Genomic DNA, 50,268 nt, shown 5'->3' with positions numbered 1-50,268 from the left:
GTGCATACCCCTCTTCTTTTAAGGGTATTACATGCTTTTAATAAAGGAATAATACTTGAACTTAATGAATACCAAACGGTGTATCCTATTGCTATTATTACTGGATTATTGTTTTATTATTTATTTTGGTATCAAGGTAAATGGCGTATATATGTAGAAGAGTTTAAGCATTTTAAGAAAAAAGATAGAAGAAAAGGAACTGTTTATTTGTTTATTTATTTACTTATTTGCACACTAATATCTTTCGATTATATATTTTTCTATTAATATTGATGCAAACCGATATTCAGTTTATACAAAAAATGCTGTAGATATTACGATGGGAATTACCGCTTTTATCCCTGGATATGGTTGGGCGATATCAGGTACTTATTTTTTGATGGATATGGATGGTACGTTTGGTAATTGGGGGCAACCCAGTGGTTTTAGTGCCCAACAAACCAGTACATGGGCACGAGAGCGAGAGCAGTGGGCAAAAAAAGATTTTCATACCATGGATTTTGAGCTAGATTATGACCCCACAAAGGGTATTTGTAAAGTATAAAAGAGGTGGCTATGAGGTGTAGGCTAGAATTATAATTTCTTTTTAGCAATGATCTCAAAAAAGGCTTTGCGATAGGTATCTCCGATAGGGAGTGTTTTATCATTGATATATACATGCAACGAATCTGTTTTTTGAATATGATTGATCGCTACGATATATGATTTATGAATTTTTATGAATCTATTTTTAGGTAGTGTATTTTCTATATGCTTGAGCGTACTATAGGTAATGATTTGTTTATTGGGTAGATGAATGGCTACATAGTTTTTTAATCCTTCTACATACAGAATCTCATCGATATAGGCTTTCTCATAATTATTTTTGCCATCAGTTTTTATAAACAGGGATTCTTTTGTAGAACTACTAGCATCGATATCTATGGTAGTTGGTTTTACTTTGAGAACGGCTTGATAAAAACGCTCAAACTCAAAAGGCTTTAGCAGATAGTCTACCGCATTGAGATCATACCCTTCTAGTGCAAATTGTGGATAAGCAGTTGTAAAAATGATTTGCACCTTGTCTTTGATGATTTTGGATAATTGAATCCCCGATAGATCTGGCATTTGTATATCCAGAAATACAAGATCAATATTCTTACTTTCTATGTGATGTAGCGCTTCTAGTGCTTTTGTAGTGGTTGCGGTGAGTTCTAGAAATGATACTTTAGATACATAGTTCTCTAGCAACCGTATTGCTGGTGGTTCATCATCTACAATCAGGCAACGTAGGGTTTTGCTCATAATGGAATTTTTAAAGAGGCTTCAAAATAAGAATTTTCTTCTTTGCGAGACAAGTGATACTCATTTTTATAAAGTGCAGTAAGGCGGCGTTGTATACTGGTATAACCAATCCCTTGTTTTACATATTTCTCTGAGGTTGCCACCTTATTTTTGGTATAGATTTCGATAGTATCTTTATGGATTGTAATTTTTATCATTGCTCTGGCAGAAGCATCATTTACAATCCCATGCTTAAACACGTTTTCTACAAAATGAATCAATAACATGGTGGGGATAGTGTGATGGATAGCATCACCTTCTACCGTATAATCCACTGCCAGATTATCTTCGTATCGTTTCTCAAAAAAATAGATATAATCAGTAATAAACTTTATATCTTTTTCTAGAGGTATGGTATCATATTGTGTCTCATAGGTTACAAATCGAAGTAAATCTGATAGTCTATGAATGTCTGAAGCAATTTTGGGCTGGTCTATGATAAGGTCTGAGTAAAAACTATTCAGAGTATTAAATAGAAAATGAGGCCCTAATTGAGATTTTAGTAATTGTAGCTCCGCTTTTTTATTTTCTATCATAAGTTGATGAATCGCTTCTTTATGAGCTACAAATCGAAAGAAAAGATATATAGCGGTACTAAATAATAGGCTTTTGGATGCATAATAGGAGTTATCAAATACATAATATACAAAATGCCGGTAATCATCACCATAGTTATGTATTCCTGTATAGCTGTATAATACGATCTCTTCTAGAAAATAGCGAATTCCAGCAAATAAAAACACCAATACAACGGCTCCCAAGAGATATAACAAAATACGCTTTCGTGATAACATCAAGGGACATAGTATCTTATAGTTAATAGCATAGACACAGAAGAAACTCATATACATAGCCATAGTATATAATACTAAGGGGGAAGAAAAATAATCTGTCCAATCATTATGGTGTTTATAGACATAATCTCCAAATGTACTCATCACTATAATCAGTAGGGCAAGCAACAAGTGATATCTCCAACGATGTTGTAATACAGTCATACATCAAAAATAAGATTTTGAGTACGTATGTTCTCTCTTTTTGGTAGCAACTGTCTTTTTTTTTATACAAAACCCATAAAACATACAACCAAATATCTAGTCGTAGTTTTTTTACTTTTTGTCAGGTAAAGTGTGGGATAGGTGTAAACTCATAATTTTTTACTGAAGTAAGAATTTACTTTGTTCAAAAATCAAAACACATGAAACCATATATTCTAATAGTGAGTATCATTCTGTTTTTTTCGTGTAAAGAAAAACCCCTTGATACTCCCAAAATCATCAATCAAAAAACGAACAGTATCTCTACTATACCAGTAATAGATTCCTCTTATATTGCAACCAAAACAAGGTATTTTACCGTAGATAGTACCACAATAAAAGGAGAGGGACGTATAGTGATAGATACCATATTATCCCAATCACAATTTGTAATGTTTGGTGAAAACCACGGATCAAAAGCTACCTCACAACTCATTACAGCACTTGTACCTATGTTGTATGCAAATGAATTTCATCATACAGCTTTTGAAGTTGGCCCGAATTCTGCAAAAAAACTGATAGACCTAAGTACTCCTATATCTACTACCGTAGAAAAACTAAAAACATTTAACACGAGATATTCATTAAAAGAAGATTATCAGTACCCTATTCCTTTTTTTAGTGGAGTAGAAGATGCGCAGTTTCTTCAGGCTGTACGCCAAAAGAATATGAATATATGGGGATTGGATCAGGAGTATTATTATGCTGCCCCGTATTTTATGGATGAATTACTCTTTTTGATGAAAGGTCACCCCGATTACGCAAAAATTGAACTAGAAAAAGAAAAGACCGTTGACATTATAAAGTCATGGTATGCTCAAAAAGAAGCTAGCAAGATTTTTGATTCAATTCAAAAAGACCCTGTAGTACAACAGTATTTTAACCGCTTTGCAGGAAATGCGCTTGCAGAACAGATGCTCAATGATTTCAAAATAAGCTGGGATATATATAACAGATGGAAAGAAGATTCTCATGCAGATAGAATAAGCTATATGCGTACTAATTTTATGAATCGATACAATGAAGCACTAGAAACAGAAACCGCTCCCAAAGTATTTTTAAAATTTGGCAGTTTACACGCATCAAAAATTTTAACCAATACATGTTATGATTTGGGGGATTTGGTGACACAGCTTGCCAAGAAGAATGCTAGTAAAGCTACTACAATTAATTCATGGCATCGTTATTATATAAATGAAAAAGGAGAAGAGGAAGACCACCTAATAAAGTATGCTTCTTATTATAAACGATTACAGGATTTTATGGTTCAGGCAAAGCGTGACCAATGGGCAATCATCAATCTCAAATCGATACGAGATGATATCTTGAAAGGTCGTATCGCATTGCCTGCAAATGGAGATTACCATCGTATCAAAAGCTTGATCGATGGGTATGACTATCAACTGATTTTACCTTTGGATACCGAGGTAACACCTAATAAGGGGTAATCTATATCACATTAGTATAAATAACAAAAAACATTTTTTATGAGACATCATTTAATAGCTACTATTATCACTGTATTTTCTATATGTTTTTCTTGTATTTCTCAAGATCAAAAACCTGTTATCAGTATTTTGGGGATGATGCATTTACACAATCCTGGAGCAGATGCCGTAAATATGGATATGGGCAATATCTACTCTGATAAAAGACAGGCAGAGTTACAACAATTAATTACCCTAGTAGCCAAATTCAAACCTACCAAGATTGCTATAGAAAAACCTTTGGGTGATACTTTATGGACTCAAACATATTATACACATTATCTGAATGGGGTGTTAGAAAAAGAAGTGAAAGAAGAGGATAAGTGGGCTATGCCTAGTGAGGTGGTACAACTATCCTATCCACTGGCAAAAAGGATGCATCATACCAAGTTGTATGCCATAGATGCTTTTACCGATTTTGAAATAGACTCTGTATTGGCATATGCAAAAGAGCATGATCAAACAGCAGAATTAGCAGGATTTCAAAAAATGATCAGTAAGATGCAAAATGATATAGAATCTATTTCTAAAGGTTCAGTATTGGATATTGTAAGGTTTGTAAACTCTGATGAGTTTGATAAAGAATACAATCAAAGCTTTTATCTAAAACACTTGATCTCTATTGGAAAAGAGGATGAGTATATAGGTACAAAAGTAGTAGCAGACTGGTATTTTAGGAATCTAAAGATTTTTACCAATTTAAGCAGAATCATTGAACCTAATGATAGAATTTTGGTGATTTATGGAGCAGGCCATAAGGATATTCTGGTTGATTTGATTACTGATAGGGCGGATTGGGAGTATTATGATATTGCCGCAATGTTATCTTCTAGTAAATAAATGAGGATACGTTTTTTTGAGTTAGTTTAAGTTTGTAACTTTGTGATACACAAACTCTTTCGGGTTTTTATGTTAGTTTTTGATAGGGCCAAAACTAGTACTGCATAAAAATTCGGAAATTAAAACCTAATTAAAAATGAAACGTATTTTAATAATCGTCGTTACCTTTTTTACGGTAATGAGTTTCGCACAAACTCAACAGCAAAAGCCCAGTGAACTCGTAGCCCAGCAAAAAACCTTGGGGGCAGAGTTCCAAAAAGTCCAGATTTTTTCTCCTGTTAGTCAACAGAAAAATAGCATACAAACCCCTAAAGGGCTTGATGACTATATGTTATTTTCTGTAGATCAGAGAGCTATGAAATCTATGCAGGGAGGGTATCCTGCTACAATGAATTTAGAAATTCCAGGACAGAAATCCGCATTGTCAGTAGATTTAGTTAAAGTAACTATTACTACAGATGATTTTCAGGCAATAGATATGCCGTCGGGTAGAGTATTACCTCGTGACAATACTGCTCATTACAGAGGTGTTGTAAAAGGAAAATCGAATTCTCTAGTAGCCATTAGCTTTTTTGGTAACAAAATAGCTGGTTTTATTAGTATAGATGGTGAGAAAGATAATCTTGTTGTTGGCCCTGTGAAAACAACAGAGAACCATATCTTATATAGAGATGGACAAATGAGCTATTTATATGAATTGGCATGTGATGTAGAAGATGACTTAGAAGGGTATACAAAAGAAGAACTGGCTGATACCCCTCAAAATCGTGCTGCTGCAAAATGCCCGAGAATATTTTTTGATATCGGTACTGATATTGTAAATGATAAAGGTGGTAGCCAGCAAGCTTCAAATTATGTAGAAGCTTTATTTAATCAAGCAGCCGCATTGTATGCAAATGATCAGATATCTATTAAGCTATCAGGTACAAAAGCATGGGCGTCTAATCAGCCATTTAGCAGTGATTTAAATAGTTATATCAACTATAAAAATAGAACTGGTCTTAATGGAGATTTGGGGCATTGTGTTACCTATGGGTATAGTGGAGGAGTAGCTGGAGGAATCGGTACTCTTTGTAACTCATCTAGAAAATATGCGATCTCTGGTATCAAAGGTAGGTTTAGTAATATCCCTACGTATTCTTTTGATGTATTCTTAATATCTCATGAGATGGGGCATAATCTAGGATCAAGACATACACATGCATGTGTATGGAATGGTAATAACACAGCAATAGATGGTTGTGCAGGTAGAGTAGAAGGAAACTGCCGTTTACCAGGAAACCCTGCTGGTGGAGGAACCATTATGAGTTATTGCCCTAATACAAGTGTTGGAGTTAATTTCAACAAAGGATTTGGCTCACAACCTCGTAATGTAATCCGTAATTATATTGATAGATCAAGTTGTTTACAAACTTGCGGCGGCGGCGGATGCTCACCTGGAGATGCCGTATCTGTTACTTTTTCTAACAATACAAATTGTACATTACAATATTATAATAATAACGCATTACAAGGATCGGCAAATGCAGGACGATCATTTACCGCCAATACTACAATAGGTAGTACCTGGCAAGCCAGACAGACATCTGGTGCTACGGTAGATGATTTTACCATTATTTGTGATCAAACAACCTATACTTCTTCTGGTACTTGCGGTGGCGGTGGCGGTAGCTGTAGTGGATTACCACAATATGCTGCAGGAACTTCATACAGACGAAATCAAGAAGTGCAAAATGTAGGAGAGAAGTTTAAATGTGATGTTCCAGGATGGTGTTCTTCTAGTGCAGGATGGGCATATGCACCAGGTACTGGATATTATTGGCAATATGCATGGTCAAAAACAGGAACTTGTAGTAGAGCATCTATTACTTTTAAAGAAGATGCATCTGCAGGAGGATTAAATTTTACAATTTATCCTAACCCAGTAAGAGACCAATTAAACATAGAGTTTAATAATTTGAAACCTTCTTCTGGTATTAATGTTAGTATCAAAGATATGAACGGAAGAATATTAGAAACAGATCAACTGAAAGCTTTATCAAAAGGAGCTACAGTAAAAAAATCTATGGATGTAAGTGACCTACCTAAAGGTATTTATTTTGTACAAATAACTATAGGTAGCAAAGTAGTTACACAAAAGATTTTTATAGAATAAATTTTAAATCATAATAAGTTTTGGCCCTATTAAAAAGGTTGTCTGCAAAGGCAACCTTTTTTTGTTTTCTTATCAACCAAATCCAAATCAGAAATTATATTGTACTAAAACCCCTGAAAAAAGGGTAGTGCTATCTATTTATAAGCGATAGTTTTGTAAGTATACCATTTAAAATAAAAAAGAAATATAACCACAAGACGATTAGAAAGAGTAATTGTTATAGAGATAAAAGAATAAAATTATGAGAAGTATGTTTTTTGTGATGATATCGCTGATTGTTTTAGGGTGCAATTCCCAAAATGACAAAGACTTCAAAAAAGGAGCATATACCTCTAAAGAAAAACAAAGCTTACATGATGATCATAAGGAGTTTAAAAAACTGAAATTTGAAGAAGCAACAAAACAATTTGGAGAACCTAGTGAGACTCGAAAAATAAAAATAGACGATGAGACGGTACATTCTTTTCTCTCTGATGAATTGATACAAAAACACTTTCCTAACAAAGAATATTTGAAAAAAGATACTTATATGATTGAGGCTAATTGGAAAAGGCTTTCAGAATCATGGATTACTGTATGGTATATTTATGAGAAAGAAACCTGGAAACCAATACAAACATTGGTTACTATCTAATGATAAAAACAAAAGAGTAAGTTTTTATGAAATGTATTTTTAAATTTGTTAAGTAAAATAGTACCTAAACAAATCAATACATGAATAAAAATATACTTATCATAGTAGTTGTTATCGCTTTAATCCAACATACTTTTGGGCAACAGAAAACTACAAATTTTGATGACTCTAGTGAAAGAAGAATGCTATTCTCTGAGATATTAGAAGAAGAACGTGAATTCCAAGTTTATTTACCACCAAGTTATCATAGTAACAATAAAGGTAATTTTCCAGTAATCTATATTATGGATGGGGATTATAATTTTAAATACATTACTGGATTGGTAGAATTATTATCTAGCGTAAGCGGAAAAATACCAGAATGTATCGTTGTAGGGATTGCAGATAAAGGAAAAGCAACGTATAGAAAAAACTGTACTCCTTCTCATCTTCCAAAACAACAAGGAAATGCGTCTAATTTTATGTCGTTTATAGAGAATGAATTACAGCCTTTTATTGATACACACTATAGAGCTTCTGATTATGAAATATTAATTGGTCAATCTATTGGTGGGTTGTTTGTGACAAATTATCTGCTGGAAAAACCAGAAACATTTGATTCTTATATTGCTATAGAACCAGCGTTATGGTTAGGAGGCTACGAAATTGTAAATCGTGCAGATTCAATTTTTAAGGCAAACAAAAAACTCAAAGCACATTATTTTGTTTCTCTGGCAGATACAAAAGAAATGGGAATTAGGCAATTGGTAGGGATATTAGATAAACATTATCCTATGGGAACTACGTGGGATTTTATGCACTTTGAAAATGAAAATCATAATTCTGTTGGACTGGTTACTGTAAAAGAATCCTTAGAAAAAATTTTTAAAAACTGGAACATAAGTAGAGAAGCGTTTTATAGTTTTAAAAGTTCACAAGAAATTATAGATCATTATCATCAATTATCAACTAATTTTTCAACCTCGATAGCGATACCTCCTTACTTTTTGGGGAATGTGATCTACTATTATTACAATCACAAAAAAGAGAAAGACTTATCTATCCTTGAAGAAGAAATAAAAGCTAAGTTTCCAGCCTCTATAGAAGAGTTCTACCTGCAATTAGCCTTAAATCATTTTGAGAATAAAGAGTATGATAAAGCACTAGATGTGTATACAAAGAGGATTGTAGATAATCCGTTGTCTTATCAGGCATACGAGGGGATCTCAAAAGTATACTATGCACAAGGTGACTTCAAAAAAGCTTTAGAGATGAGTGAGAAATCTGTAAAAATTGCCAAAGAAAACAATGTTAGACAATGGATGCTAAATGAGCTGAATTCTAATGTAAGTACTATAAAAAAAGCATTAAAGTAATATATATAATATAGTATGCTTAAAAATGAATAGTAGGGTATACTGCTATTCATTTTTATTTTTAGAATACATTGTAAAGTATCAAAAAAAACACTTTTTAGTAGCATTAAATTTTTCTAACAAAAAAATAGTATGTTTATAAGGTAAAAGTAATTGGGAATTAAATGGATATAAAAAAAACGTTTGAGACAGAAAGGTTGATACTTAAACCCACATCAGAAAATGATGCAGCATTTATATTTGAATTATTGAATAGCCCAAAATGGTTAGCATTTATTGGGGATAGAAATGTTACTTCTGTAGAAAGTGCAAAAGAATATATTAAGAGCAGAATACTACCTCAGTTTGAACGATTGGGGTATGCTAATTATACCGTTATACGAAAATCAGATCAGGTAAAAATAGGAAGTTGTGGCCTTTATGATAGAGAAGGACTAGACGGAGTAGATATTGGCTTTGCTTTTCTGCCTGGGTATGAAGGAAAAGGCTATGGTTATGAAGCTGCAAATAAGATAAAGAATTTAGCTTATGACGAATTTGGAATACAAGAAATTTTAGCAATTACCGCAAAAAACAACCATTCCTCTCAAAAATTATTAGAAAAATTAGGGCTGAAATTGAATGGTACGACAAGATTACCTAATGAAGACGAAGAATTATTGTTATATATTATAAAAAAGGAATCATAACTAAAACAGACTTTACCTAAAAAAAAGTTTGTTTTTTTATAACCTATAAATTAAAACTATAAAACAAATTTATTTCATTACAATGATTAGCTTTTTGTTATATAATTGTTCTAGCGACAATGATGTAACTACTGATCAAGATACTACTAACCCTGTTATTGAAAGCATTTCAGAAAGCAATGTAAAGGCAGGAGATATTCTCACAATTACAGGTAAAAATTTTGATCCTAATGAAACATATACTGTAACATTTAATGGTGTTATACGAAATTTTTATGTGTAAATCGTATTATAGGTACCATTACCGAAGTGAATATAGCGTATATCAAAGTGGAAATTCCCGAGCATGCCACTTCAGGAAAAATACAATTAGTATATAATGGCAAAACAATAGCAGTAGTAGGTATAGAAATCAGTGTACCTATAAGTAAATTATATGCTTATAAAAGGGGAGCCTCACAAAGTATTGTAGAGATCAATATCAATGATGGTACAGAAGTATCAACGATAGCTACTCTAGGAGATAATTATTATTCTGATCCAGTTTTTAATAAAATGACAAATGAGATTGTTGGTAAATATATGCTAGGAGGGATTATTCCAACTGAAAATACAGAGATTGTTCCTTTAGAAGTATTTCTGTACAAAATTAAAGTAGAAACAGGTATAACAACAGCATCTGATTATGAAGACTTTATTATTTTTAATGAGTAAGTGTTTCAACAATAATTATTGAAAAGACATGTGAAAATCAAACAGAAAATATCGAGGGTCACAACCTTCGATATTTTTTTATAACATTTGCCTTTATCTAAAAAAGAATAATAAAATGATAAAAAGTAGGGTAAAGTAAAATATAGAGTACACCTATATTTGATTTGTATAGAATGAGAACAAATTACTTACAAAATTAATAGCTGTACATCTAATCTATAAGAGTAAGCTTTAACTTATTAAGTAATGGTTCATCGATAGAGAAGAATAGAATACATTTTTTTTGAAATTTATATGCAGATATTACTGCTTATTTATAATTTTAGAAATAGAGCTTTCTATCATTTGTATTCGTTTTTCAATTTTTTTAACAGCTCCATCTAAGCTATAACCCTCATCGAGAAGTTCTTTTATTAGGAGAATTTTTTTAATGTTTTTATAATTATAACGCCTGTTTTTACCCTCTTCTTCTGTTAAGCTACTGATTATCTTTTTGTCTTCCCAATAGCGTAATTGACGTGTAGGTATATTCGTTATTTTGGAAACTTCTCCAATTCCGACAATTAATTTTTCTAAGAATTCAGTGTCAAACGAGTGGTTTTCGTCTTGGACTTTGTTGTTATCAGACATAGATTGCTAATTATTTACAATAAATGTTTGCAAACTACAAAATAATACATACTATTGCAATTGTAAATAATCTACAAAAAATGAAATTAAGATATATTTATTGTTAAATAGTTACAATATGATATAGCTCTATTACTGTTGTATGTGAGTTCATACTCGTAAAAAACAATTACTATGGAAGAAAAAATAATAGTGTCATTAATAGAAGAATGTTATATCAATGGTACCTTAAATGAAATGCATACTGCAGGGATGCGTAGAGGATATCATAAAGGTTTTGCTATTATTTTAAAGATGATGATATACTAGAGAAATTACCTATTGAAAATCGGATCTATTTAGTTGAAAGCTATAAAGTAGATAAGAATAAAATAGTGGGTCTTAGAGATTTTACAGCCAAAATAAAGAACTAATATTCACAGATTATATCACACCGTTAAAGTTTGATGAGTAATGGGAAATTGTAACAAAGATTTATCATTTACATATAAAAAACCTATGGAAACTATGAAAAAAGTAGCATTGATTTTAATTGAATGTCAAAATGAATGGCTTTCAGAAAATGGAAAACTAAGAAAACTGATAAAAGATAAAAACCAATTAAGTGTTTCTGAAAAGAATATTGAAGCGGCTTTAAAAATAGCAAGAAACAATGAAGATATTCAAGTTTTACATGTCACTCTTAGATTAAATAAAGGATATCCAGAATTTGGAAAAGGACCTAATATAGGTTTACAATCTGCAATACCAAAAGCTAAAACTTGGATCATTGGAGAATCAGGGACTGAATATTATCCCAAATTTAAACCTTTACCAGGTGAATTTGAAATTTCAGGTAGAGTAGGGGCCAGTGCTTTTGCTGGGACTAATCTGGATGCCTATTTAAGAAATAACAATATCAAAAAAATATATTTAACAGGTTATGCATTACATGTTTGTGTAGAATCAACATTAAGAGAAGCTCATGATAAAGGGTATAATACAACCATTTTAATTGATGCAACAGCATCTTTTACAGACCAACAAAAAAAATATTTTATCAATAATACAGTTCATCATTTTGGACATCAAATAAAAACGAATCAATTTTTAGAATCAGTGTACCTATAATTCAATGAATAAAACAATTACTATTATTTATTTTATTAGGGCTGTTATACAAACAAAGGAAAGTGATGCAATCGTTTTTTACAAACTTTTAAAAAGGAGATTTAGAAGGGATGCTACTATATTTTCTAGTACCACAAAAATCGTTTCAATAATTAAAAAAAGAATTGATGAAGCAGATTATGAAATGGTTAGTTAAGATATTTTATAAATTAAAAGAAACGCTACTATTCGTTTTTTTAGTAGCGTTTCCTCTATGTATGATAAATTCATTTATAGCCGTTGTATTTCATACCGAATATGAACAAGATTTTATAAGAAGCTGGATGTATACATTTGCATTTAATTTTTTAATAACCTATCCTCTTGCATTATTAATAGTACCTATAGTTAAAAAAATTATGGAGCGAATTTTATAATTGAATAGCTACATTAGATTTTGGATGACAATTTTAAGTTTGATATTCTTTATGCAGGCAATAGGTAGTTATGATTGCTTATAAATTATATATTTCAGGTTTTTCTTTTAATAATCCCCATTTTAGATTAGGCAACTTTATCAAATCGTTATATACTTTTTTTACTTCTCTATTACTCCTTAACGTTAAATGCTCTAAGTTTTTTAATTCTAATATTGGTAAATAATCTTTTGTTTGTAATCTAAATGTCAATAGTTTTAAAAATTGTAATTGAGGCATTTCTTTAAGAAAATCTAGAGATTCAATGGTAATAAATTGAGGTCCATTACCATTTCCTTCTATATAAAGACTTTTAAGGTTGTTAAGTTTAGAAAGAGGAGAATAATCAGTTATGTTTTTGAAGTATTCTATGTGTAAACCTATAAGGTTTTTGAGTTGTATGATAGGTTCTATGCTTTGGATACTTGACCCTGGTCCAAGAGTAAGAAATTCTAAATTCTTTAGATTAATAATTTTTGAAATATCTGGATATGCCCCCCATTTAATTTCTAGTTTTTTTAACTTTTTTTGATGACAAATAGCATCAAAAAGCTCTTGAGGGATACGAGAACTAAAAATCAGTTCGGTAAATCTATTTGGGTTTTCAATTAAAAAAGTACACCAATCATGGACTAACTGTTTTCTTAACTTATTAGATTTATATTGGGGATATCTATGAAAGTCAATCTGAGTACATGTAATACATAAACGATCTTCGGTATTAATTTCTTGAGGAGACATAACAGATTTTATCTTATCTCTTTCATCTTTAAAATAATAGCTAAATCCGTATTGTAATTCTCTTTTTAATAATGTCATTTTAAGGGTATCTTACAGGATTGTTTAACAAAAGGTTATAATTTGATAACTTTGCCAAGTTTATTACCCCAAAATATGAAATTTATATTTAAATATGTCTTTGCGTTTTTTTGATGCTTGGTAACTTAGCAGTCTTTGCACAGGAATCTATATCCACTCAGGGAGATTGTCATGGATTGATTAGTATGACAACAGATCAAAGTGCAGGAATCTATTAGCCATGGTAATCAGGGTGATGGACTAACTTAATCTTAATCCATTTGGCGTACGAGCAATACGTACTTTTTAATAGTTATACGGATGAGAATTTCCTTTTTTAAACTTGATCTCATTCTGGATAGTTTTTATAGTTTAAATTTGGAGCGGACAACTCTAAATTTACTAAACTCAATAGAAGAGTTTTTATTAGGAACCTCTTCTACTTCAAAGAGAACTTTCTTAAGAGTTTGTAATTAGAACAACTTATCTCCGCTCTGATTTTCTAACCCTGGATGGTGATCAAAACGTACTGCTCCAACCAAAGCTTTATCACCAACTGATTTAGCGATCAATGCAGTACCTTCAATTCCAAACCCCGCACACAATTCTATTGCAGTGATTCCTTCTGTTACTAATTGTTGAACTACTTCTTGAGCTTCTTTATAATTTTGTACTCCAACCACGGTTAATTTTACAACAGGAGAGTCGATAAATGCCTTATGAATTGTATGATTATTCTCTGGAGCAATGTAAATAAATGCTGCTTTCATGGTTATGTTTTTATTGTTTAATTATTGCAGTGGTTTATACTTTTTTGATACTGACGAACTACAGCATTCACTTTTTATTCATAGATTCATGATAAAAATTGATGTCAAAATTTTTCTCAGTAAAATATTCTAAAGGAGTTTGATTTGTTATAGACTTAAATTCTCTAATGAAATGACTTTGGTCAAAATATCCACTTTCTAAAATTGTATTTAAATAATTGGTTTCTCTATTGAGTAGCATTTTTTTTATAACATTTTGAAATCTTGTTATTTTTTGAAATTTCTTAGCTGTTATTCCAAATTGAGATTTAAAACCTCTTTCAAATTGACGAAGACTTAAATTAGCTTTTTGAGATAACTTTTCTAAGGTGTAACTTTCAAAATTGTAATACAATTCATCAATAATTAAATCCCATGTATCATTTTTCTCATTATGGTATTTATTATACATATCAATTAAAAATGATTCAATTAGTTGAATTTTTACTTCGATTTTTGGAGTTTTTTCTAGAGTACTTAGCAAGTTATCTGCTTTTTCTTTCCATAAATTTTGGATAGAAAAATAGTTGTCATTTAATTCTGAAAATGGAGTTGAATTGAAATGCCTAAAAGCTCCGCTTTTAAATCTTACGGATAAAAACGATACTTTTTTTTCCTTATCATAATACGATATTTTTCTTGGGCAAAGTGTATGAGCTTTTGGTAGTTGTTTGTTGTTTACTGATAATGGCTTATCTAAATAAAACACTAATTCTAATCCAGTTCCTGGAAGTATGACTGGAAGTTCAAAATACTCATTTACCGATTTTTCAAAAATGTAAAATCGATCAATGTATTTTGATAGTATTGATGTTGGTTTATAAGACTTGTTTTTTATCATTAAATAGTTTCAATTAACTGTTTGTTCGTCTTTATATTTTCCGTAAAAAAGAAATTATTTTCCATATTTTATTCTGCAAAGATGAAAAATGAATGTATCATATGATTGTAAAAAAACGACATTAATAGCTTAGCAGTTTATGAGTAGAGTACCTTTATTCAGAGAGTTGTTTTAAGAAGGATATCAGTAAGAAAACATAAAAGAATTAGGCAATGAATTAGGGGGTAAGGTTGACAAAATTTATCGTGGTATAAGAGTATAAATAAGAATTTGTTAAATAATTAGAATTTGAGAGATAAAAAAACCTCCTTCCTAAAAACTAGGAAGAAGGTTTTTTATAAAGCTTTAAGCTTTTTTAGGATTCTGAATCAACTTTGGTAGATTCATTTTTCTCATCATTGATCACCTCTTTATTTGTTCCTTTTAGGTATTTGTCTAAGAATTTCAAAACTCTACCATAAGCTTCGATTTGATTTTCTTTTTTGACAAATCCGTGACCTTCATCTTCAAATAGAACATACTCTACAGGAACTCCATTTTTTTTGACACCTTCTACAATTTCATCAGATTCTATTTTTAATACTCTAGGGTCTTGTGCTCCCTGTAGTACCATCAATGGTTTTGTAACCTTTTCTGTATGAAAGAGAGGAGAAATTTGACGTAATCTAATGGAATCTGCCGTATTTGGATCTCCCATCTCTGTATAAAGAGCTTCTTTAAAAGATTCCCACCATGGCGGAATACTTTTTAGCGTTCGTAACCAATTGGTTACCCCAAAAATATTAACCCCTACTTTGAATTCTTCAGGGGTATAGGTTAGTGCAGCCATGGTCATATATCCTCCATAAGAACCACCGATGATTCCTATTTTATCGGCGTTTATAATATCTTGTTGAGCCAGCCAATCTTTTCCTGCAACACAATCTTTTAAATCTTTATCACCATGATTTCGATCATCCATTTTATAAAATGATTTTCCATAACCACTACTACCTCTATTATTTACAGCCAGTATAGCATACCCATGATTTACAAGATATTGGATTATAGAACTAAAACCTTGTCTGGATTGTCCTCCAGGCCCTCCATGCACCCATACCAAAGCAGGGACTTTATGGTCTGCAGAAGCTTGTTTGGGTTTATAATAAATAGCAGGAACTTCTAATCCATCAAAAGACTTAAAACGTACTACTTCTGAGGTTACCAGATGGTTTACATTGATATCTTTGTTTAAAACATCAGTAAGTCTATTGTGTTTTTTTGTAGCAAGATCATAGGTGTATGCATTATTTGGAGTATTTGATCCACTTACTCTAAGCAATGCCATTGTCTCATCTCTAGAGAATCGCGCACTATTGATTTGTTGGTAATCAATAGATGGAAATTCAACCTTAGTACCTGTGGCTACTTCTGTAACCTCCATAACCGTTTTTGCATCCTCATTGGTAAAAAGCACTTGGTATTTTCCGTTTCTTGTAAAATAAAAAGCAGAAATATCCCATTTTTTCTCTAGTACTTTTTCTTTACTACCATCTGCTAAGTTATATTTCATCAGGTAGCTAAACTCGGCATTATCATCTGTTGTATAATAGAAAGAGCTATCGTCTGGAGAAAAATCTTCTGGCGAATTACCGCTTAGATTATCATTAATTTTAATTTTCTCTTTGGTTTCGGTATTCAATAAATATAAATCTCTATCATTGGTATTGATAGGTTTTGTGAGTAGAATATATTTTCTGTCTTCAGACATTTGACCAAAATCCATCCCATCATTATTTTGATAAATCAGTTTAGATGTAAAATCAGTAATATTCATTTCATAATGATCCATAAATTTAGGATCTCGCTCATTACTGGCATAAAAGAAACTTTTTCCATCTTTTGCCCATCCTCTGAATAACGCTCTTACATTTTTTTCTGGAGTTAGGCGCCTGATTCCAGAACTGTCTTTGACAAATATTTTGAAAATCTCATCACCATTACCATCCATTCTGAATAGGATTCTGTCATCTTGTGGGAAGTAAGAGATCCCGTACACAGATGCTGTATCAGATTTAGTGATTGGAGTAAACTCACCACCTTGACTTGGTGTAGTATACATATTAAAAATCCCTGAACGATTACTAGTCATAAGCACTTTGGATTTATCGGAAGAAAACCCGTTTGCAAATGCATTTTCGTTATCCATAAATTGTTCTATGGAATACTGATCAATTTTTATAGGAGTAACGACTTCTTCTTTTTTTTCTTTTTCTTGTTTACAAGAATAGAGAAGAAGCACTCCTAAACTAAATAAAATTAACTTTTTCATGAGTATATTAATTTGTTAATTATTCTAGATTAAAACTCTTTGTTACTTTAAATGGAGATACTTTTATTTTTTCTATAGTTTCCTGATAAGGTTTCCAATCATTGGCAAAAAAGTTATTGGTTTTGATTAGAGTTTTTTCTAATTGATCTTTTGCCTGTGTTATCAAGGTCTTTTCTGTAGCACTCAGTCCATTTTGTCGGCTACTTATATACCAACTTGCATTATATATACGATCCATTACAGTAACTTCAGGGTTACTAGTGATCCCTTGTCGCTTATCTTCTTTACCAATATAAAAAGCTATTACACTATCAATCTTCTTAGATACTTCTTTTGATAATTTTATTTGCTCTTTATATTTTTTCTTATCCAATGTGGTAAGTTCCTTTTGGTATTTTGATGTTATTTCTTTACTTTCTACCAATTGTTTTACCGCATCAGCAGCTGTTTGAATCATTTTTTCCAAGTTTTTACTACCCGCATATACCTCATCTATATTTTTTTGAGATATAGTCAATCTAGGATCTGATGCTACTTTTATAGAGGTTTCTGATTTTTGATCTCCATATTCCATTACCAATTTATAAGTTCCTGGCTTTACATTTGCTCCTCCACGTTCGGTATCTTTCTTTTGTATTTTGCGAGAAGGGTGATCAACTCCCTTCTCATTCATAGACCATCTTGTTTTATAAAGTCCAGTAGAATCAGGAGTTTTTTCTTTTAAAGTTCTGATAAGGCGATCACCATCATAGATTTTAAGATAAATAGAATCCCATTTAACTATATTTTCATTCTCTTCATCATCAATAGCATCTTCTTTTTCCTCTTCCTCCTTCTTATCTGAAATTTCTTTTTTCTTTTGTTCTACTTGAATATAATAAGATATAAGAGCTCCTGATGCACGGTTTTCTCCATTGTATAAAGCATCTCCTCCAAATCGACTACCTGTAGGTTGTTGATAAGCCGCTTGGTATGCAGTTGGCGGATCAAAAACCTGAAGTTTCTTGTTTAAAATAGTAGTACTTTTTGCTAATGCTCTTAATGGGCGTATATCATCTAGCACCCATGCTGCTCTACCAAAAGTCCCTATAACCAAATCATGTTCTCTTGGGTGTATTACCAAGTCTTTTACAGATACTGTAGGAAATCCTTTGGTCCATTTGATCCAGCTGTTTCCTGCATCAATAGATACGTATAACCCATCGTCTGTTCCTAAGAATAATAAATTCTTTTCTATAGGATCTTCAATAATACTTAAAGTATAACTTTTTACATCATTCTCATCAACAATACGTTTCCATGTTTTTCCGTAATCGGTAGTTCTAAAAGCGTAAGGAGTATAGTTAAATCGTCTATAATCATTTGCTACCAATAAAGCTTCGCCTTTATTTTTGTTTGAAGCTTTGATTTGTACAATCCAACTACCTTTCGGTAGTTCTTTGATATTACTAGAAACATCTGTCCAGTTTGTTCCTCCATTTTGGGTGATATGCACTCTGCCATCATCTGTACTTGCCCAAAGCATATTTTGTTCTAGAGGAGAAGGTTCGATTACCAAAATGGTACAGTGATTTTCTGCTCCTGTAGCATCCATAGTTAATCCGCCACTCTCATCTTGTTTTAGTTTTTTAGGATCATTGGTAGTCAAATCAGGAGAAATAACTTTCCAAGTTATCCCTTTATCAGTGCTTTTATGTACAAATTGACTTCCAAAATAAATTGTTGAATTGTCAAAAGGATCAATGTTTATAGCAGCATTCCAGTTAAAACGTAATTTAACCTCAGGATCAGAGTGATTAGGGCGTACCGTATAATTATTACCAGTAATCCAGTCATATCGGCTTACATATCCTTGTTGACTCATGCTCCAACCGTATCTAGAATCATCTTTATCTGGTACAACATCAAACCCATCGCCAAAAGATATTTCTTGCCAGTAGGAATTACGGATTCCTTGAGATTTCCATACATATGCTGGACCTCTCCAGCTACCATTATCTTGCATACCTCCGTATACATTATAAGGAAATTCATTATCTACATTAATATGATAAAACTGAGCAACAGGTAGATTACCGATAAAACGCCAAGATTTACCTCTATCTCTGGTAATGTTAAGCCCACCATCGTTACCATCAATCATAAAGTTACCGTCATTTGGGTGTATCCACCATGCATGATGATCAGGATGCACCCCATTATCAACACCATAAGCTGGCATCAATTGTGTAAAGTTCTTACCACCATCTTCAGAAACATTTACATAGGTAAATATAGAGTATATTCTATTTTCATTTTGAGGATCTACAAAAATATCAGAGTAATAGAAAGGACGATTACCGATATCGTTTTTATCATTGATTTTTTTCCAAACAAACCCACCATCAGTAGATTTGTACAAAGCATTCTTTTTTGACTCGATAAGTGCATAGATAGTATTAGGACTACTAGGGGCAATAGCCAAACCTATTCTACCCAAATCACCTTTAGGAAGCCCATCTTTATCGGTACGTTTTTCCCAGTTTTTTCCTCCATCATGAGTAATATACAGGCCAGAACCTTTTCCTCCAGATTTAAAAAACCAAGGATCTCTCTTATGTTCCCACATGGCAACAATGAGCTTATTGGGGTTAGTAGGGTCCATTACAAGGTCTGCAGCTCCAGTTTTGATATTGGTAAATAAAATTTTGTTCCATGTATTTCCACCATCGGTAGTTTTGTAAACCCCTCTTTCTGGGTGCTCCCCCCAAGGAGAACCAATTGCAGCAACATATATAATATCAGGATTGGTAGGATCAATGATTACTTTATGAATATGACGGGTTTTTTCTAACCCCATAAGTTTCCAGTTTTTTCCACCATCAAGAGATTTATAGATACCATACCCGCCATTAAGGCTATTTCTAGGGTTTCCTTCTCCTGTACCTATCCAGATGACAGAAGGATTAGATTGTTGTATGGCAACAGATCCGATAGAAGCAGTAGCTTCATTATCAAAAATAGGGTCCCATTTGATCCCTCCCGAGGTAGATTTCCAGAGTCCGCCAGAAGCAGTTCCTGCATATATAATATCTGGATTAGACGTGACTACATCTATGGCAGTCACACGACCACTCATTCCTCCTGGCCCTATATTACGAGGAGTATTATCCTTGATGAGGTCCATAGAGAACTTTTGTGCAGATAGTGTGAAAATCGCACTTAGTAGTAGTAATAAAAATAGTTGTTTTTTCATTTTTGTTGAAAGTGAGTTAATTAGAATCACATCGAGTGCTTATTTTTTTTAATAAATAATAGCTGATTTTGAACCTTAAAAGCTTTTTGTGCATTGTTCTTAGAAATACAAATATGATAGTATATTGTATTTGATGCTTATTATATGTACTGTTTTTAATAGATAAAACAGTACCATCTTGTATGTGAATCAAAAAGGCGGGTATTGCAATATCAGCAATTTTATCAAATAATTTTAACACGCTTTGGGTGATTGATATAGAAAGGTCTAAAATAAATAAAATGAAAGTGCTAAAGTCTTAAAGGCATGTTAAGGTAAAATAACATACATTTAAAGAATAAAAAACAAGAAATAATGAAATTTATAGAACTTACTCTTAAGAATCATATTATACTTCATGGTTTTGATGATCAAAATAAAGAAATTACTGAAGCGGTTGAAGTGGAAGAAGCTTCAAAAAAGATAATAGCTGTAGATAGGATATTATCTATAAGTGAAAAATTTATTTTGATTAAATATGGATATGATAGAATTATATATTGGGAATATACAGAGAATTATAAAAGTGTTAAACGGATGCTTATGTAATGTATGAATTGATATGATAGATAAGTAGTGCTAAATCTTTATCTCAAATGATATAAAGATAGTTTCATTGATAAATGTAAAGTCTTTTATTTGTTATAGCGGTACATGTAAATAGTGCCGTGTATGATCAATGACATATATAATCAAAAAAGAGAGTACTATAGAAAAGTAACTAAGGGATTATCACTTTTGAATTATCACTATTACGAGCAGAGATGAGTTTGAAATTCTTATCTACTTTGATAATAATAATTTTACCTGTATGTAGATTGACCATTTTCCATCTGAAACCATACGATGTTTCAAAAATTGCAGATCTGGCAGTTTTGCGTAAATCTATCTCATTAATATTTTCAATAATTTCATTAGCCAAAAGGTCAAATCCTCTTTGCTGAACTTCTTCTGCAGAGAGTTTACGATCTTTTGGGGTTTGATTGTTTGTAGAGGGTGTACCTACTTCATAAATGATGTTAGAATACGTAATAGACGATAGAAATACTAGGAGAAATAGTACGTAACAATTTTTCATAACTAAATGATTTTAATGCGTTACATACAATATGTTACTTACATATTATGCAATCACATTGAGGTTTAGGTTTATTATCATATGTGGTTGTTGTAGTGCTTTTACAAAAAATCTTATAAGTAGGGGTTTTACAAAATTAGAGTATAGCGGCTCTTTTTATAATATTATTATGTTAAATAAATGGTAATTTGTCTTAAAATTTCAAATTTATTACTTGATTTTTATGAAATACTCAATAAACCATAATTTTAATAAGGGGATTACTTTGTTCTGATAAGTCAATTCGCTTTGATTTTTTTTAAACAAATGTTAATTCTCTCTGCTTGAATCAGTAATCAGGCATTATCTTCTATAAAATGTACTAACTTTATCTTATAAATACATATAACTATTTTATAGGTATTAGAAATTTATGCGAATGAAAAAGAAAAAAGAAATAATTAAAAAAGGTTTTGCATTTACCGCTTTTGAGAAGGAAGAACAATCTCCTTTTGATAAGCTTTTTGATATTTTTCAGGAAATAATTACTCATACTTCTGGAGACTTAGACGAAGCACTAGATTGGATGAAGGAATTAGACAAAGAATATCAACTTACAGATGATAAGTATACCCTTGATGATTTTGTAGAAGACTTAAAAAAGAAAGGATACATACGTGAAGAAATTAAACCTGACGGAAAAGGAAAAATGTCTATTACAGCCAAGACAGAACAAGCAATTCGTAAGAGAGCATTGGATCAAATCTTTGGAAAACTGAAACGAAGCGGTGCAGGAAACCATAGAACGAATTATATAGGTAAAGGAGATGAACATTCAGGAGAGTTTAGAAACTATCAATACGGGGATTCATTAGAGCGAATATCCATAACCGAAAGCCTTAAAAATGCGCAAATAAATCATGGAATCGATGATCTTCATCTTACAGAGGATGATCTTGTTGTAGAAGAGACTAGATTTAAAGCCCAGATGAGTACTGTACTTATGATAGATATAAGTCATAGTATGATTTTATATGGAGAAGATCGTATTACTCCTGCCAAAAAAGTGGCCATGGCGCTTGCAGAACTTATCACTACCAGATACCCAAAAGATACATTGGATATTCTAGTTTTTGGTAATGATGCCTGGCCTATCGCAATAAAGGAGTTACCTTATTTACAAGTAGGTCCATATCATACTAATACAGTAGCAGGTTTACAATTAGCCATGGATGTATTACGAAGAAAGCGTAATACAAATAAGCAAATTTTTATGATCACTGATGGTAAACCAAGTTGTTTGAGAATGCCAGATGGACAGTATTACAAAAATAGTAATGGATTGGATCGTTATATTGTAAACAAGTGTTATATGATGGCACAACAGGCCAGGAAATTACATATACCGATAACTACTTTTATGATTGCACAAGATCCATATTTAATGCAGTTTGTAAGAGAGTTTACCTATGCTAATCAAGGTAAGGCATTTTATACAGGTCTTAACGGCCTTGGAGAAATGATTTTTGAGGATTACGAAAACAATAGAAAAAAAAGAATAAGAGGATAAACAGTTTTGTTTTGAAAAGAAAGCTATAGCAACAAAAGAAAAAAATGGAAAAAACAACAATAAAAACATTAGGAGAACTAAAAGAATCGGGATATAAAAGTGTATCGATCAAAGATGAACTCAGAAATAATCTAAGAAATAAAATAGCAAATAAAGAAAAATCTTTTATAGGAATTCATGGATATGAAAACACAGTAATTCCAGAATTAGAAAGAGCCATCCTTTCTAGACATAATATTAATTTGTTGGGACTTAGAGGGCAGGCAAAAACACGTTTAGCCAGACAGATGATTAATTTATTAGATGAATGGATTCCTGTGGTAGCAGGATCAGAAATTAATGATGATCCATTTAATCCTATTTCTAGATATGCTACTAATTTGATTGATGATAAAGGTGATGATACACCAATAACTTGGTTGCACAGATCAGAACGTTTTGCAGAAAAACTGGCAACCCCTGATGTTACTGTGGCTGATATTATCGGAGATGTAGACCCTATAAAAGCAGCTAGCTTGAAATTGAGTTATGCAGATGATCGTGTGATTCATTTTGGAATGATTCCTAGAGCAAATAGAAGTATTTTTGTGATCAATGAATTGCCAGATTTACAGGCTCGTATACAAGTAGCATTGTTTAATATTTTGCAAGAAGGTGATATCCAGATAAGAGGTTTTAAACTTAGACTACCATTAGATATACAATTTGTATTTACTGCAAATCCAGAGGATTATACAAATAGAGGAAGTATTGTAACACCTCTAAAAGATAGAATAGGCTCACAAATCCTTACACACTACCCAGAAACTATAGCTATAGCAAAAACAATAACTCAGCAAGAAGCAAAATTAGATGCTAGGCAGGAAGATTTGGTTTATGTACCTGATATGGCAAAAGATTTGATAGAACAAATCAGTTTTCAGGCAAGAGAGAGTGAATTTATTGATCATAAGAGTGGGATAAGTGCAAGAATGAGTATCACTGCATATCAAAATTTATTAAGTACGGCAGAATATAGAGCGTTACAATCTGCAGAGAATCATACTTTATTGCGATTGAGCGATTTTATGGGAGTAGTTCCTGCGATAACAGGTAAGGTAGAATTAGTGTATGAAGGAGAACAAGAAGGAGCAGCTTCTGTTGCTTATTCTTTATTGTCAAATGCTATCAAAACTTTATTTTCAGATTATTTTCCGAAGATAGAAAAATTAGAAAAACAGGAATATCAGAGCCCTTATCAAGAATTGATAAATTGGTTTTTTGAAGAGAGTGGGTTTGAATTATTAGACGATTTATCTGATAAAGAGTATAAAGAGAAACTAGATCAGATTACTCCTCTCAAAAAACTAATTGATAAATACCAACCAGATATCAAAGAAGAAGACCGCTATTTTGTAATGGAGTTTTTACTGTGGGGATTGGTAGAATATAAAAAATTAAGTAAACACAGACTATCAGAAGGTTTTAGCTTTAAAGATCTTTATGGAAGTTATATTAATGGTTTATAAACCTAATTCTTACTAATACAATTTTTAAATTGACTTAAAATTTTATCAAAAAATCTCCAGTACTTCTTATTAAGAGTACTGGAGTTTTTTTATGAAAAAAGATGATATTTTTTGTAGAAATAAACTGAAAATGTGTCGTTTTTAACTACTTAGCTATTTTTTTTTATCAATTATAAACTTATCTATATTTTAATAGGTTATTAATGACTATTCTTAAAACCTAATAAAATGAAATACAAACTCAAAATAGTACTTGTTTTATGCCTATTGATTAATTTTTTAGGCTATGCTCAGACATTTATTCGTAGCTATAGTAGCGAAACAGCAGTTTATCAGCTAAAAATGGATTTTTCACCTCAGTCATGGGGAGATGTATACCTAGAGATCGAAGTTAAAAATACAGGACAAAATGATATCAACGTTAGAAATTCTAAAACCCAATTTCTATCTGATGGAGTGCCAAATTTGATCAATTTTATGACAAATGGTAGTATCTCTTATCCATCTACCATACATATGAATCAAACCTCAGAGGGGAATCGATATCGCAATACTATCAACATAGGATTATCGGAAGCTTCTTGGGTTGATGCTATGTTATCTACCAATGAAAGTTTTAAAGTAAAAATAAATTTAAAAACAGTAACATCTTCTTATGAGGAGTTAGCTAATGCCGTGCGGTTTTATACAGAAAACGGAGAACCTTCATTATTTACAAATGTAAAAACGATGATAACAGGAAATGATACCAATGCAGTTCAAGTAACCTATAAGAATGATGAATTTAATACGTTGTTGACAAAGACAGTTGTGGATACAATAACTACCTCATTACGAGTTAATAAACAATATGCGGTATGGGCAAATGATTTTATTGTAGGTGATACTAGATATACTAGTACGTATCCAGAAACATCACCCTTATCTTTTTTGCCTTCTACAACGAATAAGGTGATAACTATACCGTATACTACATCTACGATAAGAAAAGAAAATATAACAGTTACCGTAAGTGGCCTTCCTAATGGGGTTTCTACAACCATTGCACTAAAAAATAATGATATAGTTGGAGTTGATAGAAACGAACAGATTACAGGAGGGACTACTACCATAACTCAAGTTATAGAAGGAAATTATTCTGTTACCATACCTCCTTATACCGATACAGTCAATAACCTGATATATGTACCTAGTTATAACACCAATTTTACCGTGTCTGCGGGTGGTTCTAATGTACTGCCAGTTTCCTTTACAAGTTATTCTATAAATGAGTTTACAGTCAAAGGGTTTCCTAAATATCTATCTCATGGTACAGTGACCAACGCAGCGGCTACTTTTGATGATAATTTCAAGAATTCTCCTTTGAGTGTATTATTTAAGTACTCTGGTATTGATGGTGCTGGAGATAGAGGCAAAATTCCTGCTATGACTGCAACCATAAATACAATCAAGCAAGCACGACGATTAGAAGCTAACCAAGGAGGTGAGCTTATACTTCCTGTAATGGTGCATTACACAGCCAATGCTAGTGGTGGTGGATCAGGAGAAGCTATAAAAGATATGACAGAGAGTCAAAACCTGTATTATCATTATAGAAATTTGATTCAAGAAATAAAAATGATGTTAACCTATGAAGATGTAAATCATCCTAATCCTGGAGCTTTTGTAATTAGTCCTGACCTAATTGGTGCAATTCAACAAGATGTTGTTTTTGGACATGATCATAATATTCGAACAATGAGAATCGATGTAAATCAGGATATCAAAAAAGCATTTACAGATGAAAACTTAAATATCAATGAGATTCCCTCTTTTTCTGATGATCTAAAAGGATATTTTCAATCCATTAATTTTCTTATTCATCATGTTGGAGAATGTAAAATTCCATTTGGATATCAACAAAATGTATGGTCTGCTGGATCTGCGCGTTGGGTATATGAAAATGCAAATGAATTTAATGACCCAGTTAGTGAAGCAATAGAAGTAGCTCTTTTTATGAATGATTTACAATTATATACAGGAGACTGGAAACCTGATTTTATCGCTTTTGATAGATACGAACGAGATTGTTTTGGTCCTGTTTCTATTCAGGATTATGCTTGGACAGCTAGACATTGGGATAAGTATCTGGTTTTTTGTAAAGAAATAGCCGAACGTATAGGAAATGTACCTATAATGTTATGGCAGATACCTGGAGGGCATATGCCAACAGTAGATGAGAATATAGTTAATTTTGATATTGCCAATCACTCATCAGCTTCTGGGCCTTATTTTATGGGAGATAGTAGAATAGGAACTGATATTAATAAGATACATCCCGAGCTAAAACGTATAGCATTAACACAAGCGCATTATGCAGCCAACAATATAGAGGAACATTTAAAAAATGATAAAGGCTATGATTGGGGGATTTCTAATTTGCAAAGATTAGCCAATATGAATGTTTTTAGTGTTTTATGGGGAGGAGGATCTACAACTGGAGTAGGTTCTATTGGGACTAATGGAGATGACGATAAATGGCTAGCGTCAAAACTAGCAACGTATTATAAGAATCCAGTATATAAAACTATCTTGGTTACGCCATACCAAAGCGCTCTATATTGTCAAAATAGTACGACTCCTTTTTTTCAAAAAAAGAAAGAAAAAGAACTCGATATAAAAGTATATCCAAGTCCTGCTACAAATCAATTAGAGATAGAAGGAACTGTTTTGGATAAGGATTTTGTAATAGCAATATATGATATCAATGGTTATAAAATAAAAGATTACAAAAACCAAAAAGTACTAGATATTTCTCAACTAGCCAGAGGAATGTATATTATCAAGTTATATCACTTGGATGCGGTAGGAGAGAGTTCTTCTACAATATTTTATAAAGAATAATAAAAAGTAGGATAGATATTCTTACCACCAAACAATAAAACAACGATCATAATATTCTCCATTACTTTTTATCCAAAGTAATGGAGATTTTTTTTGAATAAGAGAGTGTTGTACTTGCTCGATTATGCTATCATAAGAAAACCAGGTAGTACAATGTTTGGGAGCTATAATCCAATCTTTCTTCTTAGGAATATAGAAAAGATAAGAACTATAATTTGCTGAGGTAAACATTTTTGCTGTTATCCAGAACCCAATAATGCATTTGTTGTTGATTTTTGGTACGATTTTGTTTTTCATAAAAAAAGGAACAAAAAGGTTTCCTAAATAGCATACCTGTTGTTGTATATCATCAGGGTTTACATGTATATTTTTTAAGACACTTTTTGCTTCTTCTTTTTGAAGTAAAGGGAATTGTTTTGTTTTTAATTTATGCACTTTTTGAAGTAAAGTATCTTTACAATTAGGACCAATCCATCGTTCTAGCTCATTTGTTATATTCGGATTATAGAGGTAAAATTTATAGACTAACTCTACGTGTAATATATGATCATTTAGATGATCTTTAAGTATAAAATCCAATTCACCTATAGTTGTTTTGTTACAGAATACCTGTATGTTTTTTGCAAGTAAGGTGTAGCGATTAGAATTTGTTATAAAATATTCAAAAAAATGTTCTACACGTTTGCCTAACACTTCATTTTCTCGAATATTAATACTAGAATAACTGGTGGAGATCTTGGTATTAGCTATTGTTTGTATATCAAAAATAGGGATGTCAAAAAGAGTTTCATCAATCCATAAAGCGTCACTAGCTACAAAACCTGCATATTCATTTTTGATAGACATGTAGACTTTTTAGTTAAGCTTTGATTTTGAAAACACAGAAAAATACTTGTTAATTATGGGCCTAAGAAGTTTCCTATCTATTGGTTTTGAAACAAAGTCATCACAACCAGCATCTAATGCTTTTTGTATATCCTCTTCTGTAGAATATGCCGTTTGTGCTACAATAGGAAGACTAGGTCTTATTTTTTTTATTCTCTTTGTCGCTGCATAACCATCCATAATAGGCATACGTATATCCATAAGCACAAGATCGATATGTTCATTTTTTTTACATAATTCTACAGCAACTTTACCGTTTTCTGCACGATGAATTACAAATTTGTATCCTTTCATTTTTTGTAATATCGTTTTTAGAAATAAAAAATTAACATCACCATCTTCTACGATCAAGATTACTTGTTTTATAGGAATATCAGGCATTTGTGTTCTATTAGCATCAAATATATCATTTTTTAGTATTGGGTGATATGGTAGTGTCACAGTAAACACAGAGCCCTTGTCGATCATTGAGGTAAAAGAAATAGTACCTCCTAGTAATTTAGCATTCTTTTGTGCAATTGATAGTCCTAATCCAAGGCCATCGTAACTTTTGGTAACCTCTTTTTCTGATTGAGAAAAGTTATTGAATATTAATTCTTGATCTTCTGGTTTAATACCAATTCCTGTGTCTTTTATAGTAATTACCAAAGAATCTTTAACTAGTTCACAAGAGATAATTATTGTGCCTTGAGTAGTAAACTTGATCGCATTATCAATTAGGTTTTGTATTATTCTACTTATTTTTTGTTTATCCATAAGTATAACCCCCTGATCATTTATCAACTTATTATCTAGGTGTATTGTAATATTTTTACTGATAGCTTTATTCTGAAAATCCAAAAAAATAGTATATAATAACTTATTAAAATCCATTTGTTCAAAACGAACTTTGACTTGATTGGTTTCTAGTTTTGATATCTCAATAATATTATCAATAATACTAATTAGTTGATTACTGCTGTCAATAATTATCTTGGTATACTCTTTTTGTTTAACAGGAGTAATTCCTGGTTCATTAAGCAGTTCAGAAAAACCAATAATACCATTCATAGGTGTGCGTACTTCGTGAGATATATTATGGATAAATGAAGTTTTGAGTTTATTACTTTCTTCTGCTTTTGTTTTTGCAATGTTTAATTCTTTTGTTTTTTGCTTAATGATATATTTTAAATATCTATTGAGTAAAAGGATAATGATAAGTGATAAGAGAATCATTCCTGTAAGAGTAATCCAAAAACCTGTCTTTTTATAGAAAGGGGTGATCGCATGATACAACCAATTATCAAGAACAATTTCTTTTTCGGTATCTGTAATACTATAAACCGTCTTAGATATAATTTGATTAAGCATTACATTACTTTTTTGAACTGCGATGCTGGGTTTATAAGAATATTCAGTTTCTCCTACAATATGAAGATCCTTGAAATTTTCTGTTTTGATCAAATAGTTAGCAACTGCTTTTGGACCTATGTATGCATGATATTTTCTAGCATTTACTTGTTTTAAACAAGTACTGTCATATACCTCTGTGGCAATATTGATTTTTTTCTCATGTTCTTTAAGTATTTCGTGAATTCCATAATCTTTTGGAACTGTGATTGTCTTGTCATAAAAATCTTTAAGCTCCGTGCCGTAGTTAGTATCTTTTCTTGTAACAATTGTATAATTAGATTGAAATAATTGAGAATAGAAGTTGAGGTAGTTATCTCTATTAGAAGTTTGTTGTATTTCTAAAACAATTTGGATTTTATTGTTTTTGGCATCATCCAATAATTGCCCCCAATCAGTATATAACTTTCTTTTGAATTTATGGTCAATTTTTTTTTCTATAGTTGATAGGTAATCGATAAGGATTCCATCAATTTGCATATTATCATTGATAAATTGATATGGAGTATAGTAGGGGAATAGGCCTATTGTAATACTATCATTACTTTGTAGCCAATTTTTTTCCTCAGTGGTAAGAAGCTCGGTTTTAGAGCAAGAAAATACAGCTATCAATATAATAATAGAAAGGAGAGGATATGGAATTTTTTTTGCCATAACGTTTGCTAAAATTCACTTACTTTTTTTGCTCCTCATTAATAAAGATACTATTTAATGATAACACTTTCAAAAAACAGCGATTTTATTTATAAGGTTGGATATAGATTTTAATTTATTATTTTAAAAAAAAGGTAATGATATAATTTGATACAATTGCTTTTTATAGTGTTATCATTTATATATTTATAGTTGAGAATGTTCTCAGTAGTATATATTAAAACACGGGATGCAAACTTTTTGTTGATTTTTGCATAGAATTTTTAGGTAAATATTTATCAATTACTTTTTTTAAGATAGCGGGATCAATGGGTTTAGGTATAAAATCATCACAACCCGCTATAAAAACATGCTGAACATCTTCATTGGTTGTATATGCAGTTTGTGCAATTATAGGAAGGTGAGGGTAGATGCTTTTGATAAGACGAGTGGCATTATAACCATTCATTTCTGGCATTTTCATATCCATAAATATAAGATCGATACTACTATTTTTTTCGCAAAAATTAAGAGCTTCTCTACCGTTTTTTGCACGATGTATAGTAAAATGATAATGTTCCATTTTTGACAATATTGTTTTTAAAACTAGATAATTTACATCCCCATCTTCTGCTATCAAAATAATGTATGGGGTAGTTTTTGATTCTTTATGAGGTAAATGATAAGAAGTGTTTTTTTCTTCATTTATGATAGGGTAGAAGGGGAGTTCTATCCTAAATGTAGATCCTTTATTTGGTATAGAGGAGAAAGACAATTGTCCTCCCATTAAGTTTATATATTCTTTAGAAATGGTAAGTCCTAATCCCAGTTCTCCATATTTTCTTGATATTTGATTTTCAGATTGAGAAAAGCTTTTAAAAATAAGTTGTTGATTTTTTGGATCAATTCCTACTCCAGAATCTCTAACATTAATAATTAAGGTACTTTTTTGTGCCAAGCAAGATATAAGTACAGCTCCTCTTTTGGTATATTTAATGGCATTTTCCAGAAGTCCACTAATACTTTTGATAAGTTTAGAAGTATCTGTAAGTATATATCGTTGATCTTCGGTAAGGTTATTATTAAGTATAAGTGAAATTCCTTTTTTCTTGGCTTCTTTTTCATAGACAGAAAAAATGGTTTCAAAAACGGCATGCATATCTGCTTTTTCTGAAGTAAGAGTAACTTGATTAGTTTGTAATTTTGAAATTTCAAGTATGTCGTCCATACTTTTAATTAGTTGTTTACTGCCATTTACAATAAAATTAATATATCTCTTCTTTTCATTATTTGTTACTTCTGGTTCTTTAAGCAATTTAGAAAAGCCAATAATGGTATTCATAGGAGCCCTGATCTCGTGAGATATATTATTAATAAAAGCAGTTTTTAATAGATCATTTTTTTCAGCAATATTCTTAGCAATTCGTAAAGCTCTTGTTCTAATTTTTACAATATGTCCCAGATAAAAATGAATACCTAAAACAATAAAAAGTATTGATGTTATTAAGGTTATAATGGGAATAATAAAACTTGGTTGTGTATAAAAAGGAGTAGTTTTTACATACAACCAGTTTTCTATAATATCTTGTTTTTCTTGATCAGAAATAGCATGAATTGATTTTTTGATAATCTGATTAAGAACCTCATTATCTTTATCAATGGCAAGGCCAGGGTTATAAAAATACTTGGTTTGTGAGATAATACTTAGGTTATCTAGGTTTTTGGTTTTAATTAAAAAATTAGCAACCGTTTTTGGACCAAAATATGCATCATGTTTTCCGTCTTGTACTTTTTGTAAAGATGTAGTTTCGTCTATATAGGTATGAAGTTTTATTCCTGTGTACTTTTTCTTTAAATATTCTTCAGCAGCATATCCTGTAGGTACCGTTATCGTTTTGTTATTGAAATCGTTTAAGGAAATACCAGAAGGAGTATCTTTTGAAGCTACTATAACAAAAGGAGTTTCAAATAATCCTGAGTAAAAATTAAGATATTGATTACGAGCCTCTGTTGGTTGTGCCTCAAGAATCATATCTATTTTTTTATTTTTGATATCACTTATTAGTTCGAGCCAATCAGAGTAATATTTTTTCTTGAATGTATGTCCCGTTTTTTCTTCGATCAAATCAAGGTACTCTATAAAAACACCTTCAATTGTATTGTTATCATTGATAAATTGATAAGGAGGATAATATGGGAATAAAGCGATTGTAATAGAATCGTTTTTTTCTAACCATTTTATTTCCGTATCTGTTAATATTTTTTCTTCCTTACAAGAAAAAACAAATATCAAATACGGAGCAAGTATGAAGAGTAAAAGAAACCTTTTTCGATTACGCATTTTGGATAATATATTCTTATGCTACCTATGAAATAAAATTTAGGAATCTAAAGATAGTGTAGTATAAGTTGTTGGTAATTATGTGGTTAATAATTTGCTTTATCAAAAGTAACTAAGACTAAAGATAAGGATTATTTACCCACTCTTATGGTTATATAGCTTACTTTTTTATTTCGGTACCATCAGGATACAAAGCAAATCTTCCTTTAGATGAATGATGTACATGATCATATGATGGCCAAGGCCAACCCCCAAATTCGGTTTGTTGGTATTCTTGGATAGCTTCTCTTATTTCTATTTGGCTATTCATTACAAATGGCCCATGTTTTACAACAGGTTCGTTTATAGGTTTTCCTTGTAGCACTAACAAATGAGCTTCTGTGTCACCATTTTTTAAGGTCAATTCTTGATCGGCGTTTACAATAATTTCATGATCTACAGGTATTGTATATCCTTCACTAAAAATTTCATTTCCTTTACAAAAATAGACAGATCTATTTATTCCCTTTGAAGCAGGAGGAAATGTAAAAGTTGCTTCAGGATCCATTTTTACAGTCCATATTGCTACTTCATTTTGTGGATCGGCAGCCCATGAATCTGGCGCAGGTAGAGGCGCTTTTTTATCAAATAAATCTCCTGCTATCAATGTTACCTCGGTACTGTTTTTAATGGCGTCCAAGTGTGTTACTGTAGGAACATTTTCGCTCCAAAGCATTTTAAAATGCGGAGCTGTCATTTTTTTATCTCTGGGAAGATTAAGCCATATCTGGAATAATAAAAAAGGGTTATCTTTTTCTGTATTGAGCAATGGGAACATTTCAGAATGCTGTACTCCTTTGCCTGCGGTCATCCATTGTACGTCTCCATTACCAAAACGACCTGCAGCACCTAATGAATCAGAGTGATCCACTAATCCTTTTTGTACGATAGTAACAGTTTCGAATCCTCGGTGCGGATGAGCAGGAAACCCAGGGATAGTACTACCATGGTACATTCTCCATCCGTCTTTGAGAGTAAAATCTTGACCTATATTACGGCCTTCTAATGATTTATCAGGGCCTAGTTTTCCATTTCCTTTTGGATAGTGATCTTCGTGATATGCACAGAACAAAAAGGGATCACTGGTCTCCCAAGGGAAACCTAAAGGTTTTATTTTGAGTATTGTTGTAGTCATAATTTAATATTTTGAGGCTTTATGAATGGTAGCAGATGATCTAGTAATAAAAGTTCTAATATCATCATTGGCTTGAATAAGATCTTCATTACGTAAGTACATCATATGGCCACTACGATATCCTTTAAAACTAAGGCGATCTGTAAGTTTACCATTTATATTAAGTTGCCACATTACATATTTAGCATTAAAATAGGTAGTTGCTCCATCATAATATCCAGATTGTATCATTGTATGTAGATTGGCATTCATTGCCATGGCGCGTCTTAGGTTTTCTCCAGTATTATTCCCTTCGGTACGATTCCATGGGTGTACAGGACCAAACATATTATATTTGAGATCAGTTTTAAATTTTAATTCTTCACTATAATAATAATTAATAGCAGGAGTGAATGCATGAAGCCAGGAGGTCAATTCACTATTATAATCAGGAGTATTTCCAGCTTCTTTGATATCCATTCCTTTATAACGAGAGTCTAATCTTCCTATGGTATATCCTTCTTTGTCTCTCAAAAGGCTTTTCCAGAAAAATGGCATAGGAACTTCTAAATTATGTTGACGTATTACCTTTTGTGAAAGCCCAGAGTAATAGGCCATTTTATTGATAGCTTTTTCTTTTAAAACATTATCTAAATATCCTCCTTTTGCAATTGCAGGAAGCAATTCATTAATAGCATATTCCTCTACTTCTGGCAATATTTGTAGTAAGTCTTTGTTTTGAAGTTCAGGAGGCAACATTTTATGATACCATGCTGCTGCAGTAAAATAAGGTAAACGATTAGCAATTTCTACTGGTCCATCAAACTTAAATCCTATTTCTGTGGGAGAAACTAATATAACACCATTTAAATACATCCATTGACGATTCTGGAGTTCTAATGCAAGTCCAGAAACTCTAGTAGTACCATAACTTTCTCCAATCAAATATTTAGGAGATCTCCATCTATTGTTGCGAGTCACGAATGTATTGATCCAATCAGCTAAATAAGTTATATCAGCCTGTACTCCAAAAAATAGCTTCTTCTCAGACATTTTTCCTTCTTGATCTTTGATCATTCTAGAATAGCCTGTATTTACAGGGTTTATATAAACAATATCAGCTACATCAAGAATAGAATTTGGATTTGCCTTGATACCATATGGTTGTATAGGAAATCCTTCGTCATCGATTTTAAGAATTCTCGGTCCTGTATATGCAATATGCATCCATACCGACGCAGACCCTGGACCTCCATTGAATGATATTAATAACGGACGATTTTCATCTTTTTTAAGATCAGATCTCTTGTAATAAGTATATGATAACGATGCTATAGGAGCTCCTGATTGATCCCAAACTGGTTGAAAGCCTACTGTTGCTTTATAGGTAATCTGTTGCCCTTTTATTACAGTACTATGGTTTGTTACAATAGTAGTATCTATAGGGATTTCAATTTGTTGAGCTGTTGTTTGAAGCCAAAAAGGAAAAATGAGTAGGGTGCAGAATATATATTTCATTGGTACTATATAATAGATTAGAGTGTTTTTTATCAATCAATATTCTTTGGTAAAAAGAAAGACAAAATGTGCTCTAAGAATTCACATAAACATGTAATTATGAAAGGACCAAAGTACTGATTTATCTTTTTAAATCTCTTAAAGTGATGTTAAGGGAAAAAGCTTGTTTATACAAGTAAAAACCGTAAATGGAGGCTAGAATAGTTGAGATATACTGCGTTTTTATTTAAGATTATTGATTACAGTTTTATATTTGATTATTTTAAAGCTTTATAAGCTTTCTTTTGTTCTTAATTCACAATAAAATTAGTTTTTAGAAAATGTCAATTTTTCCAGTTATCAATTCAACTCTTTGCCCTAAATATGTAGCTTTTTTTATAAAAGAAAAATATGACTTGGCAGAAAATGTCGTTTGTAAAATTTTAAAAATAGGAGTTAATCATACATATCTAGTTGAGTGTGGTAAGAATAAATATGTATTTAGAGTTTATAGTTATAATTGGCGGTCTAAAAAAGAGATTAAAGAAGAGTTACAACTCCTTAATTTGCTAAAAGAAAATAATATATCTGTATCCTATCCATTGATAGATACTTCAGGAAAATTTATTCAAATGATAGAAGCACCAGAAGGAGAACGGTATGGTGTTTTGTTTTCATATGCTAAAGGAACCAAAATTAGAAACCTAACAGAAAAGAATTGTGTGAAAATAGGTGAATTGATGGGTAAGATGCATGAGGTATTGAATAAGAGGAGTATAAAAAGAAATAGTTATGATATAGAGATGCTTACAAAATTACCATATCAATATGCAAAAGAGCATTTTCTTGAATCTATGGATGAAATGAAGTTTGTGAAAAAAGCAAGGGATTATATTTCTTTAGAGTTTGGTACTGTTGATTCAGAGAATGTACGATCAGGGATAGTACATCTTGATATGTGGTATGACAATATGAATATAGAAGATGATTCGGCAATTACAATTTTTGATTTTGATTTTTGCGGAAATGGATGGTTATTTCTAGATGTAGCATATTTTAGTGTGCAACTGTTCAATACAGAACCTGATAAAGATAAATTTGAAGTAAATTTACATAGCTTCTATAAAGGCTATAAACAATATTCTTTGATATCCGAAGATGAAAAAAAAATAATACCTGTAGCAGCTCTTGCTGTTTGGATATTTTATTTAGGAGTTCAGTCAAGGCGATTTAATACTTGGTCTAATATTTTTTTGACTAATAATTATTTAAAGTACTATGTTGGTCTAATAAAATCGTGGTTGATATATAATGACATTGATATTATGAATAAGAAAAAATAGTTTTTTTTACTATTAATTATGTAATTTTAAAACAATAACATTATGAGATTAAACGCAGGAGTTTTAACCAAAAACCTAAAAGAAACAAAGTCTTTTTATGTAGATAATTTAAACTTTGGGATAAAATTTGAGAATGAATTTTATCTTCTGTTAAAAACACCTAATGAGAAAGACACGATCAGTTTTTTATTACCTAATCACCCTACGCAACAACCTTTTTTTCATAAACCTTTTAGAGGGGAAGGGATGTATTTAACGATAGAAGTAGATGATGTAGATAAGATGTATGAAGAGGTAACGCAAAAGAAAGTAGAAATAAAAGTTGATATTAGAGATGAACCTTGGGGAGAAAGACATTTTGCTATACAAGATCCTAATGGTATCGGAATAGATATAGTAAAATATACACAGCCACTTGAGAACTAAGGTAGAGGTTTATAGAAAATAATTAATAAAGTGTTTGTATAGAAGGGTTTTACTTACTAAGTGAGGTTTTAATGCTTTGAAGCCTGTCTCGAAATTAAAGATCGGTTTCAAGCAAATACTTTGAAGACTTATCCTAAGATAGTTTATGTAAAGAAAAAATAATATTATCTACGTTATCTGGGTCGGTCTTGTTGAGCAAGAGCTTAAAATTATTTCTAATTAGTAAGTTTTTTGAGGCTTCATTATTTTGATGTGTGTATGCTTCTATAGTATGTAACTGAAGAGTTGTAAACCCGTAATCAAGTATACAGGTTAGAGCTTCATTCATAATACCTTTTTTATGAAAGGAGGTGTGTAAGTCGTAACCAATTTCTGCATTTTTTTTATCCTCAGAGAAATTCCATAAACAGATTGTACCTATAAGTTTTGGGTTTCCTTTTATGGTAATCCCCCAGAATACCCAGTCACCTTGTTCAATTCCTGTATTAATTTTATTGATAAAATGAATAGCTTCTTCTATGGTATTAGTTTTTGGCCTTTTTACATAAGTATTAACTAGTTCATCTGATCGTAAGAATTTTACTTCCGCACTGTCATTTTTTTCTAATTGTCTTAATTGTAATCTATTGGTTTGTAAAATAGGGAAGGGGGAGAATTTCATTATCTGATTTTTGGTCATTACAGCTTACTAGGTAAAATCATTGCAATACAGTACTATCTATATAGAAATTAGGGTCAATAGTAATCTTATTTCCTTTCAATTCTTTTCTTTGCCATGACGCATTAGGGCGAATCCATAAAGGTGTTCCATCAACAAAAATACGAATAGGCATATCAAATTTTTCAACAATATTGGTGTATCTAAATTTTAAGGTGTCTTTTTCAAAAGTATACTCTAGAATAGGTATTCTTGTGTCTCTAAGGTATTGATCAAAAAACTGTTTTAAATCAATGCCTGTTATGGTACTTAGATAATCTTCTATTTGTTTTGTGGTAACGGTTTGATGATAAAATTTGGTATTAAGACCTCTTAGGATAGATCGCCACTTTGTATCATCTTCTACAAGTTGCCGTAAGGTATGTAACATATTTGCTCCTTTGTAATACATATCTCCCGACCCTTCATCATTCACATTATAAGCTCCAATTATAGGTTTGTCGTTTAGGATAATTTTTCTAGTACCTATAACATATTCAGAAGCTGCTTTTTTTCCATAATAATAATCCACAAATAAGCTTTCAGAATATGCAGTAAAGCTTTCATGAATCCACATATCGGCAATATCTCTATTGGTTATATTATTGGCAAACCATTCATGTCCTGATTCATGAACAATGATAAAATCAAATTTTAACCCCCATCCAGAACCAGAAAGGTCATTGCCTAAATATCCATTTGCATATTTATTTCCATAGGTTACAGAGCTTTGGTGTTCCATTCCAAGATAAGGTACTTCTACAAGTTTATAACTATCTTCATAAAAAGGGTAGGGACCAAACCAATGTTCAAAGGCTTTCATTGTTTTTGGAGCGTCTTTAAACTGCTTCTTAGCTTTTTCTAGGTTATCTCTGAGTACATAATAGTTCATATCTAGAGTTCCTTTTTCTCCTTGATATTGCTCTCCAAAATGTACATAATCACCAATATTAATATTTACTCCGTAGTTATTAATAGGGTTGTTTACAAACCAATGGTAGGTTTTAGTTTTATTGGCATGATTTTCTACTTTTCGCAATCGCCCATTAGAAATATTCATAAGATCTTTAGGAACATTTACACTTATAAGTAAACTATCTACTTCATCATACATATGGTCTTTGTTTGGCCACCATACACTAGCTCCTAATCCTTGGCAGGAAGAGGCAACAAAATGATTCCCATTTTGGTCTTTTTTCCAAGAGATTCCCCCATCCCAAGGAGCACGAACTGCTTCACGAGGTGTACCACTGTAGTATACTTCTATGGCTTGGATACTATTTTCTTTTTGAGTAGAAGAGAGTGTAATAAAATGTGCATTCCCCTCTGATTTTACTTGTAGCGGAGTATTGTTTTGTACTACTTTCTCAATTTTTAATGGAGGTTGCAAATCAATCTGCATGACAGTATGCTCTTTGAGTACCTTATAATAGATGGTGTTTTTTCCTGAAATAGTTTTTTTATCTGGGTTTACTGCAATATCGAGGTGGTAATAAGTAAGATCCCACCATGCTCTTTCTGGAGTTATTGTACCACGTAATGAATCTTGTCTAGTAAAATTTGATTCTTGAGCAGATAATAACTGTATCTGAATAGTAAGTAAAACGAAAAGTGAAAATTTATGCATTGTTTATTATATAATTATGTCATGTATGAGTTAAATAGTGTGGTAAAGACTATTTTCTCTTCTACGGTAAACTTAGTTAAAGTTTTATAATACTGTTATTAGATTCAAAATACTTCTGAAGGAAATACTACAGGGCTCTCAAAACCATTTTTGCCTACTGTTGCAATCCCAAAAAAGAAATTATCAATAACAATACCATCTAATACAAAATTGTCTATATCACCAACAAATCTACTATGATCCCAGGTAGGAGAAGTCGTGTCTCGCCAATATATTTTATATCCTACTACATTAGGGTCATTAACTTTTTTCCATTTAAATTTTGCTGCGGGTTTTACAATACCCCCTATTTTTACTTCTGAAGGAGCAGGAGGAGCCCAAGCAATGCTAGCTAAATTTATAGCGTTTACAGCAGTTAACTTTGCTGCATATTCAAAATTTACGTGTTCCACGACATCACCATAGTTAATTCCGTTTTCTTCTCTTATATTTTGATGTTGTTGTGTATAGTTTTCATGAGCTTCCATAATTCTGATTCCAGCATACCCCAAATCGTTAAATGGTCTATGGTGGCCACCTCTGCCAAAACGATCTAGTCTGTAGATCATCATGGGGTTCATTTCTGGCATATATGTTTTTACATTTTTATGTACATACCTTGCTAGTTGCCTAGAAACTCCATCAACTTCACCTCCATAAAAACGTCTTCGTTTTATCGTTTTTTCAGTATCGGTAGGATTGGTAGGTTCAGAAAATATTCTGAATGACCTATTGTCAATTACCCCATCAACTCCTTTGATATTGCCAATCATATCATTGTTGAGAATGCCTATAATATCCCATCCTTTATTTTTTGCATATTTGGCAAGACCACCCCCTCCAAAGAGCCCTTGTTCCTCTCCTGATAATCCAACATAGATGATACTATTCTCAAAAGAGTATTTAGATAATACTCGGGCAGCTTCGATTGTACCCGCCATTCCGCTTGCATTATCATTAGCTCCAGGAGCATCAGTAGTAAAATCCATAGTATCACTAGCTCTAGAATCTATATCACCACTCATGATAATATAGCGATTGGGGTATTTGGTACCTTTTTGTATTGCAACTACATTTACAACCCACGCATCATGCGGAACTCTAGTTCCCATGTCTTTGGTAACAAAATCTTTTTGATAAAATACAGAAAGACAGCTAGAGCATTGTTTTGAAACGTTTTCAAATTCTTGTTTTATCCACCTTCTTGCAGCTCCAATTCCTCTTGTATCAGAAATGGTATCACTGAAAGTATTTCGAGTACCAAATGCTGCTAATTTTTTAATATCAGTTTCAATTCTATCAGTAGAAATAGTATTGATAATATCATAAATGCGTTGATCAGTTTGTGAAACTAAAATAGTAGACATGAATAGTAGGGTGGCAGTGATAAATGTTTTCATTTGTGTTAATTTGATCGCCTAATTTAAATAAAAGAGATAAGTAATACAGATTTCTTAACATATTTATAAGAGGATAAGTCAATAAACCATAGGGGGATAACAAGGAATAGTTAAAACATATTGATATTTTTTTTCAAAAAAATGTGTAAGCTTTTATATTAAATAAGAAAACCCGAAGTAAAAACTTCGGGCTTTCGCAAGTTGAGTTAATTAGGCTATTGAGGGAACAATAGTCATTTGTAAATATTTTTATCTGTCTTAGAAATTAACCCAAGGTCCATAAACACTTAGTGAAGGATCTTGAATACTAGAAAAACTTGAACCTAGGTTTATGAAATTTAAAAAATTGCCTCTATCAGTATAAATAAGACCAAGAGGATTTCCGTAAAAATTGATTAAAGGCAAAGCATTGGCTTCAAGAAGTCCGTTAAAACTAGGATTTCCTTGGGTAGTACTTGGGCCTATGTATGTTAAAATTAACTTTTTATCTACTATAGTAGCCTCATATTCATAGTAGAAAGTTATTGAGTTAGTAGGGTCAGCAATTTCATTCAATACGATCGAAAGTGTTGTGTTGTTACCACTTATTTCTGGATTAGTTTCAAAAAAGAATTGGTTAAAACTAAATCCAAAAGTAGAAGAAGCATCAGCATTGAGTTGGTCAATTATAGCTTCAAATCCAGAAGAAACAAACGGACTATCAAATGATCTACGATATAAGAATCTTGGACCAGAAGAGCTTTGACCGATAGAAAAAATATCATTACTAATATATCCTGGTTCAATCGAAGCAAGAATTGTGGTGGTTAAATCACCTACAGTAGATATAAATGTGTTAGTACCTTCATCATAAATAAAAGATTTAAAATCTATACCGTTAAATGAAAAAGGAATTTCAAAATCAAAACCTGTTTCAGTCGTATTTAATGGTAAGTCATAAGACGATACAACATTATTAGTATCTTCTCCTGTAAAAACACCTCTTCTTCTATCGATATCAAAAGAAAAGTTAGAAGAAAATACTTGTTCAGATGAAGCATTCGTAACGATTAAAGATCTGAAAAAATTACTAGTAAGATGCCTATCTTTCAAACGAGTTTCAAATTCTCTAGAAGCTATAATGTTGTTCTTGTCTGTAGCTGTAGCAGGAGTTAATGTAATTATTGATTTTTGATCTTTATCAGTTTTACTTCTAAGTACAATTTTATCACTAGAAACTTCATCAAATATAAATTCGAATTCCGCTCCAAGAGCGAATTGCTGAACTTCAAATAGGCTATGTAATGTAGAATAGTTTTCTAAAATTAATTCTGGAAATTGACTTTTACCTACACGATACGTAGAAGGTAAATCGTTTTCTCCATTTTTATAATCAGAAGTTGATTCAACTGTATTATCATCATTAAAATTCAAATGAATTCTAAATAAAGGTTCTCCTTCTTCTGGGATATAATCCGCTTTCCAACCAAATTCGGGAGTAGTTAGAATTTTTTTATAATTTAATAAAAGTGCATCAACACGACTATCAATATCTTGGTCAAATAATGGCTCTACATCATTATCAGTGCTACAAGCCATAAAACCAAGAGTAAGGATAAATAATGTATATATTTTTATATTTTTTAACATGTTATTCAAGGTTTAATTAATACTATTTAAAAATTCATCTCTGAGAATATTCATATCTATTCCTACATCTTCTTTCATATACTTGATGATAACATCGTATTTTTCTTTGATGCGAGCTCTCCCTTCGTTTCTGGCAATACAAGCAGGATTTCCATCACATGTTTCTGGAGTAATATAAGTAGCTTCGAATACATCTGGATCTGTTGTAATGATAAAAGCCATAGTTTCTGCAAAATCTTCTGCAGGAGATGAAGTCGCATAAGGGGTAACCATACCTCTTTCTATTGCTTGGTTTTGACTTAGAGTAAACCAAGTACCAGAAGAAGTATAATTATCTTCAGAAATTCTAAAGAAAGACTCTATGTCAAATTTAAAATTCTGATCAATAATATGTGCAAATTCATGATGTAAGGTTCTGAATGTTTGTACAATCCAAGCTGTATTATCAGGTGTATACTCATTAGCTTGAGTAAGTGTTACTCTTACTCCAGAATCAGCTACCCCGAGTGTTATAGTCCCATTACTATTAAACAAAGGAGAACCTAAGATTACAATTTCTGCTGGGAAATATGTTCCTAAAAATTCACCTCCTTGGTTTGAAGCCTTATTATAAGGCTCTATCCAGGCTTGTTTGATAAGTTCCGCTATTGGTTGTACTACATCTATACGTGGTGGTGTAGCAGATTTTGTAGGATCGATAAATTTATCTACAAATTTATAATGAATAACAGATCCATAAGGGTCTCTGAATTCCTTTTTTAAGAATTGATCAATTTCTGTTGTTGATTCTGGTTCTCCATTTTCAAAAATAGCGGTAGGTTGTAATGTTTCTTCTCTATCACAAGCTAGAATGATTAGGATAGAAAATACGATAAACAACAGTTTTTGAGTTATATTTATTTTTGTCTTCATAATCAATATTTTATCTAGGGTTTGGAGTTAGTCCTAATGCAATTGCATCTTCAGGGATTTGTACTGCTTTTCTTAAGTCATTCTCGGTAAGAGTAAGTGTTTGTCCACCTTCACTTACAGGAAGTACGTGTGTTACTGAACGGTTATGACGTTTGATATCAAACCAACGTAATCCATGGTCCCAAAATTCTTTCTTACGCTCGTGTAAGATCAATTCTAGAATACCATCTGCAGGAGTACTAGCATTATAAAAAGACTGAATAGCAGCAATATCTGTATATTCTGTTCCGTTATATCTTTTTACAGCTAATTGGTTGATATCTGCAAGAGCTGCGCTTTGATTACCACTTAATACATATGCTTCTGCTCTGTTTAATAAAACTTCTTCTCCTTTAAATTCTACACTAATATGATAAGGTAATCCTGAAGTTGAGGATAAATTTTCTCTGAAAAAATATTCAAAAAGTTTAGGGAAAAAGTTTACTTCTAAAGCGGTGAAATTAAAAGGGTTATTTCTGATGTCTCCTATTGATAATGGATTTGTAAAAAGTGCTGTAACGTCATTTGAATTTAACCTAAAACCTAAACTATAGTTTTGGTAATTACTTGTTTTTTGAATAACTAGAGCATTACTTAGTTCTTCTGGGTTTGCGTATTGTATCGCAATTGCATTAGATCCTGAGATTACAAAATCTTCTCCATTTTTTACATAAATATCAGGATTACCATCAATAAAGAGGTTACTATACTTAATACAGTTTTCATAATCTCTTTTCCATAAATAAAATCTAGAAGCAAAAGCCTGAGCAGCTTTTTTTGTAAAATGATACTTTTTTGTTCCCGAGAAAAATTTATCACTTATTAGGGCTAATCCATCAAGTAAATCTTTTTCAACAAAATCATAAACTTCTGCTACCGTATTACGGGTGTAAGTTGGTAAAAATTCTGTCTCAGGCTCTGTGATATAGGGTACTCCTAGGTTCGTAGAAGCATTATTATCATAATGCATACCAAACATGTTTACTAACATAAAGTAATTGTATGCTCTAGAAATAAGTGCTTCTCCTTTTATTGCATTTCTTTTTTCTGGATCTCCTTCTAGATTATCAATTACAGCAAGAACCTCATTGGTATGTGCAATTGCCTCATACGTTTGATTCCAAAAAAAAGTAGGAGTATCCTGAAAAATTGCAGTTACATTATCCCAAGTATAGGTTTGTAGATCTTGTAAGCGGATAGTGTTTCCTCCAGCATCAAGTACAACTCCATCTGCATTAGGAACTCCTAATGGTCCTGCTAAATCGGTGTACATATCAGTAAATGCATACCCTCCTTGAGAATAAGAATTTGCAACTAGTTTTGCCGCTTTATCAACAGAATCTAGTACTAGTCTGTCATCAGGAGATTCTTCCAAATATTGTTCGCAACTAGCACTTACAATAGCAAGGATAAATAATAGTATATATGATTTTAATTTATTATTCTTCATAATTAGTCTTTTTTTTAAAATCCAACATTAAGTGAAAGAGATACTGTTTTAGGTACTGGTAATGCAGCACCTCCTGAGTTAAAAAATTCAGGGTCTTGACCATTCAATGCTTTGTCAGAATACAGTAAGAATAAGTTCTCTCCCTGTAGACGAATTCTTGCAGAAGAAAGTCCTAATCTCTCAGCATAAGAGGATGGAACGGTATATCCTAGTGCTATAGATCGCATACGTGCGTAACTACCATCTACAACTCTTAGATCACTACTGTTGTATAGTTGATATGCATTATCACGAGCAGATACAAGTCCATTGTTTACCCTACCATTAAGTTGACTGATTATAATACGATTATCTAAAATGGCTGGAATATTGGTTACATTTTCATCTCCTGGAACAGCCCATCTGTTAATTAATTCTCCTGGTAAAGAATTGAAGTCAGTATATGCTGCTTCGAAATTACTATTCAAACGTATTTTGTAATCAAATTTGAAAGAAATATTGGCTGATAAAGAAAAGCCTGCATACTCAACAGTATTACTAAAACCACCAGCTCCTCTTGGTTGTGTTGGTCCTTCATACTTCAATATTTTTTCAATATCATTTCTGTTTTGTAGGTCGATATTGGTTACTCTATTATTATCAGCATCAAAGAATGTAGGGATACCAAATTCATTAAGACCTGCAAAACGTGTTGAATACAATGCAGAGATTTCACGACCATTTATAGGAGATCCAGAAGGTGAAATTAAATCAACCAAACGAGGGTTAAATTTTAAATTCTTTACTTCTTCTGTGTTATACCCTACATTAAGGTTAGAACTCCATTTGAAATTTTTGGTCTTTATATTTACTGTAGATAATCCAAATTCATATCCTTCTACGTCTAGATCAGCAAAATTTCCTGTTTTAAATGCTTCTCCACCAACACCACTAGTTCTTACAGTACCAATAAGGTCAAAAGAATTACGTTTATAATATCCTATTTCTCCTGCAATACGACTATTGAAAAGAGAGAATTCTAATCCTGTACTAAACTCTTTTAGTTTCTCAAAAGTTAAATCAGAATTTTCTAATGAGTTAATTTGTATAATAGTTTCAGCATCTTGAGGACGTAAAGGTATCCCACCACGTAAATCAAGAGATGCACTGGTAAGAGGACCTCTTCCTCCTGATAAACCGTAAGTAGCTTTTAATTTTAAAAAGTTTACCCATTCTACATTAAAGAAATCTTCATTATCAATATTCCAAGCACCGCTAATGTTATAGTTGGTAAGGTATCTTGCTTTAGGACTTGATCCTTGTAGGTTTGATCCATCATATCTCAATGTACCATTAATAGTATATCGGTTATCATAGGTATATCCACCATTAAAGAAAAACCCTGTAAAACGATCTCTAAAATTACTAATATTAAAGTATTGATCATTATTATCTATCAATTGATCGATAGCATCTGGATTTGTATTTACTAGATACCCATTTTCATAAGAAATTCCAATACCAGTATATTCTCTGCTTTGTCTTGTAGTAGATTTTATTTCTTGTCCTAAAAGAGCAGTAAATTGATGGATATCTTTATAGGTAGAATTCCAAGCAATAGAATTTCTCCAGTATACATAATCTAGTACATTTTCATTATATACATTAAGACCACCTTCTGGAAGAATAGAGTATGGAGGCCTGTTAGGGTTATCTCTATCCTGATATAAGAAAGGATTAATAGGGCCAATAATATTATCACCAGCTCCAGCTCTAAAAGCTTCTGCTTGATTTGATATTCCTGTAATAATATGCTCTCTTTGCGTAATTGCTTTACGGTAATTAAAAGTAGAAGTAGCGGTTAAATTATTTGTGATTTTATAATTAAGATCGGTTTGAAATGCAATATCTGTTACATCAATATCTATATAGTTATTTCTTAATTCATGAATGATATTAAAAGGAGCATAGTTTTTTCTGAAAAATTCTAAGTTTCCATTTTCATCATATGGTGTAACACTTCTACTGTTTGTCAAAGAAAAACTGTAAGGATTGATCTCAAATTCACGTTGAAATTCACCTGTAATAGGGTCCAAACTTCTGTCATTTGTTCCTGGAGTTCTTTGATTTCTAAAACTACCAGTCAATGAAGTAGCTAATGAGAAATTATCTGAAAGGTTAAACTTGGTACTTAGTTTAGTTGTATATCGTTGCGCTTCGTCTCCTATAGTTTGACCAGCATCATCAAGATAACTCAATGAGAAATAATAAACGGCATCATCACTACCTCCAGATACATTTAGAGAGTGTGTTTGCTGTAATGAGAAATCTGTAAAAAGTGTTTTAAACCAATCTGTATTTGCAGTTTGATAACGGTTGAAAAATTCATCTGATATTTGTCCGTTAGGTCCTATTTGTACATTGTTAGGTCTTCTAAGGTTATAGTATTGTCCTAATACCCCATAAGATTCAGCACGTTGCGCAGTAGTTAAATCAATTAATCCTTTTTCTACTAATTCTGCATATACAGATAATTCTTGTTGAGAATTAAGGACATTGAAATTTGTATAACGAGGTCTTAAACGGTAAGCAAAGTTATTATTATACTTTACACTTAATCCTCCTTTTTTACCCTTTTTGGTAGTAATTACAATAACACCATTCTTAGCACGTGCACCGTATAATGCAGTAGCAGAAGCATCTTTTAGGATAGAAAAGCTATCAATATCATCAGGGTTTAATCCTGCAACAGAAGACCCTATTAATGAATTTATATCTCCAGAAGCTAAGTCTTCTTGAGCTAATTCTACATTATCTTCTAGGATAACTCCGTCAACTACCCAAATAGGGTTGTTGTTTCCATTAAGAGAAGTATTTCCTCTAATTCTAATTCTTGGTGAAGCACCAAAAGTTCCTGAAACATTATCAACAACCACACCAGCATCTCTACCTTCTAGAAGTCTTGAAGCATCAGTTACCCCTTCAATTTTGATGTCCTCAAGATCAAGTTTTGTAGCAACCCCCGCAAAAAGGCGACGATCTACTTTTTTATAACCATCGGTAATAACAACTTCTCCCAATGATTCTACAGATTCTATTAATACAATATTGAAAACTGTTTTTGTCTTATTAGTAATTGCAATAGTTTGGTTTTCAAAACCAAGGCTTTCTACCAATAGTACATCTGGAACAGAAACTCGCATTGTGAAATTACCATCAAAATCAGTAACAACTCCTTGTGTTGTTCCTTGGATTGATACAGTAGCACCAGGAACAGGAAGCCCATTTTTATCCACAATTTGTCCTTTGATTTCAAAACCTTTTTGAGGTTTAGAAAGTGCAGTTTGTGGATTTTTTATAGGAGAAGCATTTGAGCTTACTGGTTTTTTTACCAGTACAATTTGCTTGTCCACTATTTTGTATGAAGTAGTAGTGTTTTTAAATATTCTATTCAAAATATACTCAACTCTTCTGTTAGATACTTTTAGAGATACTCTTCTATTGGTATTAACTTCAGAAGCTTTGAAGAATACTTTGAATTCTGTTTTTTGCTGTATTAGATCAAATACTTTCTCGATTGTAAAATTCTGAACATCTAAGGAAATCTTAGTGTTTTGCGAGTATGTACTTGCGTTTATTCTAAATAGAGACAATATAATAAGTAGTATTGTTAGCCTCATTTTTAAATTAAATATTAATTTTGCCACACCATTACTGTGGTTTTGTATAATTATTTTCATACTTTTAATATGATTTAATGATTGAACCATTGTTAAATTAAGCTTACTCTAAATCGGGAAATGTTGCAGCATTTCTCGATTTTCTTTGTTTTATAGCTTCCTATTTCTTACTCATTTTTTGTTTTTAGGGATTAATAATTACTTCACTTTCTTTGATGGTGAAATTGAAAGATGTGTTGCTACTGAAGGTTTTAAGCACATCTTCTAAGTTTTCTATATCAAATCTACCAGTGAATTTCTCTTTTTTCAGTTTTTGATAATTGATTGTGATTTTCTTATCGTAAGAACGTTCTAGTTTTTTAACAATATTCTCAAAACTCTCGTTTTTGAATAATAAAACGCCATCGATCCAAGCGACATAATTTTCTGTTTTTACTGTAGATATATCCAAATTCTGAGTTAATTTTGTAAGACTAGCTTTTTGATTAGGTTTCAGAATTTGATCTGTATTTTTATCAAATCGCTTGTTGCCCATAGATACACCAACACTTCCTTCTACTAAGACAACTTCAGAAAAAGAATCATCAGTATAGGATGAAACGTTGAATTTTGTACCTAATACTTCAGTTCTAATACCATTTGTAGACACGATAAAAGGATCTTTTTCATTTCTAGCTACTTCAAAATAGGCTTCTCCTGATAATTCTACTTCTCTAATTTGCCCTGCAACAAATTGAGCAGGGAATTTTAAAGTAGAGCCAGCATTTACATGAACGGTTGTACCATCAGAGAGTACAATTTGAAATTTCTTACCATAAGGAACTTTAAGAGTATTGATACTTGGTTTTGTACTTGCTGTACCTTTACTCTTGTTTGTGTAAACAATTTTGCTTTTTTCCTGTACTCCTAGTAGAACACCATCACCATTCTTGATCTCTTTAAATAAATCATTCTCTTTGATTGCTTCAAAATCACCATTATCAACTTGTAATGTTACATCATTTGTTGGTTGGTCATTACTGAATATATCTTTATTGTAGTATAAAGCAGAGGAAATTATAAGACCAATAAAAACGGCAGCGTATTTTAAATAATTATTGGTTTTATTTTTACGAGTTTTAGTATGAGATTTTGTATTTTGTATTTGTGTTTCAAATAATGAAGATGCTTGTTGATTATCAAAATCATTTTTACTTAATTGGATGTAATGATCTGTGAGAATATATTCCTTTAACTCATTTAGATTATCTTCATCTTTTAATAAAATTTCAAAAGCGATGCGTTCCTCTTCAGACATCTCATTATTGACATATTTTATTATTTGATTTGTATCCAAATTATTGGTTTTTTTCATGCGAATTATTGGCTTATTTATAAGTAAGACTGGAAAAAAATAAAAAACCCTTACGCTTGAAACTATTTTTTTTATTATTTATGTAAAGTTTTTGTTAATTGTTTTGTGATAGGGGTATAAATGAGTTTAAAAAGGTTGCTATAAAAAACGACACCCAAATAGAAGAACTTAGGCGAGGGAATGAATTCGTTTATAGGCGTTTGTATGAAATGCACTATAACGAATTGTGTGCCTATATCTATAATTTATCGAGAGATAAACAACAGGCAGAAGATATTGTTCAGAATGTAATGCTTAAAATCTGGAAAAATAGAA

The 50,268-nt window shown here is 31.7% G+C and carries 42 protein-coding genes (1 of these 42 cut by a window edge); 20 read left to right on the top strand and 22 right to left on the bottom strand.

Annotated features, from left to right (window positions below; translation table 11 throughout):
• Positions 1 to 267 (top strand): hypothetical protein (locus DG508_RS21350; RefSeq protein ID WP_234418268.1); only part of this gene is annotated, 267 nt, incomplete at its 5' end.
• 52 nt (positions 268 to 319) lie between these two features.
• Entirely contained in the window at positions 320 to 544 is a 225-nt protein-coding gene (locus DG508_RS19850) for a hypothetical protein (protein ID WP_108869983.1), read from the top strand.
• 29 nt (positions 545 to 573) lie between these two features.
• On the opposite strand, the gene DG508_RS19845 is transcribed toward DG508_RS19850, so the two are convergent.
• Entirely contained in the window at positions 574 to 1,284 is a 711-nt protein-coding gene (locus tag DG508_RS19845; RefSeq protein WP_108869981.1) for a LytR/AlgR family response regulator transcription factor, read from the bottom strand.
• Positions 1,281 to 2,321 (bottom strand): sensor histidine kinase, encoded by a 1,041-nt coding sequence (locus tag DG508_RS19840; RefSeq protein WP_108869980.1) that lies wholly within the window; start codon positions 2,319 to 2,321, stop codon positions 1,281 to 1,283. Before DG508_RS19840 ends, DG508_RS19845 begins: the two co-directional genes overlap by 4 nt.
• A gap of 200 nt (positions 2,322 to 2,521) precedes the next feature.
• On the opposite strand from DG508_RS19840, the gene DG508_RS19835 reads away from it, so the two are divergent.
• From DG508_RS19835 to DG508_RS19800, 8 genes are all read left to right on the top strand, one after another.
• Entirely contained in the window at positions 2,522 to 3,808 is a 1,287-nt protein-coding gene (locus DG508_RS19835; RefSeq protein ID WP_108869978.1) for a hypothetical protein, read from the top strand.
• Between the two features lie 39 nt (positions 3,809 to 3,847).
• The gene (locus DG508_RS19830; RefSeq protein ID WP_108869976.1) at positions 3,848 to 4,687 is read left to right on the top strand and encodes a DUF5694 domain-containing protein; all 840 of its coding nucleotides are present in this window, start codon (positions 3,848 to 3,850) and stop codon (positions 4,685 to 4,687) included.
• Between the two features lie 136 nt (positions 4,688 to 4,823).
• Positions 4,824 to 6,842 carry a T9SS type A sorting domain-containing protein gene (locus tag DG508_RS19825; protein ID WP_108869974.1) on the top strand — a complete coding sequence of 673 codons (2,019 nt, stop codon included), beginning with the start codon at positions 4,824 to 4,826 and terminating at the stop codon, positions 6,840 to 6,842.
• 241 nt (positions 6,843 to 7,083) lie between these two features.
• The gene (locus tag DG508_RS19820; RefSeq protein WP_108869972.1) at positions 7,084 to 7,476 is read left to right on the top strand and encodes a hypothetical protein; all 393 of its coding nucleotides are present in this window, start codon (positions 7,084 to 7,086) and stop codon (positions 7,474 to 7,476) included.
• Positions 7,477 to 7,556: 80 nt separating this feature from the next.
• On the top strand, positions 7,557 to 8,831 hold the full coding sequence (locus tag DG508_RS19815; protein WP_108869970.1) for an alpha/beta hydrolase-fold protein: 1,275 nt from the start codon (positions 7,557 to 7,559) through the stop codon (positions 8,829 to 8,831).
• A 164-nt stretch (positions 8,832 to 8,995) separates the two neighbouring features.
• Positions 8,996 to 9,520: a GNAT family N-acetyltransferase gene (locus tag DG508_RS19810; RefSeq protein WP_108869968.1), complete on the top strand. Its 525-nt coding sequence runs from the start codon at positions 8,996 to 8,998 to the stop codon at positions 9,518 to 9,520.
• A gap of 82 nt (positions 9,521 to 9,602) precedes the next feature.
• Entirely contained in the window at positions 9,603 to 9,803 is a 201-nt protein-coding gene (locus DG508_RS19805) for an IPT/TIG domain-containing protein (protein WP_108869966.1), read from the top strand.
• 26 nt (positions 9,804 to 9,829) lie between these two features.
• Positions 9,830 to 10,234, top strand: coding sequence for a hypothetical protein (locus tag DG508_RS19800; RefSeq protein ID WP_108869964.1), 405 nt, complete (start codon positions 9,830 to 9,832; stop codon positions 10,232 to 10,234).
• A gap of 303 nt (positions 10,235 to 10,537) precedes the next feature.
• Here the strand turns inward: DG508_RS19800 and DG508_RS19795 are convergent, their stop codons facing one another.
• Entirely contained in the window at positions 10,538 to 10,864 is a 327-nt protein-coding gene (locus tag DG508_RS19795) for a MerR family transcriptional regulator (protein WP_108869962.1), read from the bottom strand.
• A 174-nt stretch (positions 10,865 to 11,038) separates the two neighbouring features.
• Between DG508_RS19795 and DG508_RS21405 the strand changes: the two genes are divergently transcribed.
• The 3 genes from DG508_RS21405 (at position 11,039) to DG508_RS19780 (ending at position 12,390) form a co-directional block, all read left to right on the top strand.
• Positions 11,039 to 11,173, top strand: coding sequence for a hypothetical protein (locus DG508_RS21405; protein WP_255412596.1), 135 nt, complete (start codon positions 11,039 to 11,041; stop codon positions 11,171 to 11,173).
• A 189-nt stretch (positions 11,174 to 11,362) separates the two neighbouring features.
• Positions 11,363 to 11,974 carry a cysteine hydrolase family protein gene (locus tag DG508_RS19790; RefSeq protein ID WP_234418267.1) on the top strand — a complete coding sequence of 204 codons (612 nt, stop codon included), beginning with the start codon at positions 11,363 to 11,365 and terminating at the stop codon, positions 11,972 to 11,974.
• Between the two features lie 167 nt (positions 11,975 to 12,141).
• Positions 12,142 to 12,390 (top strand): DUF2798 domain-containing protein, encoded by a 249-nt coding sequence (locus tag DG508_RS19780; protein ID WP_108869958.1) that lies wholly within the window; start codon positions 12,142 to 12,144, stop codon positions 12,388 to 12,390.
• Positions 12,391 to 12,468: 78 nt separating this feature from the next.
• Here DG508_RS19780 and DG508_RS19775 read toward each other — a convergent pair whose 3' ends face one another.
• From DG508_RS19775 to DG508_RS19755, 5 genes are all read right to left on the bottom strand, one after another.
• Positions 12,469 to 13,248 carry a leucine-rich repeat domain-containing protein gene (locus tag DG508_RS19775; RefSeq protein WP_108869956.1) on the bottom strand — a complete coding sequence of 260 codons (780 nt, stop codon included), beginning with the start codon at positions 13,246 to 13,248 and terminating at the stop codon, positions 12,469 to 12,471.
• Between the two features lie 452 nt (positions 13,249 to 13,700).
• Positions 13,701 to 13,997: a DUF6506 family protein gene (locus DG508_RS19770; RefSeq protein ID WP_199912819.1), complete on the bottom strand. Its 297-nt coding sequence runs from the start codon at positions 13,995 to 13,997 to the stop codon at positions 13,701 to 13,703.
• 67 nt (positions 13,998 to 14,064) lie between these two features.
• The gene (locus tag DG508_RS19765; protein ID WP_108869953.1) at positions 14,065 to 14,877 is read right to left on the bottom strand and encodes a helix-turn-helix domain-containing protein; all 813 of its coding nucleotides are present in this window, start codon (positions 14,875 to 14,877) and stop codon (positions 14,065 to 14,067) included.
• 355 nt (positions 14,878 to 15,232) lie between these two features.
• Positions 15,233 to 17,188, bottom strand: a complete 1,956-nt coding sequence (locus DG508_RS19760; protein WP_108869951.1) for a S9 family peptidase — start codon at positions 17,186 to 17,188, stop codon at positions 15,233 to 15,235.
• A gap of 19 nt (positions 17,189 to 17,207) precedes the next feature.
• On the bottom strand, positions 17,208 to 20,423 hold the full coding sequence (locus DG508_RS19755; RefSeq protein ID WP_108869949.1) for a WD40/YVTN/BNR-like repeat-containing protein: 3,216 nt from the start codon (positions 20,421 to 20,423) through the stop codon (positions 17,208 to 17,210).
• A 354-nt stretch (positions 20,424 to 20,777) separates the two neighbouring features.
• Here DG508_RS19755 and DG508_RS19750 point away from each other — a divergent pair, with 354 nt between their 5' ends.
• Positions 20,778 to 21,011 carry a hypothetical protein gene (locus tag DG508_RS19750; RefSeq protein ID WP_103866323.1) on the top strand — a complete coding sequence of 78 codons (234 nt, stop codon included), beginning with the start codon at positions 20,778 to 20,780 and terminating at the stop codon, positions 21,009 to 21,011.
• Between the two features lie 172 nt (positions 21,012 to 21,183).
• On the opposite strand, the gene DG508_RS19745 is transcribed toward DG508_RS19750, so the two are convergent.
• Positions 21,184 to 21,540, bottom strand: a complete 357-nt coding sequence (locus DG508_RS19745; protein WP_108869947.1) for a hypothetical protein — start codon at positions 21,538 to 21,540, stop codon at positions 21,184 to 21,186.
• Positions 21,541 to 21,958: 418 nt separating this feature from the next.
• Between DG508_RS19745 and DG508_RS19740 the strand changes: the two genes are divergently transcribed.
• From DG508_RS19740 to DG508_RS19725, 3 genes are all read left to right on the top strand, one after another.
• On the top strand, positions 21,959 to 23,089 hold the full coding sequence (locus DG508_RS19740) for a vWA domain-containing protein (RefSeq protein WP_108869945.1): 1,131 nt from the start codon (positions 21,959 to 21,961) through the stop codon (positions 23,087 to 23,089).
• 44 nt (positions 23,090 to 23,133) lie between these two features.
• Positions 23,134 to 24,597, top strand: a complete 1,464-nt coding sequence (locus tag DG508_RS19730) for a MoxR family ATPase (RefSeq protein ID WP_108869941.1) — start codon at positions 23,134 to 23,136, stop codon at positions 24,595 to 24,597.
• Positions 24,598 to 24,825: 228 nt separating this feature from the next.
• Positions 24,826 to 27,480 carry a T9SS type A sorting domain-containing protein gene (locus DG508_RS19725; RefSeq protein WP_108869939.1) on the top strand — a complete coding sequence of 885 codons (2,655 nt, stop codon included), beginning with the start codon at positions 24,826 to 24,828 and terminating at the stop codon, positions 27,478 to 27,480.
• Between the two features lie 21 nt (positions 27,481 to 27,501).
• Here DG508_RS19725 and DG508_RS19720 read toward each other — a convergent pair whose 3' ends face one another.
• The 5 genes from DG508_RS19720 to DG508_RS19700 form a co-directional block, all read right to left on the bottom strand.
• A complete protein-coding gene (locus DG508_RS19720) occupies positions 27,502 to 28,326 on the bottom strand; it encodes a DUF1853 family protein (protein ID WP_108869937.1) in 825 nt (274 codons plus the stop codon).
• Between the two features lie 9 nt (positions 28,327 to 28,335).
• Positions 28,336 to 30,408, bottom strand: coding sequence for a hybrid sensor histidine kinase/response regulator (locus DG508_RS19715; RefSeq protein ID WP_108869935.1), 2,073 nt, complete (start codon positions 30,406 to 30,408; stop codon positions 28,336 to 28,338).
• A gap of 217 nt (positions 30,409 to 30,625) precedes the next feature.
• Entirely contained in the window at positions 30,626 to 32,728 is a 2,103-nt protein-coding gene (locus DG508_RS19710) for a response regulator (RefSeq protein ID WP_108869933.1), read from the bottom strand.
• Between the two features lie 160 nt (positions 32,729 to 32,888).
• The gene (locus tag DG508_RS19705) at positions 32,889 to 33,902 is read right to left on the bottom strand and encodes a pirin family protein (protein ID WP_108869931.1); all 1,014 of its coding nucleotides are present in this window, start codon (positions 33,900 to 33,902) and stop codon (positions 32,889 to 32,891) included.
• A gap of 3 nt (positions 33,903 to 33,905) precedes the next feature.
• Positions 33,906 to 35,399 carry a S10 family peptidase gene (locus DG508_RS19700; protein WP_108869995.1) on the bottom strand — a complete coding sequence of 498 codons (1,494 nt, stop codon included), beginning with the start codon at positions 35,397 to 35,399 and terminating at the stop codon, positions 33,906 to 33,908.
• Between the two features lie 320 nt (positions 35,400 to 35,719).
• Here DG508_RS19700 and DG508_RS19695 point away from each other — a divergent pair, with 320 nt between their 5' ends.
• Positions 35,720 to 36,721, top strand: a complete 1,002-nt coding sequence (locus tag DG508_RS19695) for a phosphotransferase (protein WP_108869929.1) — start codon at positions 35,720 to 35,722, stop codon at positions 36,719 to 36,721.
• A 42-nt stretch (positions 36,722 to 36,763) separates the two neighbouring features.
• Positions 36,764 to 37,147, top strand: coding sequence for a VOC family protein (locus tag DG508_RS19690; RefSeq protein ID WP_108869927.1), 384 nt, complete (start codon positions 36,764 to 36,766; stop codon positions 37,145 to 37,147).
• Between the two features lie 133 nt (positions 37,148 to 37,280).
• Here the strand turns inward: DG508_RS19690 and DG508_RS19685 are convergent, their stop codons facing one another.
• The 8 genes from DG508_RS19685 to DG508_RS19650 form a co-directional block, all read right to left on the bottom strand.
• Positions 37,281 to 37,808, bottom strand: a complete 528-nt coding sequence (locus DG508_RS19685) for a GNAT family N-acetyltransferase (RefSeq protein ID WP_108869993.1) — start codon at positions 37,806 to 37,808, stop codon at positions 37,281 to 37,283.
• 37 nt (positions 37,809 to 37,845) lie between these two features.
• Positions 37,846 to 39,471 (bottom strand): M1 family metallopeptidase, encoded by a 1,626-nt coding sequence (locus DG508_RS19680; RefSeq protein WP_108869925.1) that lies wholly within the window; start codon positions 39,469 to 39,471, stop codon positions 37,846 to 37,848.
• 104 nt (positions 39,472 to 39,575) lie between these two features.
• Complete coding sequence (locus tag DG508_RS19675; protein ID WP_108869923.1) at positions 39,576 to 40,910, bottom strand: M28 family peptidase; 1,335 nt, start codon at positions 40,908 to 40,910, stop codon at positions 39,576 to 39,578.
• Positions 40,911 to 41,168: 258 nt separating this feature from the next.
• A complete protein-coding gene (locus tag DG508_RS19670) occupies positions 41,169 to 42,539 on the bottom strand; it encodes a DUF4302 domain-containing protein (protein ID WP_108869921.1) in 1,371 nt (456 codons plus the stop codon).
• Between the two features lie 12 nt (positions 42,540 to 42,551).
• Positions 42,552 to 43,451 carry a substrate import-associated zinc metallohydrolase lipoprotein gene (locus tag DG508_RS19665; RefSeq protein WP_108869919.1) on the bottom strand — a complete coding sequence of 300 codons (900 nt, stop codon included), beginning with the start codon at positions 43,449 to 43,451 and terminating at the stop codon, positions 42,552 to 42,554.
• 10 nt (positions 43,452 to 43,461) lie between these two features.
• Positions 43,462 to 44,940, bottom strand: a complete 1,479-nt coding sequence (locus tag DG508_RS19660; RefSeq protein ID WP_108869918.1) for a RagB/SusD family nutrient uptake outer membrane protein — start codon at positions 44,938 to 44,940, stop codon at positions 43,462 to 43,464.
• A 14-nt stretch (positions 44,941 to 44,954) separates the two neighbouring features.
• Positions 44,955 to 48,659, bottom strand: coding sequence for a SusC/RagA family TonB-linked outer membrane protein (locus DG508_RS19655; protein WP_159090940.1), 3,705 nt, complete (start codon positions 48,657 to 48,659; stop codon positions 44,955 to 44,957).
• A gap of 124 nt (positions 48,660 to 48,783) precedes the next feature.
• On the bottom strand, positions 48,784 to 49,953 hold the full coding sequence (locus DG508_RS19650) for a FecR family protein (RefSeq protein ID WP_108869914.1): 1,170 nt from the start codon (positions 49,951 to 49,953) through the stop codon (positions 48,784 to 48,786).
• Positions 49,954 to 50,051: 98 nt separating this feature from the next.
• Here DG508_RS19650 and DG508_RS19645 point away from each other — a divergent pair, with 98 nt between their 5' ends.
• Positions 50,052 to 50,268, top strand: the start of a protein-coding gene (locus tag DG508_RS19645; RefSeq protein ID WP_108869911.1) for an RNA polymerase sigma factor. The gene runs 359 nt beyond the window's last position; 217 of the gene's 576 nt are visible here — the first part of the coding sequence; the start codon lies at positions 50,052 to 50,054; the stop codon falls past the right edge of the window.

It is taken from the genome of Aquimarina aquimarini, assembly GCF_900299535.1.
GTDB classification, from domain to species: Bacteria; Bacteroidota; Bacteroidia; order Flavobacteriales; family Flavobacteriaceae; genus Aquimarina; species Aquimarina aquimarini.
The sequence above is the reverse complement of the archived record's forward strand: the minus strand, read 5'-3'. Positions and strand labels throughout refer to the sequence as shown.

What these genes read in the sequence shown, in the direction of transcription:
- DG508_RS19850 (WP_108869983.1), top strand. Translation starts at nt 320, where the DNA reads ATGGGAATTACCGCTTTTATCCCTGGATATGGTTGGGCGATATCAGGT.
- DG508_RS19845 (WP_108869981.1), bottom strand. Translation starts at nt 1,284, where the DNA reads ATGAGCAAAACCCTACGTTGCCTGATTGTAGATGATGAACCACCAGCA.
- DG508_RS19840 (WP_108869980.1), bottom strand. Translation starts at nt 2,321, where the DNA reads ATGACTGTATTACAACATCGTTGGAGATATCACTTGTTGCTTGCCCTA.
- DG508_RS19835 (WP_108869978.1), top strand. Translation starts at nt 2,522, where the DNA reads ATGAAACCATATATTCTAATAGTGAGTATCATTCTGTTTTTTTCGTGT.
- DG508_RS19830 (WP_108869976.1), top strand. Translation starts at nt 3,848, where the DNA reads ATGAGACATCATTTAATAGCTACTATTATCACTGTATTTTCTATATGT.
- DG508_RS19825 (WP_108869974.1), top strand. Translation starts at nt 4,824, where the DNA reads ATGAAACGTATTTTAATAATCGTCGTTACCTTTTTTACGGTAATGAGT.
- DG508_RS19820 (WP_108869972.1), top strand. Translation starts at nt 7,084, where the DNA reads ATGAGAAGTATGTTTTTTGTGATGATATCGCTGATTGTTTTAGGGTGC.
- DG508_RS19815 (WP_108869970.1), top strand. Translation starts at nt 7,557, where the DNA reads ATGAATAAAAATATACTTATCATAGTAGTTGTTATCGCTTTAATCCAA.
- DG508_RS19810 (WP_108869968.1), top strand. Translation starts at nt 8,996, where the DNA reads ATGGATATAAAAAAAACGTTTGAGACAGAAAGGTTGATACTTAAACCC.
- DG508_RS19805 (WP_108869966.1), top strand. Translation starts at nt 9,603, where the DNA reads ATGATTAGCTTTTTGTTATATAATTGTTCTAGCGACAATGATGTAACT.
- DG508_RS19795 (WP_108869962.1), bottom strand. Translation starts at nt 10,864, where the DNA reads ATGTCTGATAACAACAAAGTCCAAGACGAAAACCACTCGTTTGACACT.
- DG508_RS21405 (WP_255412596.1), top strand. Translation starts at nt 11,039, where the DNA reads ATGGAAGAAAAAATAATAGTGTCATTAATAGAAGAATGTTATATCAAT.
- DG508_RS19790 (WP_234418267.1), top strand. Translation starts at nt 11,363, where the DNA reads ATGGAAACTATGAAAAAAGTAGCATTGATTTTAATTGAATGTCAAAAT.
- DG508_RS19780 (WP_108869958.1), top strand. Translation starts at nt 12,142, where the DNA reads ATGAAGCAGATTATGAAATGGTTAGTTAAGATATTTTATAAATTAAAA.
- DG508_RS19775 (WP_108869956.1), bottom strand. Translation starts at nt 13,248, where the DNA reads ATGACATTATTAAAAAGAGAATTACAATACGGATTTAGCTATTATTTT.
- DG508_RS19770 (WP_199912819.1), bottom strand. Translation starts at nt 13,997, where the DNA reads ATGAAAGCAGCATTTATTTACATTGCTCCAGAGAATAATCATACAATT.
- DG508_RS19765 (WP_108869953.1), bottom strand. Translation starts at nt 14,877, where the DNA reads ATGATAAAAAACAAGTCTTATAAACCAACATCAATACTATCAAAATAC.
- DG508_RS19760 (WP_108869951.1), bottom strand. Translation starts at nt 17,188, where the DNA reads ATGAAAAAGTTAATTTTATTTAGTTTAGGAGTGCTTCTTCTCTATTCT.
- DG508_RS19755 (WP_108869949.1), bottom strand. Translation starts at nt 20,423, where the DNA reads ATGAAAAAACAACTATTTTTATTACTACTACTAAGTGCGATTTTCACA.
- DG508_RS19750 (WP_103866323.1), top strand. Translation starts at nt 20,778, where the DNA reads ATGAAATTTATAGAACTTACTCTTAAGAATCATATTATACTTCATGGT.
- DG508_RS19745 (WP_108869947.1), bottom strand. Translation starts at nt 21,540, where the DNA reads ATGAAAAATTGTTACGTACTATTTCTCCTAGTATTTCTATCGTCTATT.
- DG508_RS19740 (WP_108869945.1), top strand. Translation starts at nt 21,959, where the DNA reads ATGAAAAAGAAAAAAGAAATAATTAAAAAAGGTTTTGCATTTACCGCT.
- DG508_RS19730 (WP_108869941.1), top strand. Translation starts at nt 23,134, where the DNA reads ATGGAAAAAACAACAATAAAAACATTAGGAGAACTAAAAGAATCGGGA.
- DG508_RS19725 (WP_108869939.1), top strand. Translation starts at nt 24,826, where the DNA reads ATGAAATACAAACTCAAAATAGTACTTGTTTTATGCCTATTGATTAAT.
- DG508_RS19720 (WP_108869937.1), bottom strand. Translation starts at nt 28,326, where the DNA reads ATGTCTATCAAAAATGAATATGCAGGTTTTGTAGCTAGTGACGCTTTA.
- DG508_RS19715 (WP_108869935.1), bottom strand. Translation starts at nt 30,408, where the DNA reads ATGGCAAAAAAAATTCCATATCCTCTCCTTTCTATTATTATATTGATA.
- DG508_RS19710 (WP_108869933.1), bottom strand. Translation starts at nt 32,728, where the DNA reads ATGCGTAATCGAAAAAGGTTTCTTTTACTCTTCATACTTGCTCCGTAT.
- DG508_RS19705 (WP_108869931.1), bottom strand. Translation starts at nt 33,902, where the DNA reads ATGACTACAACAATACTCAAAATAAAACCTTTAGGTTTCCCTTGGGAG.
- DG508_RS19700 (WP_108869995.1), bottom strand. Translation starts at nt 35,399, where the DNA reads ATGAAATATATATTCTGCACCCTACTCATTTTTCCTTTTTGGCTTCAA.
- DG508_RS19695 (WP_108869929.1), top strand. Translation starts at nt 35,720, where the DNA reads ATGTCAATTTTTCCAGTTATCAATTCAACTCTTTGCCCTAAATATGTA.
- DG508_RS19690 (WP_108869927.1), top strand. Translation starts at nt 36,764, where the DNA reads ATGAGATTAAACGCAGGAGTTTTAACCAAAAACCTAAAAGAAACAAAG.
- DG508_RS19685 (WP_108869993.1), bottom strand. Translation starts at nt 37,808, where the DNA reads ATGAAATTCTCCCCCTTCCCTATTTTACAAACCAATAGATTACAATTA.
- DG508_RS19680 (WP_108869925.1), bottom strand. Translation starts at nt 39,471, where the DNA reads ATGCATAAATTTTCACTTTTCGTTTTACTTACTATTCAGATACAGTTA.
- DG508_RS19675 (WP_108869923.1), bottom strand. Translation starts at nt 40,910, where the DNA reads ATGAAAACATTTATCACTGCCACCCTACTATTCATGTCTACTATTTTA.
- DG508_RS19670 (WP_108869921.1), bottom strand. Translation starts at nt 42,539, where the DNA reads ATGTTAAAAAATATAAAAATATATACATTATTTATCCTTACTCTTGGT.
- DG508_RS19665 (WP_108869919.1), bottom strand. Translation starts at nt 43,451, where the DNA reads ATGAAGACAAAAATAAATATAACTCAAAAACTGTTGTTTATCGTATTT.
- DG508_RS19660 (WP_108869918.1), bottom strand. Translation starts at nt 44,940, where the DNA reads ATGAAGAATAATAAATTAAAATCATATATACTATTATTTATCCTTGCT.
- DG508_RS19655 (WP_159090940.1), bottom strand. Translation starts at nt 48,659, where the DNA reads ATGAAAATAATTATACAAAACCACAGTAATGGTGTGGCAAAATTAATA.
- DG508_RS19650 (WP_108869914.1), bottom strand. Translation starts at nt 49,953, where the DNA reads ATGAAAAAAACCAATAATTTGGATACAAATCAAATAATAAAATATGTC.